This is a genomic window from Stenotrophomonas sp. Bg11-02 (assembly GCF_002836635.1).
Taxonomy (GTDB): domain Bacteria; phylum Pseudomonadota; class Gammaproteobacteria; order Xanthomonadales; family Xanthomonadaceae; genus Stenotrophomonas; species Stenotrophomonas lacuserhaii.
Map to the genome: position 1 here is coordinate 1 of NZ_PJAY01000068.1, position 54,555 is coordinate 54,555.

Sequence of the window (54,555 nt, forward strand, 5' to 3'; positions counted from 1 at the left end):
GAGTTGTGTATAAGAGCCAGGTCCACTGACAGCATGGGCGTGTTCGCGTATGCGCGCTGCAGCGGACAGCCCTGGGATTTGGCCGTGCGTGCCTTCGTCGGCAACGGCAGGCGCTTCGAGGATGCCGCCTCCGGTGCGGCCAACGCGGTGCTGGCGGCATGGCTGGACGAGCGTGGTGCACTGCCCGGCGGACGTCGTGACTATGTGGTCAGCCAGGGCCGCGAGGTCGGCCATGATGCACGCCTGCACCTGCATGTGGATGCAGAAGGCGAAGTGTGGTCCGGTGGCCAGATACAGACGGTCATCCGCGGCACGATCGATTGGTAGGCGGAAACAGGCGATCGACAGGCGGAAACGGGACGGCCAGCGGCCGTCCCTACCGCGTCTGCTACGTCAGAGCAGGGTGGCTTCCAGTGTTACCGGTACCGCGCTGAGTGCCTTGGACACCGGGCAGTTCTGCTTGGCATCGTCGGCGATGGCGCGGAACTTCTCCGCCTCGATTCCCGGCACCTTGGCCTTGACCTTCAGCGTGATCTGCGAAAGCTGCGGGCCGCCTTCCATCGACAGGTCGACCTGCGCTTCGGTGTCCAACGCCTCCGGCGGGAAGCCGGCTTCGGTCAGCTTGGCCGACAGCGCCATGGTGAAGCAGCCGGCGTGCGCGGCGGCGATCAGTTCTTCCGGGTTGGTGCCCTTCTCATCACCGAAGCGGCTGCTGAAGGCGTAGCGGGTGTTGTCCAGCAGGCCGCTCTGCGGCGTGCTCAACTGTCCCTTGCCGGTCTTCAGGTCACCTTCCCAGTGCGCGCTGGCGCGGCGTGAAATACCCATTGTGCAGCTCCTTCGGTTGAGTTCGGGACTTACCGTACGCAGGCCCGCGTTAGCGTCGCGTCGCTCTGCTGCGACGCGATGGCGCACGCCGTTCCGACGAACGGCCAGCATCCGCTCGCGCATTCCCCGGCGCGGGCGGAAAAGCGGATTTTTCCCTTCCAATTCCACGGCTTCAGTGCAACGAGCGTGGCCGAGCTGGGCGCCAAGCCCCCGACAAAGGTCGAGTGACAGCGAAAAAAGCAGGCTTTTCCGCGTATAACCTATTGGCGGCGCGGTGTAGTTGCCCTACATTGCGCTTGCCGACGGGGTCGGCACGACCAAACAACCAACCGTTCACGGAACAGGAAACCATGGCAAAGACCGCTAAGAAGGCTGCCCCGAAGAAGGCAGTAAAGAAAGTCGCTACCAAGGCAGCCGCCAAGCCGGCCGCGCCGAAGCCGATCAAGGACGTGCTGACCAAGTCCGGCCTGGTTGCACACATCGCTGAAGCGTCCGGCGTGGTCGCCAAGGACGTGCGCGCGGTACTGGCCTCGCTGGAAACCGCCGTTGCCTCTTCGGTGCACAAGAAGGGCGCGGGCAGCTTCACCCTGCCGGGCCTGCTGAAGATCACCACCGTCAGCGTCGCCGCCAAGCCGAAGCGCAAGGGCATCAACCCCTTCACCAAGGAAGAGCAGTGGTTCGCCGCCAAGCCGGCCACCACCAAGCTCAAGGTGCGCCCGCTGAAGAAGCTCAAGGACGCCGCGCTCTGATCGCGTAGGCATACCGGGTTTCACATCGCGAACGGGACGGCTGATGGCCGTCCCGTTCGTTTTTGCGGCCTCGCGTGCGGGCCGCAACACAGTGTGCCGTTGCCAGCCGATATCGCGCAGCCGCGCGTCAGGCGCTGCCCTGCAACGCGCCACAGCCGGTTGCAGCGGCCCACCTGCGGGACAATGGAACACTGCGTGCAGCCGGCCTGGTCGTAGTCCCTGCGTGGCAGCCCTATGGTGGATGCATCCCCCAATGGACGCCCGCCATGGCCAGCCCTTCCACCCGCTACCGCCTCACCGTCACGCCGATCGAAAAAGACGGCTTGCCGTGCAGCGGCCGCTGTACCATCGAAGTGGAGCATCGCGCACAGCGTGACTGGATGCGCCTGCTCGAAGGTGCTCCGCGGCTGGCTGGCTTCAGTGGCGACGAACGTGCGGCGGTGTTGATCGCCGCACAGATCCTGCGCGATGTCGTGCAGCGCCACGCCGACGAACCCAACCATCCGCTGGCCGCCCACGCGGTGAAGCTCAACACGGCGCTGGACGCCTTGGATAGCCTGCACGGCGCGGCGTGAGGTGTTTTGGCAACGGCAACAGCTGCAGGGTTGTTTGTGGGCGTGACGGGGCGGGTTGGCGGGAATCGCCGTGAATCCGCGCATGGAGGCTCGCCATCCGCTTGCTCGCCGGTGCAGTCCTGCACAGGCGGCAAGACCCGCGCTGGGCTCCTGCCCAGCCCGTCCGGCGCATGCGCCGGACCCATGCGGATGAGCGTTCCCGCCAACCCACCCCGCCCCACCTTCGACAGGGTCAATGGTGGCCATCTGGTAGCGCCGACCCATGGTCGGCGGCTTCTGGCAGGGAGCCTGATGGTCTCCGCCTCCATGCCGTGGCTACACTCAGGGCTTCTGTCCCGACGAGTGCGACCGATGCGCGTTGCCTGCTGGTTGTTCCCGATGCTGATGCTGCTGGGTGGGTGCCAGCGCGTGCCGGATGTCCCGCCCGCAGCAGACGGTTCGGTGGCCGAGCCACCTGCGGCCGCCCCGACGCGTGTGGCCGATTCCACTGCCGATGGCGCCGACGCGCTGCCGCTGCTGGCGGCAGTCGCCGCAGACGCGCCGGATCCGGGTGCAGTGGTGCGCACCTATGCCGTCCACCTGCTGCGCCGCGAGTTCGACAAGGCCGATGCCAACTGGATGATCGCCCCGCCGCCGGGCCGTGCCGACGATGCCGCATTGCGCGGACTGCGCGAGGTGCGCGATCTGAAAATCAACACCGACGCGCCCGTGCCGCGTGACCGGCAGCAGCCCACCCATCTCATCGAAGTGCCTGTGCGGATACGCGTCACTACCGCCACCACCACCCTGCGCTACGACGGCTGGTACCGGCTTGTGCCCGATCCGCAGCGCAGTGCCTGGCTGATCCAGTCAGCCAACCTGCAGCCGGTGCTGGACTGACCGGTCCACCACCATGCACGCGCGGTTCAGTGCAACCGGCTATCTTCTGCATGTCCTTACTTCAGATGGTCACGACCATGCGTCTTCGTCCGTTCTTCACCCGATTGGGCGCCGCCACGGTGCTGGTGGCCGCCGCCATTGGCGCACAGGCCGCGCCGTCCATCGAGGGTCGCCAATTGTCGGTGGGTGCCGGCGATGTGCAGCAGTACCTGGAAGGCAGCTTCCCACGCACCCAGGATGCGCTGGGCGGATTGATCGCCCTGACCATGAGCCACCCGCAGCTGACCCTGCCGGCCGGCGAACGCCTGAACCTGGGCATGGATATCGCCTTGGCGACCGCCGGAGGCGCGCCGGCCAAGCTGGGCACGGTGAAGTTGAGCAGTGGCCTGCGCTACGACCAGCAGACCCAGGGCTTCCACCTGCAGCAGCCGACGATGGAAGACTTCGTACCGGCACAGCAGGGCGCACGCCTGGATTCGCGTACCAAATCGCTGCTCAATGCATGGCTGGGCGATTACGCGCAGCGCGAGCCGATCTACCGCATCGACCCGGCCGTGGCGGGCCTGCTGGGCACGCTGCAGGTGCAGTCGGCGCAGGTGAAAAACGGCCGCCTGCAGGTCACCTTCAACCAGGATCTCGGCACGATGGTGCCGCCGGGGTTGCTGGGTAACTGATGGGGCCGGGTATCCGGCTGCGGCAGGGGTAACGCCGAGCATTCCCCGGCGCTACCCGACGGCCGGTTATCCGGCCGCGGATGGTCGCCGGTGTCAGGCTTCCAGGGCCTTGGCCAGTGCTTCGCTGAAGGCCGGGATGTCGTCGGGCTTGCGGCTGGTGATGAGGGTGCCGTCAACCACCGCTTCCTCATCGCGCCACTGCGCACCGGCATTTTCAAGATCCCGGCGCACCGATGGCCAGGACGTCACCTGCCGGCCCTTGGCCAGGCCCGTATCGATCAACAGCCACGGGCCGTGGCAGATCGCCGCGACCGGCTTGCCGGCCTTGCCGAAGGCTTCGATGAAGGCCAGCGCGGATGCATCGATGCGCAGGGTATCGGGGTTCATCTGCCCGCCGGGCAGCAACAGCGCATCGAAATCATCCGCGTTGGCGTCCGCCAGCGGCTGGTCGACGGTTACTTCCTCGCCCCAGTCTTTCTCCTTCCAGCCCTTGATGCTGCCTTCCTTCGCCGGGGAGACCACGCGGGTGGTCGCGCCCCAGCCTTCGAGCAGTTTCTTCGGATCGGTCAGTTCGGACTGCTCGAAACCGTGGGTGGCGAGGATGGCGATCTTCTTGCCTTCAAGACGCTGTGCCATGGGGATGCTCCGATTGGTAAAGGAACACCCAGCATCACCGCTTGTCCATGTTCCGGCGGTGATACCGATGTGGACAGCGCGTGCAACTCAGCGCTTGGGCTGCAGCATGGTCCCGGTGCATTTCTTCGAACCGCAGCGGCACTCCCAGACCTTCTTCAGACGGGCGGTGTGGCGCTCGGCCAGCGTGATGCCGTAGTTGTAGACCAGCTCCTCGCCGGGCGCGATATCGCGCAGCGTTTCAATGAACACCTTGTCCTCGCGCGGGTTGCCGTCCTCGCTTTCTTCGATAAGCGCCTCGCAGTTGGGCTCGCAGCTGTGGTTCATCCAGCGCGCTTCGTTGCCCTTGTAGTTGGCATCGATCACATAGTCGTCGTTCAGGGTGAACAGGAAGGTGTGGCCACTCTCCACGTCGCCGCTGTCATCGGCGTCGACGTCGGCATGGCTGCGCAGCAGGCCCTTGTACTGGATCACCCGCTCACCCTTCTTCAGGGCTGCGATGGCGAACACGCCGTTGCCGTGGATGGCGGATTTGCGGGCTTTGATCTTCTTCGGCATGGGCGCAGGGGCGTTCTGGAAAGAGGAGCGTTGATTCTCCCTTAATCTTCGTGATTGCCAAAATCATGGCCAAGCCGCACCATTGCGCGCTCGCCGCGCCCCCCACGGGTCGGCGCCCCGGACAGGTCCGGCTTGGACGCGGGCGCATAAAAGCGTACAATTTCGGTCCGCTTTGCAATCCAGCTGCAGACCCCCATGCTCCGCGTCACCAAGCTCACCGATTACGCCACCGTGGTACTGACCGTGCTCGCCGCTCGCCCGGCCGAGGTGCTCAGTGCGACCGAGCTGGCCGAGTTCACCGGCCTGGAACCGCCCACCGTCAGCAAGGTGCTCAAGCCGCTGGCGCAGGCCGGGCTGGTCGAAGGCCTGCGCGGCGTCCGCGGCGGCTACCGGCTGACCCGCGCGCCCGGCGAAATCTCGCTGTTCGAGGTGGTCGAGGCCATGGAAGGTCCGCTGGCGCTGACCGAATGCAGCCATGACAACCACCAGTGCAACATGGCGCCCAAGTGCGGTGCACGCAGCAGTTGGCGGCTGATCAACGACGTGGTGTCCGAGGCACTGCGTGCGGTCACCCTCGCCCAGATCCTCTCCCCCCTTCCCCTTGTTGACGACTCCCAGCGCCGCGCCATCGCGGCCGCTGTCGTCTCCTGATCCACAGGCAGCCCCCATGGCCACCGACATCATCGATACCGTCGTCAACGACGACACCCCCAACCGCGAGATCCACGAGCAGCTTGGCCGCAAGTATTCGGCCGGCTTCATCACGGACATCGAATCGGATTCCCTGCCGCCGGGCCTGGACGAGGACACCATCCGCGCCCTGTCGGCCAAGAAGGACGAGCCCGAGTGGATGACCGAGTGGCGCCTGCAGGCGTACCGCCATTTCCTCACCATGGCGATGCCGGACTGGGCCAAGCTGAAGATCGCACCGATCGACCTGCAGGGCCTGAGTTACTACTCCGCGCCGAAGGGTCCGAAGTACGCCTCGCTGGACGACGTGCCCAAGGAACTGCTGGATACCTACGACAAGCTGGGCGTACCGCTGCACGAGCGCGCCAAACTGGCCGGCGTGGCCGTGGATGCGGTGTTCGATTCGGTCTCCGTCGGCACCACCTTCCGCAAGGAGCTGGCCGAGAAGGGCGTGATCTTCTGCTCCATGTCCGAAGCGATCAAGGAGCACCCGGAACTGGTCAGGCAGTACCTGGGCACCGTGGTGCCGGTGGGCGACAACTACTTTGCCGCGCTCAATTCGGCGGTGTTCTCCGATGGCAGCTTCGTGTTCATCCCCAAGGGCGTGCGCTGCCCGATGGAACTGAGCACCTATTTCCGCATCAACGCCGGGCATACCGGACAGTTCGAACGCACGCTGATCATCTGCGAAGACAAGGCGTACGTTTCCTATCTGGAAGGCTGCACCGCGCCGATGCGCGATGAGAACCAGCTGCATGCCGCCGTGGTGGAACTGGTCACGCTGGAAGATGCGGAAATCAAGTATTCGACGGTGCAGAACTGGTACCCGGGCGATGAGAACGGCGTCGGTGGCATCTACAACTTCGTCACCAAGCGTGCCGAATGCCGTGGCGCGCGCAGCAAGGTCACCTGGACCCAGGTGGAGACCGGTTCGGCGATCACCTGGAAGTACCCGTCCTGCGTCCTGCTGGGCGACGATTCGGTGGGCGAGTTCCACTCGGTGGCGTTGACCCATCACCGCCAGCAGGCCGACACCGGCACCAAGATGATCCACGTCGGCAAGCGCACCAAGAGCAAGATCATCAGCAAGGGCATCAGCGCCGGCCGCGGCCAGAACACCTACCGTGGCCTGGTGAAGATCGAACGCGGCGCCGAAGGCGCGCGCAACTACACCCAGTGCGATTCGCTGCTGATCGGCAAGAAGTGCGGTGCGCACACCTTCCCGTACATCGAGGTCAAGAACCCCGGCGCGACGGTGGAACACGAAGCGACCACCTCGAAGATCTCCGACGACCAGCTGTTCTACTGCCGCGCGCGTGGCATCAGCCAGGAAGACGCGGTGTCGTTGATCGTGGACGGCTTCTGCAAGCAGGTCTTCCGCGAACTGCCGATGGAATTCGCGGTGGAAGCCAAGAAGCTGCTCGACGTCTCGCTGGAAGGCTCGGTGGGCTGAGGCCCACCCTGCCCCCGCGTACTGCATTCGAACCAACACATCATTGGCGGGCCCCGGGCCCGCACCACGGAACCCCCCACCATGCTGAAGATCGACAACCTCCACGCACGCATCGGCGACAAGGAAATCCTCAAGGGCCTGTCGCTGGACGTGAAGCCCGGCCAGGTGCACGCCATCATGGGCCCCAACGGTGCCGGCAAGTCCACGCTGGGCAACGTGCTGTCCGGCCGTGAAGGCTACGACGTGAGCGAAGGCAGCGTGCAGTTCGAAGACGCCGACCTGCTGCAGTTGTCGCCGGAAGAACGCGCGGCCGCTGGCCTGTTCCTGGCCTTCCAGTACCCGGTGGAAATCCCCGGCGTCAACAACACCTATTTCCTGCGTGCCGCGCTGAACGCACAGCGCAAGGCGCGCGGCCAGGAGGAACTGGATTCGATGCAGTTCCTGAAGCTGGTGCGGCAGAAGCTGGCCGTGCTGCACCTGAAGGACGAACTGCTGCATCGTGGCGTCAACGAAGGGTTCTCCGGCGGTGAGAAGAAGCGCAACGAGATCTTCCAGCTGGCCGTGCTGGAACCCAAGCTGGCGATCCTGGACGAGACCGATTCCGGCCTGGACATCGATGCACTGAAGAGCGTGGCCGACGGCGTCAACGCACTGCGCAGCCCGGAACGCTCGTTCCTGGTCATCACCCATTACCAGCGCCTGCTGGACTACATCAAGCCGGATTTCGTGCACGTACTGGCCGACGGCCGCATCGTGCAGTCCGGTGGACCAGAGCTGGCGCTGCAGCTGGAAGAGCACGGTTATGATTTCCTGAAAAACCGCGTGGTGCCGGAGGCAGCGGTCTGATGAGCGCATTGCTGGATTCATTGGCCACCACGTTCTGCGGCAGCGACACGCGCCGCGACGTGCTGGACGCCGCGCTGCGCGACGGCCTGCCAGGCCCACGCAGCGAAGCGTGGAAGTACACCTCGCTGCGCCAGCTGGAACGTCGCAGCTTCGCCGCCGCTCCGCTGGCCCCGCCGGCGCTGGATGTCGCCCTGCTCGATGACATTCCCGCCCCGCGCCTGGTGTTCGTCAACGGTCGCCTGCACGATGGCCTGAGCGACACCCACGGCCTGCCGGCCGGCGTGCAGCTGGAACCGCTGTCGGCCGCGTTGGCCGCCGACGAAGCAGGCGCGCGCGTGCTGGCCCGCCGCTATGAGCGCAGCGATGAGATCTTCGCCCGCCTCAACGCCGCACTGGCCGATGAAGGCGTGGTGCTGCGCGTGGACGAAGGCGTGCAGGTGGACGTGCCGCTGCAGCTGGTGTTCGCCAGCGTGGCCACCGGCAGCGACCTGGCCTGGCACCATCGCTCGCTGATCGAGCTCCGTGCCGGGGCCAGCCTGGGCATCGTCGAACACCACCTGCAGGCCGGCGATGCCGCCCACCTGGACAACAGCGTGGTGCATGTCCACCTTGCGCGCGAGGCGGTGCTCAAGCACGCCCGCCTGCAGGCCGGCAGCACCCGCCAGACCAGCTTCCTGCGCACCGATGCAGTGCTGGCGCGCGATGCGCAGTACCACCGCGTGGACCTGGAGCTGGGCGCCGCGCTCAGCCGCCACGAGCTCAACGTACGACTGGAAGGCGACAACGCACAGCTGACCGCCAATGGCGTGCTGCTGGGCACCGGCCGCCGCCACGTGGACACCCGCCTGGGCATCGAGCACATCGCGCGTGACACCCGCTGCGAGCTGCTGTGGCGCGGCATAGCCGCCAACCGCAGCCGCGTGGTCTTCCACGGTGGCATCCATATCCGCGAAGGGGCCGACGGCACCGACGCCAACCTGTCCAACAAGAACCTGCTGCTGTCGGCCGATGCCGAGATCGATACCCAGCCCACGCTGGTGATCGACGCCGAAGAGGTCAAGGCCGCGCACGGCGCCACCGTCGGCCAGCTCGATCCCAATGCGCTGTTCTACCTGCGCTCGCGCGGGTTGCCGCAGGAGCAGGCACAGGCCCTGTTGAGCGCTGCGTTCTGCCATGAGCCGCTGAAGATCCTCCCGGACGCGCTGCGCGAGCAGCTGGGCCGCCGGCTGGACCGCGCCCTGTCCGAGGCAGGCGTGGCATGAACCTGTCCACGCCGCGCCCGCAGGCCGAAACCGGCGCCGCCCCGGACTGGGACCGCGTGCGGCAGGACTTCCCGCTGCTGATGCGCGAGGTGCACGGCAAGCCGCTGGTCTACTTCGACAACGCCAACACCGGCCAGAAGCCGGTGCAGGTGATCGGCGCGGTGGACGAGTTCTACCGCCGCTACAACGCCAACGTCAGCCGTGCGGTGCATGCACTGGGCACCGAGGCCACCGATGCCTACGAAGGCGCGCGCAACAAGCTGGCGCGCTTCCTCAACGTGCGCGCCAGCGAGCTGGTGCTGTGCAGCGGCACCACCTTCGCACTGAACCTGGTGGCGTATTCCTGGGCGCTGCCGCGGCTGAAGGCCGGCGATGTCATCCTGGTGTCGCGGATGGAGCACCACGCCAACATCGTGCCGTGGCAGCTGGTGGCCGAACGCACCGGCGCCACCGTGCGCGTGGCGGAGATCAGCCCGGATGGATCGCTGGACCTGGACGCCCTGCGCCGCGCCATGACCGCCGAGGTCAAGCTGTTGGCCGTTGCGCACGTCTCCAACGTGCTGGGCACGGTCAACCCGGTGCGCGAGATCTGCCGCGAGGCCCGCAAGCGCGGCATCATCACCGTGGTCGACGGCTCGCAGGCGGTGCCGCACCGGAAGGTCGACGTGGCCGCGATCGGCTGTGATTTCTATGCCATCACCGGCCACAAGATGTGCGGGCCGACCGGCACCGGCGCGCTGTGGGCACGCCGCGAGCACCTGGATGCCATGCCGCCGTTCCTCGGCGGCGGCGAGATGATCAAGGAAGTCAGCTTCGACGGCACCGTGTTCAACGATGCCCCGCACAAGTTCGAAGCCGGCACGCCGAACATCGCCGGCTTTATCGGGCTGGGCGTGGCGGTGGATTACCTGGAATCGCTGGGCCTGGCCCACGTGGAAGCCCGCGAAGCCGAACTGCTGGCACATTTCACCGAAGAACTGCAGAAGGTCGACGGCCTGCGCATCTTTGGTACCGCTCCGGACAAGGCGGCCGTGGTGTCCTTCCTGGTGGACGGTGCACATGCCCACGACCTGGCCACCCTGCTGGACCTGGAAGGCGTGGCGATCCGTTCGGGCCAGCATTGCGCGCATCCGCTGCTGCAGTACTACGGCGTTGCCGCGACCTGCCGCGCGTCGTTGGCGTTCTACAACACGCACGAAGAAATCGAACGCTTCATCATGGCCCTGAACAAGGTCCGCAAGCTGCTCGGTTGAGGCAGACAGCGCCACGCCCGCCGTGGCCGTCGGAATCCAATGCCTGCGTGGCCCCTGCTGATCGGGCGGCAGCGGAAAGCGCGGGCCGACACGTCGTCGAACGTCATCACCGAAGCCCTCGCCCCGGCCTGGCGCGCTTGGCTGATGCGCTCACCGCTGCACGGCGGGATGCTGTGCGGGCCATCCGGCGTTCCGGGAGTTGTAACGATGATCCGTCCACTTGCCCTGCTGCTACTGCTGTGGTCGCCCTTGGCGGCACTCGCCGCATCGTGTGAGCAGTCCTTTCAGAGGAAGGTGCTCCAGACCCGCGCGGCGGGTCGGACGGTGCTTTTCACCTTTCCCTCCGCACCGGGGCCGGCAGCAGCGGATCGGCGCGAGAGCGAGCACCTGGACTGGGTCCGCGCCAATACCCCGTGGAATGCCAGGCAGATCCTTGTGAACCACGACGATATCCTGCGCGACGCCTTGACCCGGACTCCACCGGGCAGCGCATCGCGGCCGTCACTTGAGAAATCCATCCGCAATGACGAACGCATCCTGTCCGGCGCGATCGGCCGCTTCCGTGCGCCCAGCTGCATGGACCAGGTCGCGTTCCGGGAGTTTCTGCAGCTCGTCGACCTGAGGAAGAGCCCGCAGGAGTTCCTTGCTTATGTCCACAGCCAGGGCATGGCCAAGGTGATGATCGCCGATTTCGATGACAAGCCAGACGGCGTGATCGGGGTAAGTCCTTCGCCGCGCCTGCTTGCCGAACAGGCACGTCTGCAGGCGGAGGGCTGGACCTATCATGCCCACCTGCACAACCACCCTTTCATGTTCAACAGCTCGACCGGAGACATGGGCCCCATAGCGCCCAGCGCGCCGGACATCGGAAGCTACAAGGCCGGCAATCCCGACGTCGCGTGGATCACCAATGGCGTGGAAGTCTTCGAGGTCAAACGCGCCGAGTACCAGCAACTGGAATGAACCCAGTCTGTTACCGGCTCGCTGGCGGATTTACACTGGGACGCATGACCACGCTGACCTTCCGTGCCGCCACGCCGGCCGACATCCCCGCCCTCATCGAACTTGTCACCTCGGCCTACCGCGGTGATGCCAGCCGCGCCGGGTGGACCACCGAAGCCGACATGCTGGATGGGGCACGCATCGACGCCGAAGGGCTGCAGGCGGACATCGCGCGCCCGCGCTCCACCATCCTGCTCGCCGAACGCGCGGGTCGGCTGGTGGCCTGCGCCCACGTCGCCGACGGCGGTGAGCATGGCTACTTCGGCATGTTCGCCGTGGCGCCCAGCGAGCAGGGCAGTGGCCTGGGCAAGCAGGTCATTGCCGAAGCAGAGGCGCATGGCGTGCGCGAATGGGGCCTGGCCAGCATGCTGATGACCGTGATCGACATCCGCGAGGAGCTGATCGCCTTCTACGAGCGCCGTGGCTATCGCCGCACCGGCATCAAGAAGCCCTTCCCGTATGGTGACGAGCGGTTTGGCATTCCCAAGCGCGATGACCTGCAGTTCGAGATCCTGGAAAAACACCTGCAGGAGCCGGCGCGATGAGTACTGCCTGGACCTTCGTCTGCGCCAGCACCGACCTGCTGCCGGGCGAGATGAAAAGCGTGTTCGACGAGGTCACCGGTACGCCGATCGTAGTGTTCAACCTGGACGGCGAGCTGTATGCGCTGGAAGACCAGTGCACCCATGAAGAGTTCGAACTGTCCTCCGGTGAGTTCAATACCGCAGAGGGCAGCATCGAATGCGTCCTGCATGGCGCCCGCTTCGATGTGCGCGACGGGCGCGCCCTGTGCGCACCCGCCTACAGCCCTGCGCCGAAGTTCCCGGTGAAACGCGAACACGACGCGGTGTGGACGCGGGACGACCGCGATTAGGCACGGCCGGGGGGCGGCGGCGGCGCCGTGGTATGTGCCGTACCCGCGGCGGCGGCACCCTGCTCGTACAGCCACTGGGCAAGGTAGAGATCCAGCACGGGCAGCCCTACGCACGTCATCAACGCGGGCCGCGCCAACACGGCGCCGTTGCCGAGCGTGCGGTCGTGCAGGCTGCGTATCCTGAACAAGCCGCCGAGATCGGACAGGCGCAGGTTCTGCCGCGAGAAGTAGAGCGGCAGGCTCTGCGAATTGCGATGGCACACGCTGGCCACGTCATCGCAGATCACGGAGCCTCGCGCCAGCACCGCTTCGATGAAGGACACCGGCAGCTCGTCACCGCCAAGGTGCAGCACGGCTACGTCCGGGTGCAACCGGTCGACGGGCACGATGGGACTTCCGGCGTTGGTGGCGGTGATGACCAGATCGACGTGCCCTGGATCATCGTCGCCGCTACGCACATCCAGCCCGGTGCGGGCTGCTGCTGCGGCAGCGAAAGCCTGTGCGCTCGGCGGACGGCGGCTGCACACGTGGATCTGGTTGATCCGATGGGCGTGGTGCGCGTGGAGGTCATCGACTACGCAATCGGCGATCGGCCCCGCGCCGTACAGGCAGATGGACAACCGCTCCCTGTGGGCGAGCAGCAGGTCGACAGCGATCGAGGCGTAAGCTCCCGTCCTGCCGGCGGACACGGCCGTGCCGTCGAACTGGGCCAGCGGGGTCATGGTCAGTTTGTCGTACAGGATCAGTTGCGACTGCGAACGCGGCAGGCCCAGGGCGTGGTTGCAGGCATTGGAGCCGACGATCTTGACCGCGCAGTACCTGGCATTCGCACTCACCAGGGCATTCAATTTCCAGTTCAGCCGCTGGTTGCCCGGGCAGGATTCAGCGGCGGACCGACCCAGCAGCACCGCCAGTTCGTCATCGTGAGGCTGCAACACCACCTTGTCGCCGTAAGCGATGCCTTCGCCCATGTCGGCCATGGCACGACGGGCCAGCCTGCCGATGGTGCGGGGATCCAGGCCGGCAGCGGACCCGCTGGCGGATTCAGGGACTGTCGAGATGTCCCCTCTGTGAAGTGGAAACTGCATGCGGATGGACCGTTCACGCCGGAATTGGCTTGGGAGAGGCTAGATGCCCTCGCCCTGCAGATTCCTTGACGTAATGCCCTGTGCTGCGGGGATGCGCCGTATCAGTACGGTGTTTCAAGGTTTTCCTGACCGGAGCCGTGCCCCGACGCTCAACTGACTGCAATGGCACATGCGAATGGTTCGCGTTACTGCTACGATTTGTAACGCTATGTAACTGGACCCATGCTGCGTGAATGCTGGCCTGCCCTCTCCTGCCACATCCTCCTCCCTTCCTGGTCAAGGGAAATGGCTGGCGTGGGCGGTGGTCATGGTGCTGCTGCTTTGGCAAGCCGCCAGCTCCGGCCCAACCCCGGTGCACGCCGGTGGACACAGCGCCACGCCACGTTCCGGCAGCCCGGCGCCCGATCAGGGATTGCCTTTCGAACAGGCCTTGGCAACCGCCGAAGTGGAATCCGAGCCCGGGCGCAGCAAGCCGTCCGGCGGCAATCCGAACGCGGGTACTGCCCTGCTGCAAAGCCGGCCACGCAACGCGCAGGTGCCCGGTGAGGCGCTGGCCTTCCATGCGCAACCGCCCCGTCGCCCGCTGGGCCAGGCGCCTCCGGCCCTGACCTGACGGCCGTCGCCCTGCGGCGCCGGCAATGCTCTCTTTCGCACGCCGGCCGATGGCCACGCGTTGCCCAGTCATCGCCTGGCGGGTAGCTACCCGCCATCACTGAATTCCTGCCCATGACCCCGATCAAAAGCCGCAAGCACGCTTCGGCGTTCCGTCCCCTGCCGCTGGCCACAGCCAGCCTCGCTGCGGGCCTCGGCCTGGCCGCCCTGCCCTCGCTGGCCTACGCCGAAGGCAACGACGGCGCCCGCACGCTGGACAAGGTGGACGTGCATGCAACCCGCGGCTACAAGGCCGACAAAGTCGCCTCGCCGAAGTTCACCCAGTCGCTGCAGGACACCCCGCAGACCATCCAGGTGATCACCGCGGACCTGTTCAACCAGCAGGGCGCCACCACCCTGACCGAAGCGCTGCGCAACAGCCCGGGCGTCGGCACCTTCTTCGTCGGCGAGAACGGCAACACCGCCATCGGTGATGCGCTGTACATGCGGGGCTTCGACACCTCCAGCAGCCTGTTCGTCGATGGCGTGCGTGACCTGGGCTCCATCTCGCGCGATGTGTTCAACACCGAACAGGTGGAGATCACCAAGGGCCCTGCCGGCACCGACAACGGACGCTCGGCGCCCACCGGTGCGATCAACATGGTCAGCAAGCAGGCCACGTTGCACGATGAAGTGTCCGGCACTGCCAGCCTGGGCAGCGACCAGCAGCGCCGCGCCACGGCCGACTGGAACCAGGCGCTGGGGGCCACCAGTGCGCTGCGCCTGAACGCCATGTGGCAGGACAGCGACCAGCCCGGCCGCGACCACGTCAACCAGTCCCGCTGGGGCATCGCGCCGTCACTGGCGTTCGGCCTGGGCACCGACACCTGCTACGTCCTCAACCTGCTTTACGTGGACCAGGACAACGTGCCCGATGGCGGCGTGCCCACCCTCGGCCTGCCCGGCTGGATCCCGCAGCCCACCCTGGAAGCGCTGGCCGGCAACCCGGTGGATCCGAAGAACTTCTACGGCACGCGCGCCGACCATGACGATGTCACCGCGAAGATGGCCACCTTCCGCATCGAGCATGACTTCAACGATGCCGTGCGCCTGACCAATACCGCGCGCTGGGGCCGCACGGACCAGGACTATCTGCTCACTGCGTTCATGGGCACCGGTACCCGCGGCAGCAACGGCGCACCCACCGGCAACATCCGTTACACCGACCGCAACGACCTGTCCACCTATTCCATCGCGCGCAGCCTGCCCACGCTGAAGGACCAGCGCAATACCCTGCTGACCGACCAGCTCAACCTGCGCGCCGACTTCGCCACCGGCGCCATCGCGCACAACCTGAGCACCGGGCTGGAGTTCACCCGCGAAGAGATGGACAGCTTCGGCCAGGCCGTCACCGGCGGCAGCAGCTGGCCGGCCGCGAACCTGTACACCCCGGACTGGAACGTCGGCGGCCTGACCTGGGCGCACAACGGCGCCGATGCGCATGGCCGGACCACCACCTGGTCGGCCTACGTGTTCGACACCCTGCACCTGGCCGAAAGCCTGCTGCTGACCGCCGGCGTGCGCGCCGACCACTACGACACCCGCTACGCCAGTTCGGTGGTCTGCGGCGGCCGTGCGGGTCCAGCGTGCGGCACCCATCCGGTCGGCACCGTACTGCAGACGCCGACCCTGGAAGCATCGGACACGCTGCTGAACTGGAAGCTCGGCGTGCTGTACAAGGCCGGCGATACGGCCAGCGTCTACGCCAACTACGCGCTGTCGCAGCAGCCGCCGGGCGGCAGCAATTTCGCCCTCAGCAGTTCGGCCAGCAGCCTGGACAATCCGCGCCTGGATCCGCAGGAAGCAAAGACCTTGGAAGTCGGCAGCAAGTGGGCCTTCCTCGATGACGCGCTGGCACTGAACCTGGCGATCTTCCAGACCGACGTGGAGAACGAGATCAATACCCAGGTGCTGGACGATGCCGGCAACCCGACCCAGACCGGCAGCAAGCGGGTCAAGGGCGTGGAGCTGTCCGCGGTGGGCCGTATCACCGACAACTGGTCATTGTCAGCCGGTTACAGCCACCTGGATACCGAGGTCAAGGAAGGCGCCAACGTGGCCGCAGACGGTACCAGCAACCTGACCTACACCCCCGACGACGCCTTCACTGCGTGGAGCACCTATCAGCTGCCGTTCGGGCTGACGCTGGGCGGCGGCGTGCGCTACAGCAGCGCCATGCACCGTGGCACCGATGGCGCGGTCGGAACGCCCTCCTTCACCAAGTCGTACACCGTGTATGACGCCGTGCTTTCGTACGCGGTGAACGAAGCGCTGGTGCTGCGCTTGAACGCGTACAACGTGTTCGACAAGCAGTACGTGGCTGCGATCAACAAGAGCGGCTACCGTTACACCCCGGGCACCCCGCGTACGTTCCTGCTCAGCGCGGATTTCCGTTTCTGAGCCGGCGGCGCGGGAAGCCGGATGCTTCCCGCGCCCTCTCCCCTATCGGACGAACATCATGCTGCTGCATATTCCCAACGTGCTCACCGCCGAGGAACTCGGCCAGCTGCAGGGGCCGCTGGACCAGGCCGAGTGGACCGACGGCCGCGAGACCGTCGGCCGGCAGGGTGCACAGGTCAAGCGCAACCAGCAGCTGCCCGATGGCTCGCCGCTGAAAGCGCAGTTGGGCGAGAAGGTGCTGGCGGCCCTGCAGCGCAACCCGCTGTTCTTCGCCGCCGCACTGCCGTTGAAGATCCTGCCGCCACGCTTCAACCGTTACCAGGGTGGCGGTAGCTATGGCTTCCATGTCGATGGCGCGGTGATGGCCCATGGCGCGCAGGGGCACCTGCGTTCGGACGTGTCCTGCACCCTGTTCCTGTCAGCACCGGAAGCCTACGACGGGGGCGAGCTGGTCATCAGCGATACCTACGGCGAGCACGAGGTGAAGCTGCCGGCCGGCGACCTGATCCTGTATCCCTCCAGCAGCCTGCACCAGGTCAACCCGGTGACCCGCGGTGCACGCATCACCTCGTTCTTCTGGGTACAGAGCATGGTCCGCGACGACAGCCAGCGCCGCCTGCTGTGGGAGATGGACACCTCCATCGAGCGGCTGCGGCACAGCCAGGCCGATGCCGCCGCCGTGCTGCAGCTGAGTGGGGTGTACCACAACCTGTTGCGCCGCTGGAGCGAGGTCTGACCCGCCGCTACGCCGCTTGTTGAAGCTTTCGCAAACCGTTCTCATTTGCAACGGCGAACGACTCTCACTACAATCACGCCCTGTGCACGCCGCGCTCCGCCGGCGGCCACTTTTCCGGGGCCCACCTTGCGTCATCCGCACCGCCACCATCAGCTCGGCGCCGCCATGCGCGGCCAGCGTCCTGCGCTGGCCAGCCTGCTGGCATGGGTAGCGATGCTGGCGATGCTGCTGGGCTCGCTGCCGCTGCTCGCACCGAGCGCCGACCCGAATGCGCCGTCGGCGCTGCTGCAGGCGCCGCTGCCGGTGGAAGACCGCGGCGGTGGCGAGCTGCCGCTGTACGAACAGGCACCGGCCAAGCTGCGCCGTGCATCACTGGCCGACGAAGCCCCTGCGGCGCAGACCACACCAGACCGGACCGGTGCCATCGCCGTGCTGGGCTGGAGCGTGCTGGCGCGCACGCCCAGCGACGCAGCTGTGCGTTCCCACGACTGGCGCCATGCCAGCGCGCAACCGCCACGCGCAGATGCGCCTGGACGCCGCCAGCAACGCGGCCAAGCGCCCCCGCTGGCCTGATCCGCCTTCCGCGTGGGCCCTGACCGGGGCGTGCGCGTCGATCGCTTCTGTCGCATTCGTCACCTGTCGGCCCGGACCGGGCCCTTCGCACCGCACCGCGCCTCCGGCGTCGGCCGCGGCGCTTTCCAGCACCCTTTGGAGTTACTGCCATGGCCCAGCGCCATCGTCTGCGTTCGCCCGCTTCCCGCACCGTCCTGTCCAGCGCCCTGTTGTGCGCCCTGGCTGCCCCGGCCTTCGCCGAAGTCGCCGCGCCGCGCACCCTGGACCAGGTGGTGGTCACCGCGTCCGGCTTCGAACAGAAGATCACCGATGCGCCGGCCAGCATCTCGGTCATCACCCGCGAAGAACTGGCCACGCGCCCGTACATGACCCTGCTCGATGCGGTGCGTGACCTGGAAGGCGTGGACGTCGGCGAGACCCGCGACAAGACCGGCCAAGGCTCGGTTTCCATGCGTGGCATGGGCTCGGATTACACCCTGTTGCTGATCAACGGCCGCCGCCAGAACAACCACGGCGACATCTACCCGAACAACTTCGGCGGCAACCAGTTCAACCACATCCCGCCGCTGGATGCGATCGAGCGCATCGAAGTGATCCGCGGCCCCGCCTCCACCCTGTACGGCGCCGACGCGATGGGCGGTGTGATCAACGTGATCACCAAGCGCGCGCTGGACAGCTGGCACGGTTCGGCCACCATCGGCCGCACCTTCGAAACCGACGACCAGTTCGGCGATGACAGCACCGTCGATGCCTTCATCACCGGCCCGCTGCTGCCGGGTGTGCTGAACCTCAGCGCGCGTGCCAGCTGGTATGACCGCAAGGCGTCCAACCCGGTGTATTCGCCGTCCACCGATCCGGCCGGCGTGGAGCACACCCGCCCGCTGGGCTTCGGTGCCGGCGGCAAGACCGTGGACAACACCAACAAGTCCGGCGGCGTCAGCCTGGAGTGGAATGCCACCGATGCCCAGCGCATCACCCTGGACTTCGATACCTCGCGCCAGGAATACGACAACTCGATCAAGATCAACGACGCCGGCGTGGAGGAGTACCCGGTCGGCACCGTCGATGGCATCGCCTCGATCTGGCGCGGCAACTCCACCACCTGCATCACCCGCCGCAACTGCACGCGCGCCGATCCGCGCGTCGGCTACAGCGCCAGCCAGGAGTTCACCCGCGATGCGTGGGCACTGACCCACGAGGGTGACTGGAGCTTCGGCCGCAGCCTGGTGTCGCTGGCCCACGTGGCCACCAACAACGATGGCCGCACCATGCCGTTCACCGTGGACGAGCGCCGCCAGCTGCTGCAGATGCTCAACGGCACCGGGGCTTATGTCGGCCAGACCGAGGCGCAGCGCCGCGCCGCCGCCGAAGCCGCCTTCCTGCCGCGTCCCAAGCGCACGCTGGAAAGCGCGCAGTACACCCTGGATGCCAAGCTGGACATCCCGTTCCAGGCTGCCGGCGAACACATCGCCGTGGTCGGCGCGCAGGTGATCCGCGGTGAGCTGACCGACGGGGTGTTCGGCATGGAAAGCGGCAATCCCGGCCAGGTCCAGGACCACAACATGTACTCGCTGTTCGCCGAGGACACCTGGAACATCACTGCACCGTTCGCGCTCACCTACGGCCTGCGTTTCGATGACCATGAAGTGTTCGGCAACCACCTCAGCCCGCGCCTGTACGGTGTGTACACGCTCAACGAAGCGTGGACGGTCAAGGGCGGCGTCAGCACTGGATTCAAGACCCCAAAGACCACCCAGCTGTACGACGGGGTGACCGGCTTCGGTGGCCAGGGCACGTCGCCCATGTACGGCAACCCGGACCTGCAGCCGGAAACCAGCACCAGCACCGAACTGGCGGTGTACTGGCAGCACCCGCAGGGCCACAGCGCCAACGCCACCGTGTTCCACAACAAGTTCGACGACAAGATCGCCTCGCAGCCGTGCGGCCCCGGTTTCGCGCTGGCCTGCAGCAGCAGCGGCGAGTACGCCGAACTGGGCTATGCCAGCAGCTCGCGCACGGTGAACATCGACGAGGTGGTGATCCAGGGCGCGGAAGTGGCCGGCCGTTGGGAGATCAGCGAACGCTTCGCGCTGCGCGCCAACTACACCTATACCGACAGCGAACAGAAGAGCGGCGCGGAGAAGGGCCTGCCGCTGGGCAACAGTGCCAAGCACATGGCCAACGCCACCTTCGACTGGCAGGCCAGCGAGCGCTTGAACGTGTTCCTGACCGGTGAAATGCGCTCCAAGCGCTACCGCGGGGTCAGCGCCATCACCAGCCAGCCGCTGTACTACAAGGATTACACCGTGCTGCACCTGGGCGCGTCCTACCAGGCGACCGAATGGCTGACCGTCAACGCGCGCATCAACAATCTGCTGGACCGCGATTTCACTACCTACCAGGCCACCTTCACCGACCTGGATGGCAACGGCGGCTATGCCGATGGCACCAACGAAGTGCTGGTCGAGGATGACTACAACAACAAGGACAAGGCCCGCAGCGTGTGGGTGAGCCTGAACGTCTCGTTCTGACGGGCTGGGTAGTGCCGGCCGCTGGCCGTCATTACCCATCCAATTGCGAACAATTCTCATCAATGCTGTAATGCCCCCTCTCCCTGAGCCCTGCCCATCTGCGTGAGCCGTTCCGTCTCTTCTACCGTGCAGCAACAACAAAGCCGCGGTTTCTGGCTGCGCACGCTGCATCAATGGCACTGGATCAGCTCGGCCGTCTGCCTGATCGGCATGCTGCTGTTCGCCGCTACCGGCATCACGCTGAACCACGCGGCGAAAATCGAAGCGACCCCGCAGGTGGACAACCGCCAGCTGGAACTGCCGGCCGCGGTGCTGGCACAGCTGGGCACGCGCGCCGACGGCAACGCGCCGTTGCCGCGTCCCGCGCGCCAGTGGCTGGATGCAGAACTGGACATTTCCATCGGCGGCCGCGCCGCAGAGTGGTCGCCGGAAGAGATCTACCTGTCGCTGCCGCGTCCCGGCGGCGATGCGTGGCTGAGCATCGACCGCGAAAGCGGCGCGGTGGAGTTCGAATCCACCTCGCGCGGGGCGGTGTCCTACCTCAACGACCTGCACAAGGGGCGCAATGCCGGCCCGGCGTGGGGCTGGTTCCTGGATGTGTTCGCCGTGGCCTGCCTGGTCTTCTGCATCACCGGCCTGTTCCTGTTGCACCTGCATGCGCGGCAGCGGCGCATGACCTGGCCGCTGGTCGGCCTGGGCCTGATGATCCCGCTGCTGATCGCCCTGTTGTTGATCCACTGACCTTCCCTGTCCTTTCCTGCTGGAGCCGCCCATGCGCGTCACCCTCACCATCGCCCTCAGCGGTTTGCTGGCTACTTCGCCGGCTTATGCGACCACGCTGGACATCAACGTCGAAGTCCCCAAGCTCAACGTCGCCGAGTACCACCGCCCGTACGTGGCGATCTGGCTGGAAGGGGCCGACCAGAAGGTCGCCGCCAACCTGTCGGTCTGGTACCAGCAGACCGGAAACAGCGAAGGCCATGGCACCAAGTGGCTGCCGGACCTGCGCCAGTGGTGGCGCAAGAGCGGCCGCACGCTGGAGGTGCCGGTGGACGGGGTGACCGGCCCGACCCGCCCGGTCGGCACCCACGCGCTGTCATTCAACGACCGCCAGCCCGCGCTGAAGGACCTCGCGCCGGGCAACTACACCCTGGTGGTGGAAGCGGCGCGCGAAGTCGGCGGCCGTGAACTGGTCAAGGTGCCTTTCAGCTGGCCGGCAAAGTCCGCGCAGAACGGTTCGGCACAAGGCAGCACCGAACTGGGCAAGGTCACCCTCGCCATCAAACCCTGAGCTGTTCCAGCATGGGTCCGTACCTTCTTTCTCCTGGAGTCATACCCCGATGAAGCGCACGCTCGTCCTTGCCGCCGCCCTAGCTGCTGCCCTTCCGTTCTCCGCCCTGGCCCACAAGGCCTGGCTGCTGCCGTCGCAGACGGTGATCGCCGGTACCAACCCGTGGATCACCGTGGACGGTGCGGTATCCAACGACCTGTTCTACTTCAACCACGTGCCGCTGCGCCTGGAATCGGTGGTCGTCACCGCACCGGACGGCAGCAGCGTGCAGCCGCAGAACAGTGCCACCGGCAAGTTCCGCAGCGTGTTCGACATCGAGCTGAAGCAGGCCGGCACCTACCGCATCGCCTCGGTCAACGACGGCCTGTTCGCCACCTATGAGTTGAATGGCGAGCGCAAGCGCTGGCGCGGCAACGCGGCCAGCTTCGGCGAACTGCCGAAGGAGGCGAAGAACGTGCAGGTATCCGAATCGGTCGGCCGCGTGGAAACCTTCGTCACCAATGGCGCGCCGAATGCCACCGCGCTCAAGCCGACCAACAAGGGCATCGAGCTGATCGCGGTGGGCCACCCGAACGATCTGTTCGCCGGCGAAGAAGCGACCTTCCGCGTGCTGGTGGATGGCAAGCCGACCGCCGGCCTGGAGTTCGAGATCGTGCGTGGCGCCACGCGTTACCGCAACGCGCAGGAAGAGATCAAGGTCACCAGCGATGCCAAGGGCGAGATCAAGGTGAGCTGGCCGGAAGCCGGCATGTACTGGCTTGAAACCGGCACCGAAGACAACAAGACCTCGGTGAAGCAGGCTGAAAAGCGTAGGCTGAGCTACGTGGCGACGCTGGAAGTGCTGCCGCAGTAATGACCCCGGAGCCGGGCCTGGCCCGGCTCCACTGGCACCCCAAGCACTTGCTGATGACCAACCCGCAACTCGATATCGCACGCCTCGGCGGCACCACCATGGGCACTTCATGGTCGGTCTCACTGACGGTGCCGCGCAGCCGCGACCTGCATCCGCTGCACGCCGGCATCCAGGCCCAGCTGGACCGTGTCGTGGCGCAGATGAGCACCTGGGAACCGACGTCGGACCTGAGCCGCTACAACCGCGCCGCCGCAGGCAGCTGGCATCCACTGCCGCTGCAGACCCGCCAGGTGCTGGCCGCTGCGCAGGACGTTGCGGCAGCCAGCGACGGCGCTTTCGATCCCACGCTCGGCCCCTTGGTGGCACTGTGGGGTTTCGGTGCGCATGCCGCCGCGCGGAGCCGCCCGGACCCGCAGATACTCTCAGCAACCCGCGCCCGCTGCGGCTGGCAGAGACTGCAGTGGCAGGGCGATGCGCTGCTGCAGCCCGGCGGGTTGGAACTGGATCTGTCGGCGATTGCCAAAGGCTTCGGGGTGGATGAAGTCGTGCGCTGGCTGCACGACCAGCAGATCGGCGCCGCATTGGTGGAAGTAGGCGGCGAACTGCACGGGTACGGCCGCAAGGCGGACGGCCAGCCATGGCGCGTGCTGGTGGAATCCGCCCCGGAAGAAGACGTGCGTACACCCACCCCGCCGCGCGTGTTGGCACTGGACGGCAAGGCGATCGCCACCTCCGGCGACCGCTGGCACCACTACCAGCAGGACGGCGAACCGATCAGCCACAGCGTGGATCCGCGCAGCGGCCTGCCGGTACAGCGCGCGGCCGCAGCGGTGACCGTGGTCGCCGACAATGCCATGCACGCCGATGCGTGGGCGACCGCACTGACCGTGCTCGGCCGCGATGCCGGGCTGGAACTGGCGACCCGCCTGCAGTTGGCGGCGCGCTTCCTGGAACGCAGCAGCGAAGGTCCGGTGGAAACGCTCAGCCCTGCCTTCCAGGCGCTGCTGCCATGAGCCCGCGCCCGTGGCGCGTACGGGTCGGAAACCTGCTGGTGATGCTGGCCTTGGCCATCGTGGCCTGGCTGCTGCTGCGCCTGCACCTGGACGAAAGCGGGTGGGAGCTTGCCCCGCGCCGCGCCGCGCTGTGGACCGCGATCGCCGCCGTCGGCGGTTACGCCGCGCTGTGTGCCCTGCTGTGGTGGCAGACCCGGCCACGCCGCGAGCGGACCGATCCGGCGCAGCGGCCGATCCTGCTGGTGTGGGCCAGCCAGACCGGCTTTGCCGCGCAGTTGGCCGAACGCAGTGCCGATGCCCTGCGCGGTGCCGGCCTGGCAGTGCGCGTGCGCAGCATCGAGCAGCTGGATGCCGCCCTGCTGGCGGACAGCGAACGCGCGTTGTTCATCGCCAGCACGACCGGCGAAGGCGATCCGCCCGACCACGCCGCGCCATTCCTGCGCCGGCTGATGACGGCAACGCCGTCGCTGGGCCACCTGCATTACGGCGTGCTGGCGCTGGGCGACCACAGCTACGCGCACTACTGTGCGTTCGGCCATCAGCTGGACGACTGGCTGCGCCGGCATGGCGCGCATGCGCTGTTCGACACGGTGGAGGTAGACAACGCCGACCCGGCCAGCCTGCGCCACTGGCAGCAACTGCTGGGCCAGCTGGGCGGCGATGCCAGCGACCAGCCGGACTGGAGTCCGGTGGAGTACCAGACGTGGACGCTGCTGCGGCGCGAACATCTCAATCCCGGCAGCGCAGGTGGCCCGGTGCACTGGCTGCGGCTGCAGCCGCAGCCGGGGCCGGCAGGCAGCGAGGTGCAGTGGCAGGCCGGCGACATCGCCGAGATCGGCCCGCAGCACGCCCCGGGCGTGGTGCAGGCATGGCTGCAACGGCACCAGCTGCAGGGCGACACCCTGCTGGCCGATGGGCAGACCCTGCAGGCGCGGCTGTCACGTTCGCAGCTGCCCGGGGTCACCGCCGGCGGCGACCTGCAGACCCTGCTGGCGATGCTGCAACCCCTCCCACACCGCGAATACTCCATTGCCTCGGCCATGCACGACGGCGCAGTGGAACTGCTGCTGCGGCGGCAACTGCGCGCCGACGGCACGCCGGGCATCGGCAGTGGTTGGCTGTGTGACATCGCACCGGTCGGCGGCCCGATCGATCTTCGCCTGCGCCGCAACCCCAATTTCCACGGCGTGGACAGCACGCGGCCGTTGATCCTGATCGGCAACGGTACCGGCATCGCCGGGCTGCGCGCGCACCTGCACGAACGCGAAGCGGCCGGAGCCAGCCGCAACTGGCTGCTGTTCGGCGAGCGTAATGCCGCGCACGATTTCCACTTCGGCGACGAACTGGTGCAGATGCAGCAGCGCGGCATGCTGGAGCGCCTGGATGCGGTGTTCAGCCGCGACGGCGGCGCCCATCGTTACGTGCAGGATCGTCTGTTGGCAGAAGCCGGGCGGCTGCGCCAGTGGGTCGACGAAGGCGCCGCGATCCTGGTCTGCGGCAGCCTGCAGGGCATGGCGCCGGCGGTGGATGCGGTGATCGAACAGATGCTGGGCGCCGAAGGAAAAGAGGCGCTGGTGCTGGCCGGACGCTACCGCCGCGACGTGTACTGAAGCGCGCGCTACCGCTCCGCCGGACCCAGCCGGATCGCCAGCAACTCACCGCCGCCGTGCAGTGCATGCCGGCGACGCTCGCCGGCAGCCAGCCAGGCCGTGTCACCCTGCTGCATCGGCGGCAGATCAACGTCGGCGTCGGCGTCGAAGCGGGCCTGTCCGGCCAGCAGGTGGATGGCCCAGGCCACGTCCGGTTCGGTGAAAAAATACATCGGCCCTACGACGGGCCGATGCAGCACCTGCGCAGCCAGCGTGTCGCGCCGCCACATCAGGTTGAAATCGTGGGTGGTGCCGTCCACCAGTTCACCGTGCAGTGCCTGTTCGCCGGCGAACCGTACGCGACCATGGGGCGGCAGCACCTCTTCAACCCGGCCATCATCGAAGCGCAGGCGCACCCCGTTTCCGTGCAGCAGCACCAGCTCGCGATCCACGCCCGGGAAACTGGAAAATGTTGCGTCTGATTCAATTTCGGCGATTGAAAGACGCAGGGCCCAGTCTTCGCCGTCGCTCGGCAGGCGCAGGATTTCGCGGGTCCAGCCCAGCCCATTGCGCCAGCGTTCGCGACGGTAATCGACGCTGGGGATGACCTGGCTGGGGTGCTGCAGGATGTCGGTCGCGTTCATGCGCCCATTGTGCCGTGCCGTCCCCGCGTTGACGACGCGTCGTGCCGTCAGCGCTTGGCCAGGCTGCCGCCGCAGTCGGCGTCCAGCAGCTGGGAGCGCTTCAGCCAGTCCTGGTCGGGGTAGTACGCAAACACCATCGTGCCGCCGCTGAGTGCATCGATCAGCGGCTTGGCAACGGTCAGCCGCACGGCAGGACAGCCGAGGCTGCGGCCCAGCCGGCCCTGCAACCGTGCGGCGGAGGGATTCACGTAGGGCGCGCCGTGGATCACGATCGCCCGCTCCCGCGCATGGTCGTTGAACCCCGGCTCCAGCCCGTCCAGGCGCAACGAATAGCCGTTGCCGCCGACGTAGGTTTCCTGCGCGGTGAACGCCCCGATGCTGGACATGAAGCTGCCCTCGCGATTGGAGAAATGCTCGGTGCGGTCGGCGCCGCTGTTGCGCCCATGCGCCACCCACTCTTCAAACAGCAGCCGCTGGCGGCGCAGGTCGAATACCCACAGGCGCTGCTGGGTGGAGGGACGCGAATAGTCGATCACGCCCAGCCGCTCCGGCACCACGCCCAATTCGGGCCGGCGCAGCGCGCAGCGCATCGCACTGGCTGCCAGTTGCAGCACCTTGCGGTCCGCGTTGGGCGCAACCCGGGCCAGGATCGCGCCAAGGTCAGGGCCGGACACCGCAGCCGGCGGCGGCTGCGCACTGGCGGGCAGGCTGCAGGCGGTCAACAGGCCGAGGGCAGCCAGCCAACGGGGGCGTGGCGGTTTCATCTGGGCAGGTTCAACAGGTCCATTCAGACCCTACAGAGTGGACCCGGCCGGCTCGGATTCCAACACCGGCTGCATGCCCGGTTCAGCTGCACTTGGGCGTACCGCCGGCAGCGAGGTCACCAGCAGGGTGGTGCCCGGCACCAGCGCGGCGTACAGCTGGCGGGCGAAATCCGGCGGCAGCGCCATCGGCAGCGACGGCGTGGCCAGCAGGTCCGGGGTGGCCTGGGCGTCGGACTGTCCCAGCAACGGATAGGCGGTCCAGCGGTGCAGGCGCTGATGCGCATCCAGCGGGCTGGGCTGGTCGGTATGACCTTCGCCCATCACGAACAGCGTGGTGCCGTCGAAGGCGGGCAAGGCCGAAGCCACCAGCGGGGATTCACCAATCAATACGCCATCGCGCAGCACGTAGACCCGCTGGTCATGCAGGCTCACCAGCACGCCGACCTGCCCTGCCGGGGCGCCCTGTTCGTTCCAGTAGGCCGCCGTTTCCGCACTGGCCGGGACTTCCGGCAAGGACTGGCCGCGGCTGCTGACCGGGGCCAGCACGGCCGGGTAGGCCAGGGTCATCGGCGAGCTCTTGGCGTCGGCCACCACCACCGTATCGCCGCGCTGGGTGGCGCTGAACAGCTTCTGCGCGAAGGCCTGCGGCAGCCGCACGCAGCCGTGCGAGGCCGGGTGCCCGGGCAGCGCGCCACCATGCAGGGCGATGCCATCCCAGGTCAGCCGCTGCATGTAGGGCATCGGCGCGCTGTTGTAGAGGTTGGAGCGGTGGTCCTTGTCCTTCTGCAGGATGGTGAACACCCCGGTCGGCGTCTCGTGGCCGGCCTTTCCCGAACTGATGGTGCTCAGGCCGATGGCGATACCGTTGCGGTACACGTAGGCGCGCTGTTCTTCCAGGCTGACCACCAGCACGATGGGGCCCGAGGGGGATATCTCCGGATGCCAGAGGTATTCACCAGGCTTGAGGTCGGTGGGCCCGCGCACGGCCGGTTCGGTCGATGCTTTGGCGGCAGCTGCCGGGGTGGCCACCTGCGCCCGCAGCGGCAGAGGAGCGATAAGCGCAAGCGCCGTGGCGATCATCAGGGAACACTGCAGCAGTCGCATCAGCGCGCTCATCCAGTCCGTAGCAAGGCCCCACGCTAACGTGTCGGGGGCGCAAAAAAAAGAAGGCCCGGCGACACAGCCATGTGTCGTACCGGGCCCTGACAACGTCCTTGTCGGCCTCCCGCCGCCCCGCGCATCCTGCGATGGGGGCAGCGTGCTCCGTGCACGGAGGCCGCGATCATCCCTGGTTGTTTATCCCAGCCCCTTCCACAGGTCTGTGATGCCACCATCCTGGTGTGGTTGACGCCTCCCTGCGCCGGTCGCTGCCACCACGTCCCGTGGCCGGCCCGGGTCCGCCTCCTGCGTACCGCGACAATTCCCCTGTATCAGCGCCTTGGCACGGAACGCACCGGTACCGGTCCGGGTACCGGATCCACCCGGGACATCGTGTCCCCGGTCGTTATCCGCTGTCGATTCCGTTCGACGATGGCTTTCCCTATGCCCTTCACCTGCGTCAAGTCCTCGACGCGTTTGAAGGGCCCGTGCTGCTGCCTGTGCTCGACGATAGCGGCCGCCCGGCTGGGCCCCACCATCGTCAATCCCTGCTGCAGTGCAGAAGCATCTGCCCGGTTGATGTCGACCGGCGCGGCCGCAAAGGCCTGCGTGATCCCCATCGCCAGAAGCAGTGCCCGCAACACGATCCACCAAGGCACGACGTCGTTCTCCTTGTGATCCGAACCTGTCCCGACCGGCATTCCCGTCGGTAAAGACACTGTCCGTCACCACATGTACACAGACTATCGGTCCGTGACATTTCTAACAGCCAGCTAAATACCCGACGCCGTGTAGGAAATTTCCTACCCCCGCTGCTGTGAAAAGACGGGCCGACTCCGTCAGCCGCCCCTATGGCGCACAGTCGGGCATTTCCCGCACGCGTAGAATGGGCAGATCAGTCATTCCAATTCGGAGCTCCAGATGGACAGCGCCAAGCTCGGCCACTATGTCAACCAGAAATGGGACGAGGAAATCGTCCCGCAGCTGGTCGATTACATCCGCATCCCCAACAAGTCGCCGATGTTCGACGCCAACTGGGTGCAGAACGGCTACATGGAGCAGGCCGTTGTCCTGATGGAAACCTGGGCCAAAGCCCAGGACATCCCCGGCCTGAAGGTCGACGTGGTCCGCCTCGAGGGCCGCACCCCGCTGATTTTCCTGGAAATCCCGGCGAGTGGCAGCGAGACCGGTGACGACACCGTGCTGCTGTATGGCCATCTGGACAAGCAGCCGGAAATGACCGGCTGGGACGATGACCTGGGCCCGTGGATCCCGGTGCTGCGCGATGACAAGCTGTACGGCCGCGGCGGCGCCGATGACGGTTACGCCATCTTCGGCTCGCTGGCCGCAGTGCTGGCGCTGCAGGCCCAGGGCCTGCCGCATGCGCGCTGCGTGATCCTGATCGAAGCCTGCGAAGAATCCGGCAGCTACGACCTGCCCGCCTATGTCGACCACCTGGCCGACCGCATCGGCAAGCCGTCGCTGGTCGTTTGCCTGGATTCGGGCTGCGCCAACTATGACCAGCTTTGGTGCACCACCTCGCTGCGCGGCCTGACCGGCGGCAACTTCTCGGTCAAGGTGCTCAACGAAGGCGTGCACTCCGGTGACGCGTCCGGCGTGGTGCCGTCCAGCTTCCGCCTGCTGCGCCAGCTGCTGTCGCGCATCGAGGACCAGGACACCGGCCGCATCCTGATCGACGGCATGCAGGTGGAGATTCCCGCCGAACGCCTTGAGCAGGCCAAGCGCGCCGCCGAGGTCGTCGATACCGCCATCTTCGACAAGTTCCCGCTGGTGGACGGCCTGGTGCCGATGAGCGAAGACCTGACCGAACTGGTGCTCAACCGCACCTGGCGCCCCGCGCTGTCGGTGACCGGCATCGGCGGCATGCCGTCGCTGGAATCGGCCGGCAACGTGCTGCGTCCGCATACCGCGGTGAAGCTGTCGCTGCGCCTGCCGCCCACCGCCGACGGCAAGGCCTGCGGCGAACTGCTGAAGGAAGCCCTGCTGCGCGACCCGCCGAACGGTGCCGAAGTGACGCTCGACCTGGAGAAGGCCTCCAGCGGTTGGAATGCACCGGCGATGTCGCCGTGGCTGACCCAGGCGATCGACGATGCCAGCCGTATGTTCTTCGACAAGCCGGCCATGTACATGGGCGAAGGTGGCTCCATTCCGTTCATGGGCATGCTCGGCGAGAAGTTCCCCGGCGCACAGTTCATGATCACCGGCGTGCTCGGCCCGCACTCCAATGCACACGGTCCGAATGAGTTCCTGCACATCCCGATGGGCAAGAAGGTGACCGCCTGCGTGTCCAAGGTGATCAGCGAACACCACGCCGCCAGCCTGCGCGGGGAGACCAGCGGTTCGCCGGTCGCCGCCGACAGCGGAACCCGCCACGGCGGCCACGGCTGCTGCTGAACTGGGTAAAGTGAGCGACGCCGCCGGCCCTGTCCGGCGGCGTCCCTCATCGCAAAGGATTCCCTGTCCATGAATGGTCTGTTCGGCAGCACCAGCTGGCTCTACATCATCCTGGTCGGCTTCGTGGTCGGCCTGCTCGGCCGCTTCGTCATGCCCGGCAACAACCGCATGGGCTGCCTGCTGACCATCGTGCTGGGCATCGTCGGCGCACTGCTGGCCGGCTGGTTCGGGCAGTACATGGGCTGGTATGCCGCCGGCGAACCGGCTGGTTTCCTCGGCGCGGTACTGGGCGCGGTCGCGGTCCTGGCCCTGCTCCGCCTGGTCAGCGGCGGCCGTCGCTGATTCTTTTCTTTCCCTGATGTCGGCGCCTGCGGGCGCCCGGACGCTGCCTGCATGAACGATCCCGCTTCCCATCCCGAACGCGCCGCGCAGCGCCTGCAGTGGGCACGCGCACAGTTGGGCGATGACCAGGCGATGCTGGACCGCGCGTCGGTGGATGCGGGCATGCGCAGTTACTGGCGCGCCACCAGCCGGGGTGGCAGCCACATCGTGATGGATTCCCCGCCCGGCCTGGAAGACGTGCGGCCGTGGTTGCGCATGCGCGCCCTGCTGCAGGCGCACGGTCTGCGGGTACCGACCGTGCTGGCCGAAGACATCCAGACCGGGCTCCTTCTGCTGGAAGACCTGGGCGGGCCGACCCTGGCCAAGGTCATCGACGCCGACAGCGCCGATGCCTGGTTCGAGCGCGCGATGGACCAGTTGCTCAGCCTGCAGCAGATGCCGGTGCCGGACGACTTCGGCCGCTTCGGCGAGGCGCTGCTGCAACGCGATGCGGGGCTGTTCGACGACTGGTTCCTGCAGCGCCATCTGGGCATCACCCTGGATGGCGACGACCGCCTGCGCCTGCAGGCCGCGCAGCAGTTGCTGATGGACAACGCACTGGGCCAGGCCCAGGTGATGACCCACCGCGATTTCATGCCGCGCAACCTGATGCCGGTGGCCGATGGGCCGGCGGTACTGGATTTCCAGGACCTCGTGCGTGGCCCCATTGCGTACGACCCGGTCAGCCTGTTCAAGGACGCGTTCCTGAGCTGGCCGTTGGCGCGCGTGGATGGCTGGCTGGCGCGCTACCACCAGCGCGCGCTGGCGGTCGGCCTGCCGGTGCCGGCGCTTGCGGTATTCCTGCGCGATGCCGACTGGCTGGGCATCCAGCGCCACCTGAAGTGCCTGGGCATCTTCAGCCGCCTGCGCTACCGCGATGGCAAGGGCCATTACCTGGACGATGCGCCGCGCTTCATTGCCTACCTGGATGAAGTACTGCCGCGCTATCCGGAACTGGCCGGGCTGCGACACCTGCTTGATGCGCGGATCAAGCCGGCGATGGCTGCCCAGGGCGAACCGGTGCTGGCCCGATGAAGGCGCTGATTTTCGCCGCCGGCCTCGGCGAGCGGATGCGCCCGCTCACCCTGCACACCCCCAAACCGCTGCTGCCGGTAGCCGGCAAACCGTTGATCGTGCGGCACCTGGAACGGCTGGCCGCACTTGGCGTCCGCGATGTGGTGGTGAATGTTTCCTGGCTCGCCGAAGCCTTCGCGCCGACCTTGGGCGATGGCCGCCAGTGGGGCGTGCAGCTGCATTTCGTCAACGAAGGCGACACCCCGCTGGAAACCGGCGGCGGCATCCTCAATGCCCTGCCCGTGCTCGGTGATGCGCCGTTCCTGGTGGTCAACGGCGATATCTGGACCGACTTCGATTTCGCTGCCCTGCCACGCGAACCGGCGGGCGAGGCGCACCTGGTGATGGTGGACAACCCGGCCCAGCACCCGCAAGGCGATTACCGCCTGGATGCCGCAGGCCTGCTGCACCACGATCGCGCCGGGGCCTGCCTGACCTATGCCGGCATCGGCGTGTACCGGCCGTCGATCGTCGCCGACTGGCGGCAGGTGATCGGCACCGCAGCGGGAAGCGAACGCACGCCGCCGCGGTTCAGCGTGGTGCCGCTGCAGAAGCACTTCATGGCGCAGGGATCGGTCACGGGGCAGCATCATCGCGGACGCTGGACCGATGTGGGGACGGTGGATCGGCTGCGTTTGCTGGATCTGGAGCTGGGTCGGTCGAACGGGTGAGACCCCCTCGCGGGTGGCTGGTTTAGAGCTGCAATTCGGGTTGGCGCCGGGCGGTGGGGCTGGTCGGGGGACGGCAAAAACCGCATCCATGCGGGCCTCGTTTCGCGCCATCCATGGCGCTCAACGCCCCCGCCCAGCCCCACCGCCCGTCGCCCTGACAGGTTCCTGATGCCGCCACCGGCGTAATGAAAAATGAAAAGCGGTAGCGCCGACCCATGGTCGGCGAGCGCAGCGGGCCCTTGGCGGAAACACTCCGCCGACCACGGGTCGGCGCTACAAGGATCCGATGCGAAAAGCGAGCCCCCATGGACGGGTTCACGGCGTGTCCTGCACAGCCACCCCGCCCCGCCAACGCATAGCCCTGCAGGCTGTTGACGTTGACGTTGCTCCGGCTTGAAAAAAGCGGGCCGCCGGGCTGCAAGCCCGGCTGAAACCAACACCACTCAGTAGCGCGGCCGGCCGTCTTCCAGTACCTGGCGCAGGAACGGCACGGTGATCCGCCGCTTGGCCGCCAGCGACTCGCGGTCCAGCCAGTCCATCAGCGTGATCAGCCCACCCAGCTCGCGCCCGGAGTGGGACAGCAGCCATTCGATGGAGGCTTCGTCGATGGACAGACCACGGCGCAACGCGCGGTCACGCAGCACCGCCGCACGCCCCTCTTCGTCCAGCGCCTGCAGCACCACGCGCACGCACTGCCCCAACCGTGAACGCAGGTCCGGCAACACCAGCCCCAGCTCGGCCGGCGCCGCCTGCGCGGTGTACATCACCGCCGTACCGGCAGCGCGCGCACGATTGTGGAAATCGAACAGCGCCACCTCGTCATCGCGCCCCCCGGCCACCGCGTCCAGCCCATCCAGCACCACCAGATCGCGCTGCTCCAGCCCTTCCAGCACCGCACGCACCCGCCCCACCACCGCGCTCAGCGGCACGTAGGTCGGGGTGCGCCCGGCCTGTTCGGCGTTGGAGCACATCGCCAGGGCCTGGTGGGTCTTGCCGGTGCCGGCCGCGCCTTCCAGGTACACCCAGTCCGGGCTGGCGCCCACGGCGATCGCACGCAGCTGCGCCAGCGCACCATCCGGTGCGCCGATGAAGGTCTCCAGTCGCTCGTCCTGCGGGTAATGCAGGGCCAACGGCAGCTGCGGTACTGCGCTCACTTCGGTTCCGGCCCCTTCGGCGCGCCGTCGACGATGATGACCTGCTTGTCGATGTAGGAATCGAGCACGATCGACGGTTTCTCACCGGCATACAGCTCGCTTTCGCGGTAGCGCTGGTGGGCATAGCGCAGCAGCACGTTGCTCACCGCCGCCACCGGCAACGCCAGCAGCATGCCGAGGAAACCGAACAGCTGGCCACCGGCCATCACCGCGAAGATCACCGCCACCGGATGCAGGCCGATCTTGTCGCCGACGATGCGCGGGGTCAGCACGTAGCTTTCCAGCAGCTGGCCCACGGTGAACACCACGCCGACCAGCAGCAGCAGCTTCAGGTCGAAGCCCTGCGACTGCACCAGTGCAGCGATCACCGCCATCAGGATGCCGGTGGTGGCGCCCAGGTAGGGAATGAAACTGATCAGCCCGGCGATGATGCCGATCAACAGGCCCAGGTTCAGGCCGACCATCGTCAGGCCACCGGCGTAGATCACGCCCAGCGCGATCATCACCAGGAACTGGCCACGGATGAACGCGCCGAGCACATCGTTGGACTCGCGCGCCAGCTGGGTGATCGTGCCCACGTGGTTGCGCGGGATGACCGAACGCACGCGCTCGACCAGCAGGTCCCAGTCACGCAGGAAGTAGAACGCCAGGATCGGCAGCAGCAGCAGGTTGACCACCCAGGTCACCATCGCAAAGCCGGAACGCTGCACATAGCCGAAGAACTGCTTGGCCACCCCGCCGGCCTGCTGCCAGTGGCTGCGGATGTACTCCATCACCCGGTCCGAATCCAGCCACTGCATCACTTCCAGGCCGGTCTTCTGTTCGAACCAGGGAATGCCCTTCTCCATCAGCCAGGCCTGGGCCTGCGGCGCGGAAGCGATCAAGGTGCTGATCTGGCGCTCGATCATCGGCACCAGGATCAACAGCAGCGCGGTGATCACCAGCACCATCGCCACGAACACCAGGATCACGCCGGTATTGCGCGAACGCCCGGTCGCCTCGATCCGGTCCACCAGCGGATCGCCCAGCCAGGCCAGCGCCAGCGCCAGCACGAAGGGGGTCAGGATGGGCGCCAGCAGCCAGACCACCCAGCCGATCAGCAACGCGACCGCGACGAACTTGACGCGGCGCAGGAACAGGGCGATTTCCGCCTCCGGAGTGTGGATCATCGCAGGCGGTACTCGTTGCTGGCCGGGGCCGGATTCTGTTCATCACCGTCCAGGGTGATCGCCACCGGGGCGACCGGCACCAGCACGCCGTCCTCGCCCAGCATGCGGTTCAACCCGGCAAGGCCGGTGGTCATTTCAAGGCTCAGTTCCAGCCGGTTGCCCACTGCGCGCAGCGGGATGATGTTGCGCACCACCGGCACCTCGCGCAGGCCGGCGGCCAAGCGCATGTAGTCGTCGGCGCTGTCGATCCCGGTCACCACGATGCGGTAGGTGCCGGCCTGGCCGGTTGCCGCGCCGGGCTTGGCATAACGGCGCACCAGCGCGTCGGCCGCGCCGTCGGCACCGCCGGCCATCGCACGCATGGCGTTGGCATCCTTGGTGGTCCATTTGTTCAGTTCCCGGCCGTTGTCGACGAACACCCAGTCCGCCGTCCAGCCGCCATCCGCGCGCGACAGCTTGCCGATCAGCTGCATCGGCGGGGCGTAACGGGCCGACGCCCGCGCCACCGCGGCGGTGTCCTGGCGCCAGATCGCACCCACCAGCGCCTGCTCGGCCGTACTGCCGGTCGGCAGGCCCAGCTTGAAGCCGCGTTCCACCGCGCGCGCCAGTATCGGGCGCACCGCGTTGGCCTGCTGCACGGTCACCAGCCGCGGGCCGCTGCCGTCGTCGATGGCCAGCCACAGCACCGGCTTCGGGCGCGGCTGCGGCCACACCGGCAGGCCCAGCGCGGCGACCATCGCATCCACGTCGTCTTCGCGGAAACGGGCGACCAACAGGGTGCGGAAGTTCGGCGCACCACTGGCGCTGGTGCTCTGGTCCTGCTTGTAGTCGTAGCTCTGCACGTAATCCTTGGCATTGCGCAGGGCCTGCACCACGCCCGGACGGGCGGTGATGTTGCGGTCGCCGGACAATTTGCCCAGCACCTCGGCCAGCGCGCGCGACAAGCCGCCGTTGCGATCGGCGTCGCTCTGGCCCCGGACCGGGACCTCGGCCTCGTAGGCGCCGCTGGCGGTGGCCACGTCCCCTTCGGTGCGCAGGCCGCTCTGGGCCAGGGCGGCAAAGGGCAGGCACGCCGCGAGGAGCATGATGAGGAACGTGGTCCTGAGGGGGCTGCGGGGCATCTGGACTTCCATTGGCTCGACGTATCCGGGGAGATTGTTGCCCGAATAGGGTCTTTGCGCCAACGTGGCCTGTTAAAATCGCCGTCTCACCCTTGCCAGCGCCGACGCCCGTGACCAACAGCCCGTCCTCCGCCCCTACGCCCCTCACCTACCGTGACGCGGGTGTCGACATCGATGCCGGCAACGAACTGGTCGAGCGCATCAAGCCGCTGGTCAAGCGCAGCTTCCGCCCTGAGGTAATGGGCGGACTGGGCGGCTTCGGTGCCCTGTTCGACCTCTCCAACAAGTACCGCGAGCCGGTGCTGGTGTCCGGTACCGATGGCGTCGGCACCAAGCTGAAACTGGGCCAGCAGCTGGGCCGCCACGACACAATCGGCATCGATCTGGTCGCCATGTGCGTGAACGACGTGCTGGTACAGGGCGCCGAGCCACTGTTCTTCCTGGATTATTTCGCCACCGGCAAGCTGGACATCGACACCGCCGCGGCGGTCGTGGGCGGCATCGCCAACGGCTGCACCGAGGCCGGCTGCGCGCTGATCGGCGGTGAGACCGCTGAAATGCCCGACATGTATGCCCCGGGCGAGTACGACCTGGCCGGCTTCACCGTGGCCGGCGTGGAAAAGAGCGAACTGAAGGATGGCGCCAGCGTTGCCGAAGGCGACGTGCTGATCGGCATCGCCTCCTCCGGCCCGCATTCGAACGGCTATTCGCTGGTGCGCCGCATCTACGACCGCGCTGGGCAGCCGGCCGATCTGCTGCTGGACGACGGCGTGAAGCTGGTCGATGCGCTGATGGCGCCGACCCGCCTGTACGTGAAGCCGATCCTGGCCCTGCTCAAGACCCACGGCGAGGCGATCCACGGCATGGCCCACGTCACCGGCGGTGGCCTGACGGAAAACATCATCCGCGTGGTGCCCGACGGCCTGGGCCTGGACATCGACGCCCGCAGCTGGACCCTGCCGCCGGTGTTCCAGTGGCTGCAGCGCGAAGGCGCGGTGGCCGATGCCGAAATGTGGCGCACCTTCAACTGCGGCATCGGCTTCGTGCTGATCGTCGCCGCCGACCAGGTCGCCGCCGTGGCCGAGGCCGCCGGCGCACAGGGCCTGCAGCACTGGACCATCGGCAAGGTCGTGCCGGCCGTGGAAGGCGCCGAGCGCGTCCACATCGGCTGACAAGCGGCTCCCTGCCGGTAGCGCCGAGCCATGCCCGGCGAGCGCAGCGGGAGCGTCCAGACATTCCGCCGAGCATGGCTCGGCGCGACCGAAGCCGGGTGTTACCCGGCGCCTGCAAGGCCATCAAAGAGACCTCCATGTCCGCCACGCCTCCCCCCCTGCACGCCCCGCGTGGTTGGACGTCGATGCAGGTCGATTCGCACCTGCACACGCTGAAGATCCTGTTCTATGTGCTGGGGGGTTTCGAACTCCTCCTCGCCGCTTTCCTGCTGCTGGTCACCCTCGCCGGCTATGTCAGCGAGCCGCCCGGCAGTGGTCCGGAGGCCGCCCCTTGGCTGCTGTTCATCGTGATGGGCATCGCCTCGGCGGTGTACGTCGTGCTGGGCGGATTGAGCCTGCAGGCCGCCCGCTGCCTGGGCGCGCGTCGCCGGCACCGGCTGTGCCTGGTCGTGGCGGGGCTCGCCTGCCTGACCGGTGCCCTGGGCATCGCGCTGACCGTCTACGCGCTGTGGGCGCTGCTGCGCCCGGAGGTCGTCGCCAGCTTCCCGGACGGCGCGCCCAAGGTCGCGGCATGACCGCAAGCACGCGCATCGCGGTGCTTGCCTCCGGGCGCGGCAGCAACCTGCAGGCAATCCTGGATGCCATCGCGCAGGGAGAATTGCAGGCCGAGGTGGTGGGGGTGTTTTCCGACCGCCGCGATGCACAGGCCCTGCAGCGCGTACCGGTTGCGCAGCGCTGGGCAGCAGCGCCGCGCGACTTTGCCGACCGTGCCGCCTACGAGGCCGCGCTGGGCGACGCGATCGCCGCCAGCGCGCCCGACTGGATCGTCTGCGCCGGCTACATGCGCATCCTGGGCGAGGCGTTCGTGGCCCGCTTCGATGGCAAGCTGGTCAACATCCACCCTTCCCTGCTGCCCCTGTACAAGGGCCTGCACACGCATGCGCGGGCGCTGGAAGCCGGAGATGCGCAGCACGGGGCCAGCGTCCACTTCGTGGTGCCCGAGCTGGATGCCGGCAGCGTGCTGGCGCAGGCGCGCGTTGACGTACTCCCCGGTGATTCGCCGGAAACGCTGGCCGCGCGGGTACTGGCCGTGGAGCACCCGCTGCTGATCGCAAGCCTGCAGCTGCTGGCCAGCGGCCGCGTAACTGAACAGAACGCTCAGCTCCAGCTCGACGGTCACCCCCTTTTCAGCCCGCTGGTCCTAGATTCGGCGCGCATGCTGCAACCTGCCTGAGTTGCTGAACACGCGCTGCTGACCCAGGCGCTGGCATGCTTCCCTTCTCTCATGTTGCTGGCTGGTATGAAGAACACGTCGCTGCTCCGTCCCGCGCTGTTGCTGTCCGCCCTGTTCTGCCTGGCGGCGTTGCCTTCGGCTGCGCAACAGGTACCGGAGCCCGCACCCGCCGCGCCGGCCGTGCCCGCGCTGCCCGCGCTGGCCTGGGAACCGCCCGCACTGGAACCGTTCACCGCCACCTACCAGGCCTTCTACAAGGGCAAGGAAGCAGGCGACGCCACCATGCGCGTCACCCATGCCGGTGGCACGCAGTGGCGGGTGGACATGCAGGTGGTCGGCCGCCGCGGCTTCGCCAGCGTGCTGGGCCTGAACCTGGAACAGAGCACCGTGTTCGAGAACCAGGACGGCCAGTACGTGCCGTTGAGCCAGAGCACCGTGCGCAAAGGCCTGTTCCTCGGCAAAAAAGTCACCGGCACCTATGACTGGCAGGCTGGCACGGCGCGCTGGACGGGCGATCTGAAAAAAGAACGCACCCAGCCGATTCCGCTGCAGGCTGGTGACCAGAGCGCGCTGCTGTTGAACCTGGCGATCATGCGCGACGCCCGCCCCGGCAGCGCGATGCATTACCGCTACGTCGACGTGGGCCGCGTGCGCCAGCACGATTACCAGTCTGCCAGCGCCACCGAAAGCGTGCAGGTGGGCGAGCTGTCCTACGACGCGCTGCGCGTGGCGCGCACCAATGGCGGCAACGACGAAACCATCCTGTGGATCGCCAACGGCGTACCGACGCCGGTGCGTATCCTGCAACGCAAAGATGGCCAGGACTACATCGACCTGCGCCTCATCGAATACCAAGGAGTCTGAGCATGACCACGTTCCAACGCCCGCTGACCTGGATCGCCGCTGCCGCCCTGTCGGTAGCCAGCCTGCCAGCGATGGCACTGCAGCCGTTCAAGGCCGATTACCTCGCCAGCTACATGGGCATGCAGGCCAACGGCACGATGACCCTGGCCAGCGAAGGCGCCGGCAAGTGGCGTTACAGCCTGAAGGTGAAAAACCAGCTGGCCGACCTGAGCCAGAGCACCGTGTTCGAGGAAGCCAACGGTCGCCTGCGTCCGCTGAGCAGCCAGGACAGTTCCGTGCTGCTGGTCAAGAAGCGCAACGTGCAGGCCAACTACAACTGGACCAGCAACCAGGCCACCTGGACCGGCGACATCAAGCCGGACCGTGCAGGACCGGTGGCGCTGAAGGCCGGCGACATGGATGCGCTGCTGATCAACCTGGCGATCGCGCGCGACCTGGCCGCCGGCAGGCCGCTGAACTACCGCATGGTGGACGAGGGCCGGATCAAGCCGATGAGCTACCGCGTGGTCGGCAAGGAAGCGGTCACCGTGGCCGGCAAGAGCTACGAAGCGACCAAGGTGTCGCGCGTGGATGGCAACAAGGAACTGATCGCCTGGATCGTGCCGGAGTTCCCGGTGCCGGCACGCCTGTTGCAGCGCGAAAGCGGCAAGGACGCGCTGGACCTGACCATCAAGGGTCTGAACTGAACGACATCAGGCGCTGTGGTGGGTGATCATGCGCGGTGGTGGGTGTGAGGGCTGTGGTGGGTGTGAGGCGCTGTGGTGGGTGACGACCGTTGGTCGTCACCGCTTCTCAGTGCGAAGAGCGTGACGACCAACGGTCGTCACCCACACGGGGCCAGCGGCCGTCACGACCTTTATTCGGCCTGGAACACGGTGCGGCAGTCCACGCGGATCTGCTCGCCGGTGCTGCGCCACACGAAGGTGCGGCACTCGCGGTTGCCATCCTTGGTATCGGTCGCACCCACCGCGTGGAAGGCCTGGATGATCTCGTCACGGGTGACCGTGCCGTCGCCGTTCCAGTCCATGTCCTTCTGCTCCACGCCCTTGGTGATGGCGATGTCGGCAAACCAGGCATAGCCCAGGTAGGCCAGCATGATCAGCACCAGCGCCAGCAGCGCCTTGCGGCGGCGGGTGAACTTGCCGCGCAGGATCATTGCACGCGCCTGATCGTGGCACCGAGCGCGGACAGCTTCTCTTCGATGTTCTCGTAGCCGCGGTCGAGGTGGTAGATGCGGTCGATGGTGGTATCGCCATCGGCCATCAGGCCAGCCAGGATCAGCGAGGCCGACGCACGCAGGTCGGTCGCCATCACCGGCGCGCCGCTCAGGCGTTCGGCACCGCGCACGATGGCCGTGTGGCCTTCCACCTGGATGTCCGCGCCCACGCGCAGCAGTTCGTTGACGTGCATGAAACGGTTCTCGAAGATCGTTTCGTTGATCACGCCCACGCCATCGGCCACGCAGTTGAGCGCCATGAACTGCGCCTGCATGTCGGTCGGGAACGCCGGGTACGGCGCGGTGGTCAGGTTGACCGCCTTCGGCCGCTTGCCGTGCATGTCCAGGGTGATGGTATCTGCGGTGGTGCTGATGGTCGCACCGGCTTCGATCAGCTTGGACAGCACCGCTTCCATGGTGTCCGGGCGCGCACGATTCACCGTGACGCTGCCACCGGTCATCGCCGCGGCTACCAGGAAGGTGCCGGTTTCGATGCGGTCCGGCAGCACTTCATGACGGCCGCCGCCGAGCCGCGGCACGCCTTCGATCACCAGCCGGGCGGTGCCCAGGCCTTCGATCTTCGCGCCCAGCGCGATCAGGCAATGCGCCAGGTCGGTGACTTCCGGCTCCATCGCGCAGTTGTCCAGCACGGTGGTGCCCTCGGCCAGCACGGCGGCCATCAGCACGTTCTCGGTGCCGGTCACGCTGACCATGTCGAAGGTGAAGTGACCGCCCTTCAGGCGCTTGGCGCTGGCCTTGATGAAGCCGTTCTCCACGACGATCTCGGCACCGAGCGCCTGCAGGCCTTTGATGTGCTGGTCCACCGGGCGCGAACCGATCGCGCAGCCGCCGGGCAGCGACACTTCGGCTTCGCCGAAGCGGGCCAGCAGCGGGCCCAGCACCAGGATGGAGGCACGCATGGTGCGCACCAGTTCGTAGGGCGCCACGTGCTGGTTGACCGGGCGTGGATCGACCACGATCGCGCTGCCGCGCGACAGCGTGCCCTGGTCGATGGTGACCTTGGCACCCAGTTCGCCCAGCAGCTTCACCGTGGTGACCACGTCGTGCAGGTGCGGCACGTTGGTGATTTCCACCGGCGCATCGGCCAGCAGGGTCGCGCACAGGATGGGCAGGACGGCGTTCTTGGCGCCGGAGATGCTTACTTCACCGTGCAGCGCATTGCCGCCGGTCACAACGATCTTGGCCATGTATCAGGGTCTTTTCCAGGTTCAGCCGGCTTCGGCCGGGGTCACGGTCTTCAGCGCCAGCGCATGGATAGCGCCGCCCATCAGATCGCCGAGGGTGGCATACACCATGCGGTGGCGGGCCAGCGGCATCTTGCCGGCGAAGGCCTCGCAGACCACGGTCGCTTCGAAGTGCACGCCATCGTCGCCCTGCACGTCGGCGCGGGCGCCCGGCAGGCCGGTTTCGATCAGATTGCGGATGGTGTCGGCGTCCAACGGGCTTTCCTAATAAAATGTCCGCACATTCTACTCTGCTGCGTGGCGCTCGCATGGCTGATCCCACCCTGCCCTTCCCTGCTGCCGGCCTGCCGGCCCGCCTCTCCGCCGACCCGGCCGCGCTGGTGGCCAGCGGCAAGCGCGTGTTCCAGATTGAACGCGAAGCCCTGGACGCGGTCGCTGCCGGGCTAGGCGAAGCGTTCCAGCAGGCCTGCCAGCACATCCTGTCCAGCCGCGGGCGGGTGGTGGCCACCGGGATGGGCAAGTCCGGGCACATCGCGCGCAAGATCGCCGCCACCCTGGCCTCCACCGGCACCCCGGCGTTCTACGTGCACCCGGGCGAGGCCGGCCACGGTGACCTGGGCATGATCACCGAAGCCGACGTGGTGCTGGCGCTGTCCTACTCCGGTGAGTCCGACGAGCTGCTGATGCTGCTGCCGGTGCTCAAGCGCCAGGGCAACCTGCTGATTTCCATGACCGGCAAGCCGCAGTCCAGCCTGGCCCGCGCTGCCGATGTCCACCTGGACGTCAGCGTGCCCGCCGAAGCCTGCCCGCTGGCGCTGGCGCCGACCTCCAGCACCACCGCCTCGCTGGCGATGGGCGATGCGCTGGCGGTGGCGCTGCTGGATGCGCGCGGCTTCACCGCCGACGACTTCGCCCGGTCGCACCCGGCCGGCAGCCTCGGCCGCCGCCTGCTGCTGCACATCACCGACGTCATGCACAGCGGCGATGACCTGCCGCGCGTGGATGCCGGCGCGAGCCTCAGCGAGGCCCTGGTGGAGATGAGCCGCAAGCGCCTGGGCATGACCGCCGTGGTCGACGCCGACGGGGTGCTGATCGGCCTGTTCACCGATGGCGACCTGCGCCGGGCGCTGGACAGTGAACTGGACGTACGCAGCGCGACGATCGCCGAGGTGATGACCCGCAGCCCGCGTACCATCGGCGCCGACCAGCTCGCCGTGGAAGCGGCGCGGCTGATGGAAACCCATAAAATCAATGGCCTGGTGGTGGTCGACGACGCCGGGCGCGCGGTCGGCGCGCTGAACATTCATGACCTGTTGCGGGCACGGGTGGTTTAACCGAACCCACCCCGCCCCCATTCATCCCTTACCGCACGACAACCCGGATACCTGCAACCCAATGCCCTGGTCCCCCCTGCCTGCCTTCCCTGCCCACCTGCATGCCGCTGCCGCGCGCATCCGCCTGGCGTGTTTCGACGTGGACGGCACGCTCACCGATGGTCAGCTTTACTACGACAGTGAAGGCAACGAGAGCAAGGCATATTTCGTGCAGGACGGCCTGGGATTGAAACTGCTGCAGAAGCACGGCATCCACCCCGTGCTCATCACCGCGCGCAACAGCCAGTCGGCGTTGAAGCGCGGCGCGGACCTGGGCATCGACACCCAGATCGCGGTGGGCGACAAGCTGGCCAGCGTGCAGGCCTTGTGCGTTCAGCACGGCATCACCCTGGACCAGGTGGCGTTCATGGGCGATGACCTGCCCGACCTGGGCCCGCTGTGCCATGTGGGACTGGCCGTAGCCCCGGCCAACGCGCATCCGTGGATCGCCGAACGCGTGCACTGGCAGACCCGCGCCGAAGGTGGCCGCGGCGCCGCACGCGAGCTGTGCGACGTGCTGCTGGCCGCGCAGGGCCGCGTGGACGCCGTGCTTGCAGGGTTCGGCGCATGAACTGGCGCACCGCCATCGGCGTGACCCTGCTGGTCGTGGCCATCCTCAGCGGCTGGTCGCTGCTGCGCAACCGCGACAAGGGGCCGCAGGCCATCGTCGACGATGGCAGCGTGGACTACGTGCTGCACGACTTCCAGATCGTCATGCTGGACGATGAAGGCAAGGAATCGACCACGCTGCGCGCGCCGCGGCTGGAGCGCCTGCGTGCCGACCAGACCCTCACCATCGCCACCCCCGTGTTTGAAATGCCCGGCCAGGACGGCAACCACTGGACGATGCGTTCGGAAACCGGCTGGGTCAGTGCCAAGGGCGATGAAATGCGCCTGCGCGGCAACGTCGCCGGTGACAGCCCGACCGTGGGCAACACCCCGCCGACCACGTTCCGCACCACCCATCTGAATGTTTTTCCCAAGGAAAACCGCGCCCGTACCGATGCGCTGGTGACCATGACCCGCCCGGGCATGGAACAGAGCGGCGTCGGGTTCGAGCTGGATTCCAAGAACAACACGTATCATTTCCTCAGCCAGTCCAAGGGCCGCTACCTGCCCCGGCGATGACCCTGCGGCATGCTGCTTCCCTTTTCCGCCTGGCGTGACCAGGCCACCCTCCGGCAGAAACGGACACGATGAAAATCCACCTTGCAGCCCTTTGTGCGCTCAGCCTGATGTTGCCGCTGCTGGCCAGCGCGAAATCCACCGACCGCAACGAACCGATGAACATCGATGCCGGCGCGCAGACCGGCACCCTCACCGGCGACGGCAAGACGCTGATGTCCGGCGGTGTGGTGATCACCCAGGGCTCGCTTGACCTGCGTGCGGCCAATGCCGAGATCCAGATCAAGGGCGGCGAAGCGGTACGGGCGATCTTCACCGGCAAGCAGGCCACCATGCGCCAGCAGATGGACGATGGCACCTGGATGGATGCCACCGCCGACCGCATCGACTACGACATCACCAGCGAGATCATCACCCTGACCGGCAACTACAAGGTCACCAGCGCGCGCGGTACCAACGCAGGCCAGCGCATGGTCTACAACACCCGCAGCGGTGAAATGAACAGCGGTGGCGATGGCAGCCGCGTGCGCACCGTCATCCAGCCCAAGAACAAGGCGCCGGCCGCCGGGAGCAGCAAGTAATGCTCATCGCCAAGGGCCTGCGCAAGAGTTACAAGCAGCGCGAAGTGGTCAAGGACTTCGGCCTGACCCTGGAGGCCGGTGAAGTGGTCGGCCTGCTGGGCCCGAACGGTGCCGGCAAGACCACCTGTTTCTACATGATCGTCGGCCTGGTGGCCGCCGATGCCGGCAGCATCGTGCTGGACGGCAAGGACATCACCAGCGATCCGATGTACACCCGCGCCAAGCAGGGCGTGGGCTATCTTCCGCAGGAACCCTCGGTGTTCCGCAAGCTCACCGTGGCCGATAACATCCGGCTGGTGCTGGAGCTGCGTGATGACCTGGACCGCGCCGGCCGCGAGCGCGAACTGGCCGGCCTGCTGGACGAACTGCAACTGGGCCATGTCGCCGAACAGCAGGGCGCCAGCCTGTCCGGTGGCGAGCGTCGCCGCTGCGAGATCGCCCGTGCCCTGGCCGCCCGGCCGCGCCTGATCCTGCTCGACGAGCCGTTCGCCGGCGTCGACCCGATCTCGGTCGGCGAGATCCAGCGCATCGTCACCCACCTCAAGCAGCGCGGCATCGGCGTGTTGATCACCGACCACAACGTGCGCGAAACCTTGGGAATCTGCGACCGGGCGTATATCCTCGCTGAAGGTACGGTGCTGGCCCAGGGCGCGCCTGCGGACCTGCTGGAAAATGCAGACGTCCGTCGTGTCTACCTGGGAGATTCCTTCAAGCTGTGAAGGCGGCCGCCGGACCCTTCCTTTTACGTTGGGCGGTGGCATGAAGACGCGGTTGCAGACATCGGTGGGGCAGCACCTGGTCATGACGCCACAGCTGCGCCAGGCGATCCGGCTGCTGCAGATGTCCACCACCGAACTGGACGTGGAAATAGCCGAGGCGGTGGAAACCAATCCACTGCTGGACTGGGCGGAGAACGCCGAACCGGTACCCGGCAGCGACCAGCCCACCGAACAGCCCTCGCCCGACCAGCAGGTGCGCGACAGCGATGAGCGCACCGGTCCCGGCGACGATGACTGGGCACCGGCCGAACTGGACTGGAGTGGCGGTGCCGGCAGCGGCGGCTCCTTCGATGACGATGACCTGGGCAGCGCTGCCGAGCGTGTCGCCGAGACCGCGACCCTCGCCGACCACCTGCTGTGGCAGCTGCATCTGTCGCACCTGTCATCGCGTGACCGCAGCATCGGCGCCGCGTTGATCGATGCGATCGAAGACGACGGCTACCTGCGCGAGACCTTCTCCGGCATTGCCGAAACACTGCTGCCGGCCATCCACGTCGGCGACGATGAAATCCTGACCGTGCTGCACCAGATCCAGCGCTTCGACCCGGTAGGCGTGGGCGCACGCGATCTGGGTGAATGCCTGCGCCTGCAGCTGGACGTGCTGCCGGCCGACACCCCGGCGCTGGCGCTGGCCCGGCAGATCACCGACGGCCCGCTGGAGCGGCTGCCACGCAGTGGCGTGGCCGGCATCGCCCAGGAACTCAAGCAGCCGGTCGCCGACGTGGAGGCGGCAGTGGCCCTGCTGCGCTCGCTGGACCCGCGCCCCGGCACCCAGATCGCCCCGGTCAGCCAGGACACCTACGTGGTACCGGACGTGGTGATCTGGCGCCAGGCCGGCGTCTGGCGGGCCGCGCTGGCCGGCCACGCCGGGCCGAAGGTGATCATCCACCGCGGCTACGAAAGCATGATCCGCCGCTGCGGCGAAGCCGACGCCGGCTACCTGAAGACCCAGCTGCAGGAAGCGCGCTGGCTGCTCAAGGGCCTGGAGGCACGCGGCGAAACGCTGCTGCGGGTGGTGAACAGCCTGTTGCAGCAACAGGCTGGATTCCTGGAGTTCGGCGCGCAGGCGCTGCGTCCGTTGACCCTGCGTGAGATCGCCGGCGAGCTGGGCCTGCACGAGTCCACGGTGTCGCGCGCCATCGCCCGCAAGCACGTGCGCACCCCGCGCGGCACCATCCCGCTGCGCGCCTTCTTCGCCTCGGGCATCGACACCGAAGGCGGCGGCGAAGCCTCCAGCACCGCCATCCAGTCGATGATCCGCCGGCTGATCGACGACGAAAATCCGCGCAAGCCGCTTTCTGACGCCAAGCTGGCTGACCTGCTCAAGACATCCGGCATACCGGTAGCGCGCCGGACCGTGGCGAAGTATCGTGAAGCCATGAACATTTCCGCCTCGCACGAAAGAGTCCGGATCGCCTGACGCATACCGCGCCCGGCGGAGAGGTTCATTGGCAAATCCAAAAGGAGACACCCGATGCGCATTGAAACGTTTGGCAAAGACGTCGAAGTCACCCCGGCCCTGGAAAAGTACGTGGCGGACAAGCTCGCCCGGCCCGGTAAGCACTTCGTCGGCGAACACTGCGAAACTCGGGTCACGTTGAAGCTGCAGAAGAACGAACACCACGTCGATGCCACCGTGAACATCCCCGGCCAGACCCTGCATGCCGAGGCCAGTGGCCAGACCATGTACGCGGCGATCGACATCCTGGCCGACAAGGTGGACCGCCTGCTGACCTCGGAAAAGGAAAAGAAGCAGCAGAAGAAACAGCAGCACGTCCCCCTGCCGTTGAGCGACAATGAAGTCTGATGACTTCACTTTCCCCCTGATATGCCCCTGACCGATCTGATGGCCGCCGTGCAGACCCAGGTCTGCGCGGCTGCCGACCGCGAGAGTGTGCTGCTGGCAGCGGCCCAGCTGCTGGCCTGCCGCCAGGCCAACACCGAACAGATCCACCGCAACCTGTGCGAGCGCGAAGCGCTCGGCAGTACCGCCATCGGTCATGGGATCGCCATCCCGCACGGCCGCGCACCGGCGCTCGAGCGTCCGCGTGGCGCCCTGCTGAAACTGCTGCAACCGGTGGACTTCGGTGGGGATGAGCCGGTCGATCTGGTGTTCGCGATTGCCGTGCCGTCCCATTACACCCACCAGCACCTGATGCTGCTGTCCGAGCTTGCCGAGCTGTTCTCCGAGCCGGGCATCCGCCAGGCGCTGCGCGATGCGCCCGATGCCGCCGCGCTGCGCGCCATCATCGATCTTCCGCCACCGGCGAGTGCCGCATGAATACCAGCATCACCGCACGCGAGCTGTTCGACCAGCAACGCGACCGCCTCGCCCTGCGCTGGGTGGCCGGGCAGAAAGGCGAAAGACGCGAGCTTGAAGCCGGCAATACCGTATCCCGGCGTCCCTCGCTGGCCGGCTACCTCAACGCCATCTACCCCAACAAAGTACAGATCCTCGGCACCGAGGAACTGACCTGGCTGGATTCGCTGGATTCCCGCCACCGATGGGAAACCATCGAAAAGATCATGCAGTCGCACCCGCTGGCGCTGGTCATCACCCGCAACCAGCCCTGCCCGGAAGACCTGCGCGCGGCGGCCGATGAATCCAACACGCCGCTGTGGCTTTCGCCCAAGCGCGGCCACGAACTGCTCAACCACCTGTCCTACCACCTGGCGCGTACGCTGGCGCCGCGGGTGATCCTGCATGGCGTGTTCATGGAGATCTACTCCATCGGCGTGCTGATCACCGGCGAAGCCGGTTCGGGCAAGAGCGAGCTGGCGCTGGAACTGCTCAGCCGCGGCCATCGCCTGGTCGCCGACGATGCGCCGGAGTTCACCCAGATCGCCCCGGACGTGCTCGATGGCACCTGCCCGGAGCTGCTGCAGGACCTGCTGGAAGTGCGCGGCCTGGGCGTGCTGAACGTGCGCGAGATGTTCGGTGACACAGCGGTAAAGAAGAACAAGTACCTTCGGCTGATCGTCCACCTGACCAAGCCGATGACCGAACCCAGCGCTTACGGATACGAACGCCTGACCGGCGACTCCGGCACCCGCCACGTACTGGACCTGGACGTGCCGCTGATCACCCTGCCGGTGATGCCCGGCCGCAACCTCTCGGTGCTGACCGAAGCGGCGACCCGGCTGCATATCCTGCGCACCAAGGGAATCGATCCGGCCGCCATGTTCATCGCCCGCCACAGCAACCTGCTCGAACGCCGCACCCCGTAAGCCCGGTAGTGACGGCCGCTGGCGGTGGGTGACGACCGTTGGTCGTCACTGCTCCCCCAATCATCCGCACCCCAACCAAGAGTCCGCCATGAACCGCCCTGCCCCGTCCGCCCCGACCCTGATCATCATCAGCGGCCTGTCCGGCTCTGGAAAGTCCGTGGCCTTGAAGACCTTCGAGGACCAGGACTACTACTGCTCGGACAACCTGCCGATCGACCTGCTGCCGGCTTTCGTGCGCGGCGTGCTGGGCGCACCCGGCAGTGCCCCGCGGCGGCTGGCGGTGGGCATCGACGTGCGCGGCCAGAGCGACCTGGGCCAGCTTGAACAATGGCGGCAACTGGCCGACGAAGCCGGCGTGCGCGCGCAGCTGCTGTTCTTCGAAGCCAGCGACGAAACGGTGCTCAAGCGCTATGCCGATACCCGCCGACGCCACCCGCTGAGCCAGCTCGGCCTGTCCCTCCCCGAAGCGATCGCCCGGGAGCGCGAACTCACCGCACCGCTGCGCCGCGCGGCCGATGCGATCATCGATACCAGTACGTTGAACGTGCACCAGCTGCGCCGCCGCATCGTCACCGAGTACACGCTGGGCCACACCACGCCGCTGTCGCTGCTGTTCGAATCGTTCGCCTACAAGCGCGGCGTACCGGCCGAGGCCGACTTCGTGTTCGACGCCCGGGTGCTGCCCAACCCGCACTGGGACCCGGAACTGCGCCCGCTGAGCGGCCGCGAAGGCGGCGTGCGCGATTACCTGGAAGCGCAGCCGGAGGTGCAGCGCTACGTCGGCCAGCTGACCGATTTCCTGGACACCTGGCTGCCGAAGCTGGGCAACGACACCCGCAGCTACGTCACCGTGGCCTTCGGTTGCACCGGCGGCAAGCACCGGTCGGTCTTCCTGGCCGAGCGGCTGGCCCGGCATGCCCGCGAACAGGGCTGGAAGGACGTCGCGACCTACCATCGCGAACTCGACTGAAAAAAAGGGGACGGAGGGGATTAAGTCGCATCCGACACCTGGCGTGCCGGATGCGACTTAATCCCCTCCGTCCCCTTTTTGGTTCTGCAGATGAATACGGAACACTGAAGGGCTCTGCGCCCGCTATCGCAGCGTCATGCCGACCTGTTAACGTTCGAGCATGACCTGTGGCATTCTCCTCGTAACACATCCTGGCGTCGGATCGGCCCTTCTTGAGGTGGCGACCCGGCTGCTGCGGCATCTGCCGCTGAAGACTGAAGCGTTCGACGTACCGTTCGATGCGGATCTGGATACCTTGCTCCCGCTCGCTTCGGCCGCCCTGCGGCGGGTGGACGGGGGTGACGGGGTGCTGATCCTGACCGACCTGTACGGTGCCAGCCCCAGCAACCTGGCCGCCCAACTGGCCAGACTGGGAACGCCGGCGCGTCGGGTTGCCGCACTGAGCCTGCCGATGTTGTTGCGTGTGATGAATTATCCGGAACAGGGACTGGATCAACTGCCCGCCACTGCGGCGGCGGGCGCGCGCAATGGAGCGATAGTCGACGATGCTTGAGAAAGAACTCACCGTTACCAACCGCCTGGGCCTGCATGCCCGCGCTACGGCGAAGCTGGTGCAGGAACTTGCACCCTTCCGCTGCAACGTGACCATGGCCGCCAAGGGTCGTGAGATCAACGCCAAGAGCATCATGGGCGTGATGCTGCTGGCCGCCGGCCAGGGCACCCCGGTCACCATCCGCATCAACGGCGAAGACGAACAGGCGGCGATGGATGCCGTGGTCTCGCTGTTCGAGCGCCGCTTCGACGAGGACAGCTGAGCATGCCGCGCGCCCGTGCTGGACTGGCACCCACCGGCCTGCGGCCGGTGCAGCTGCTGTCCGGCCACGGCGCGTCACGCGGTACAGCGCTGGGGCGCGCACGGGTGCGCCTGGCGCACGCGCTGGAAGTAGCCGAACAGCGCGTGGCGCCGCAGCACGTGGACAAGGAGCTCAAGCGCCTGCACGTCGCGCTGGATGCCGCGCGCAAGGAAATGCACGACCTGCGCCAGCGCCTGCAAGGTGCGCTGAACCAGGAAGCCGGCGAGTTCCTCGACCTGCATGCACTGCTGCTGGACGATCCGGAACTGTTGTTCGGGCTGGACGAGCTGATCCGCAGTGGTCCCTACAGCGCCGGCTATGCGCTGCGCCTGCAGCGCGACCGCCTGGCCAAGGTCTTCGACGGCATGGACGATGCCTACCTGAAGAGCCGCATGGACGACCTGGACCATGTGATCGGCCGCATCCACGCCTTCCTGCAGCCGGTGCTGCCGCCGGCGGTGAAAGGCCTGGCCGGCGAAATCCTGGTCTGCGACAACATCGCCCCTTCGGAGATGGCCCAGCTGCAGTCGCAGGGCGTGGTGGCCATCGTCACCACGGCCGGCAGCGCGCTGTCGCACAGCGCGATCCTCGCCCGCAGCCTGCACCTGCCGCTGATCGTCAACGTGCCCGGGCTGCTGCAGAAAGTCAGCGATGGCGACGTGCTGATCGTGGATGCCAGCGATGGCAGCATCACCGTCAATCCGCAGGCAGAGAACCTGCGCGACTACCGGGTGCGGCTGAAGGAACATGCGCGCGAACAGCGTGAGCTGGGCCGCCTGCGCAGCAAACCCAGCCGCACCCGCGACCAGGTCGACATCGCCCTGCTGGCCAACGCCGAATCGCTGGAAGACGTGACCCAGGCGCATGCGTTCGGTGCGCAGGGCCTGGGCCTTTACCGCACCGAATTCCTGTTCCTGCAGCGCAACGAGCTGCCGGACGAAGAAGAACAGTTCCAGGCCTACCGCGATGCCGCGCTGGGCATGGCCGGCAGGCTGGTGACCATCCGCACGCTGGACCTGGGCGCGGACAAGGCCGACCGCACCGGCCTGACCCTGAGCAACGAAGACAACCCGGCGCTGGGCCTGCGTGGCGTGCGGCTGTCGCTGGCGCGCCCGCTGGTGGCCGATACGCAGCTGCGTGCGATCCTGCGGGCCAGTGCCTACGGCAAGGTGCGCATCCTGATCCCCATGGTCAGCACGCGCGAAGAACTGTTGGCCGTGCGCCGGCGCATGACCCGGTTGACCACGCAGCTGCGCGCCGAAGGCCACGCCGTCAGCGAACGTGTGCCGCTGGGCGCGATGATCGAAGTGCCGGCCGCCGCGTTCGCACTGGAAAGCTTCATCGACCTGGTCGACTTCCTGTCCATCGGCACCAACGACCTGGTGCAGTACCTGCTGGCGGCCGACCGCAACAACGAAGCGCTCGGTGAACTGTATTCGCCCCTGCATCCGGCCGTGCTGCGGCTGCTGAAGCTGGTGATCGAAACCGGCCAGCGCCATCAGATTCCGGTGGCGGTGTGCGGTGAAATCGCCGGTGACGCGCGCCTGGCGCCGATGCTGCTTGCACTCGGCCTGACCGAGTTCAGCCTGCATCCCGGCACCCTGCTGGAAGTGCGCCGCGCGATCCGCGAAAGCGACCTCGGCGAACTGCGCGCCCGCGCCCCGAAGCTGCTCGCCGCCCGCGACCGCCGCAGTATCGAACGCTGGATCAACGGCAACTGACCCCGCCCTGCTGTGGTGGGTGACGACCGTTGGTCGTCACGCCCTCGCCCTGTGGCTGTCCTGCTTCGGTGGGTGACGACCGTTGGTCGTCACGCTCTTGCCCTGGATCCCCAACAGCACCACTGGAGTTCCCTGACTCCATTCCATGGCTATCGGCATTACGCTCTTCCCATGAGCAGCCATCGACTCCGCAACGGCAGGCGCAGCATCATCGGACAGAGCTACATCCTCACCTTCGTGTGCCACGACCGCCACCGCTGCTTCGATTCCCCAGACGCCGCGCGCATCGTCATCGAGCAGATCGCAGTGATGGAGGCTGGAGTGCTCCTTTCATCCTGCGCCTGGGTCGTCATGCCCGATCATGTGCACTGGATGTTCGAACTTATGGATCAATCATTGGGTTACCTGGCCCAGCGATTCAAATCGAGCACCGCCCTGCGTATCCGCCGCGAATGCGGGCACTGTGGTCCGGTCTGGCAAGCGGCTTACCACGACCATGCGATACGTTCGGATGAATCACTGCAGCGCCATGCGATGTATGTCGTGGCCAATCCTGTCCGCGCCGGATTGGTGGAGTCGCTCGGAGAGTATCCGTTTACGTGGGGTCGACGGCTTTAGTTCGAAAGCGTGACGACCAACGGCCGTCACCCACCAAAACAAAGTACGGTCGTCACCCACCAAGGCAAAGCAGGGTCAGCGCTTCTGCGCCAGCAGCCAGGTCCACATCGCGGTATCGGCATAGGTGGCGTCCCAGGCGTTGTGGTTGCCGTCGGGATACTCGGTGTAGCGTGCATCGGTCGCACCGACGGCCTTGAATGCCGCATGCAGCTTGCGGTCATCGTCGGGCAGCACGACATCATCTTTCGCACCATGGAACATCCAGATCGGCACGTTCTTCAGGCGCTGGGCCAGCGCGGCGTAGGGGTCTGCTTCGTTGGCGACGGCGGCGACGAACAGGGTCTGGCGTTCTTCGCGCGGGGCGATCACCGCGCCACATACCGGCACGATGGCTGCGAACCGGTCCGGCGCGGAAAGCGCGATGTTCCAGCTGCCATAGCCGCCCATCGACATGCCGGTGAGGTACTGCCGCGACGGATCCGCCGAGAACTCGGCCAGCGTGGCGTCCAGTGCCGCCAAGGCGACGCGGTTGTTCAGGCCGTCCCATTCCTCGCGGTTGGGCACCTGTGGCAGCACCACCAGCGCCGGGAAGCTGCTGGCGTGTTCGCGCAGGTACGGGCCGATGCCCGCCTTGGTCTGCTTCATGCCGTCGCGGCCACGCTCACCGGACCCATGCAGGAACAGCACCACCGGCAACGGCCCGGCCGCGCGCACGGCATCGGCGGGCACGAACACCTGGTAACGGGACACGTGACCGTCCACGGTAACGCTGCGCGATTCAAATCGCCCAGCCGTGGGGTCCGGTGTGGTGGCACAACCGACCAGCAACATCAGCAGGGTGGCGGCAACGGTGAAGCGCAGCAGCAGGCAATGCATGGCGGATCCTGACAGGATGAAAACGCTTCCATCCTAGCGGCCTGCGCAATCGCCGGCATCGTGCAGTGCATCAGTCCGGGCGCGGGAAACTGGCGATGATCTCCAGCTGCTGCTGGGCTTCTTCATTGCCCGCTGCCGCAGCGGCCTGCACCTGGCCAATATCCGGATGGACCACGATCAGCAGCGGGTTCTCGCAGACCGGGCAGTCGTACTCGGTCACGTCTTCGGCCAGTTCCATCACCATCGCGCGCGAGCTGCCTTTCCACTCGCAGGCTGCGCAGGTGTGCTGCTGGTCGCGCCAGCCGGCCTGGAAATAGTTGTCTACGGTGGTGGCCATGGTCGGTACCGGTCAGTGCAGCAGGATGAGGGTGGCCAGGCCGAGGAAGCTGAAGAAGCCCATGACATCGGTCACCGCCGTCACCACCACGGTACCGGCGACGGCCGGGTCAACGTTCATGCGCTTGAGCATCAGCGGCAGCAGCACGCCGGCCAGTGCAGCGGCACAGAAGTTGATCATCAAGGCCAGGGTGATCACGATCGACAGCAGCCAGCTGTGGAACCAGACAAAGGCGATCAGGCCGACCAGCAGGCCGATCAGGGTGCCGTTGATCATGGCCACCCGCAGTTCTTTCCACAGCAGGATCCTCGCATTGCTGGGGCCCACCTGGCCGAGCGCGATACCGCGCACCATCAGGGTCAGCACCTGCACCGCGGCATTGCCGCCAACGCCGGCGACGATCGGCATCAGCACCGCCAGCGCCACCACTTTCTGCAGGGTCAGTTCGAACTGGCCGATCACGCTGGCGGCGAGGAACGCCGTGCACAGGTTGATGCCCAGCCAGACCACGCGGCCGCGCACGGCGCGCTTGATCGGAGAGAACAGATCTTCTTCTTCGTCCAGGCCGGCCGCGCCAAGTGCCTGGTGCTCGGCCTGCGAACGGATGATATCCACCACGTCATCGATGGTGATGCGGCCGAGCAGGATGTTGTTGTCATCCACCACGGGCGCGGAGACCCAGTCATGATCGGAGAACTGCCGCGCCACTTCATCGGCACTCTCGCCGACGTCGATGGCCGGCTGCTCGTCGTCGATCAATCGGTTGATCGGCGTGGTGTCTTCGTGGGTCACCAGTGCCGCAAGCGAAAGCCGCCCCAGGTACTGATGCCGGCGGCTGACCACGAACAGATGATCGGTGTGGTCGGGCAGTTCGCCGCGCAGGCGCAGGTAGCGCAGCACCACGTCGACATTG

Annotated in this window: 63 protein-coding genes (1 of these 63 only partly in view); 46 read left to right on the forward strand and 17 right to left on the reverse strand. The window is 67.0% G+C overall.

The annotated features are described in order from the left end of the window. Positions 1–327: PhzF family phenazine biosynthesis protein (locus CXG43_RS15815; RefSeq protein WP_198552986.1), on the forward strand; the 327-nt coding region annotated here is incomplete at its 5' end. Positions 328–393: 66 nt separating this feature from the next. Here the strand turns inward: CXG43_RS15815 and CXG43_RS15820 are convergent. Beyond that, positions 394–825, reverse strand: a complete 432-nt coding sequence (locus tag CXG43_RS15820; RefSeq protein WP_101100785.1) for an OsmC family protein — start codon at positions 823–825, stop codon at positions 394–396. A gap of 350 nt (positions 826–1,175) precedes the next feature. On the opposite strand from CXG43_RS15820, the gene CXG43_RS15825 reads away from it, so the two are divergent. The 4 genes from CXG43_RS15825 (at position 1,176) to CXG43_RS15840 (ending at position 3,702) form a co-directional block, all read left to right on the forward strand. Next, positions 1,176–1,574 (forward strand): HU family DNA-binding protein, encoded by a 399-nt coding sequence (locus CXG43_RS15825; protein ID WP_042612716.1) that lies wholly within the window; start codon positions 1,176–1,178, stop codon positions 1,572–1,574. Between the two features lie 266 nt (positions 1,575–1,840). Further along, positions 1,841–2,149 carry a DUF3861 family protein gene (locus tag CXG43_RS15830; protein WP_101100786.1) on the forward strand — a complete coding sequence of 103 codons (309 nt, stop codon included), beginning with the start codon at positions 1,841–1,843 and terminating at the stop codon, positions 2,147–2,149. A 351-nt stretch (positions 2,150–2,500) separates the two neighbouring features. Further along, on the forward strand, positions 2,501–3,028 hold the full coding sequence (locus CXG43_RS15835; RefSeq protein WP_101100787.1) for a hypothetical protein: 528 nt from the start codon (positions 2,501–2,503) through the stop codon (positions 3,026–3,028). 77 nt (positions 3,029–3,105) lie between these two features. Continuing rightward, positions 3,106–3,702 (forward strand): DUF1439 domain-containing protein, encoded by a 597-nt coding sequence (locus CXG43_RS15840; protein ID WP_101100942.1) that lies wholly within the window; start codon positions 3,106–3,108, stop codon positions 3,700–3,702. A 93-nt stretch (positions 3,703–3,795) separates the two neighbouring features. Here CXG43_RS15840 and CXG43_RS15845 read toward each other — a convergent pair whose 3' ends face one another. Both CXG43_RS15845 and CXG43_RS15850 read right to left on the reverse strand, forming a co-directional pair. Further along, a complete protein-coding gene (locus CXG43_RS15845) occupies positions 3,796–4,338 on the reverse strand; it encodes a type 1 glutamine amidotransferase domain-containing protein (protein ID WP_101100788.1) in 543 nt (180 codons plus the stop codon). Positions 4,339–4,425: 87 nt separating this feature from the next. Continuing rightward, positions 4,426–4,893: an SET domain-containing protein-lysine N-methyltransferase gene (locus CXG43_RS15850; RefSeq protein ID WP_101100789.1), complete on the reverse strand. Its 468-nt coding sequence runs from the start codon at positions 4,891–4,893 to the stop codon at positions 4,426–4,428. Positions 4,894–5,088: 195 nt separating this feature from the next. Between CXG43_RS15850 and CXG43_RS15855 the strand changes: the two genes are divergently transcribed. From CXG43_RS15855 to CXG43_RS15890, 8 genes are all read left to right on the forward strand, one after another. Next, positions 5,089–5,544, forward strand: coding sequence for an SUF system Fe-S cluster assembly regulator (locus CXG43_RS15855; protein ID WP_042615235.1), 456 nt, complete (start codon positions 5,089–5,091; stop codon positions 5,542–5,544). A gap of 16 nt (positions 5,545–5,560) precedes the next feature. After that, complete coding sequence (sufB, locus tag CXG43_RS15860; RefSeq protein ID WP_101100790.1) at positions 5,561–7,036, forward strand: Fe-S cluster assembly protein SufB; 1,476 nt, start codon at positions 5,561–5,563, stop codon at positions 7,034–7,036. A gap of 81 nt (positions 7,037–7,117) precedes the next feature. Then, positions 7,118–7,882: a Fe-S cluster assembly ATPase SufC gene (gene sufC, locus CXG43_RS15865; protein WP_101100791.1), complete on the forward strand. Its 765-nt coding sequence runs from the start codon at positions 7,118–7,120 to the stop codon at positions 7,880–7,882. Next, the gene (sufD, locus tag CXG43_RS15870; protein ID WP_101100792.1) at positions 7,882–9,144 is read left to right on the forward strand and encodes a Fe-S cluster assembly protein SufD; all 1,263 of its coding nucleotides are present in this window, start codon (positions 7,882–7,884) and stop codon (positions 9,142–9,144) included. Before sufC ends, sufD begins: the two co-directional genes overlap by 1 nt. Then, complete coding sequence (locus tag CXG43_RS15875) at positions 9,141–10,397, forward strand: cysteine desulfurase (RefSeq protein ID WP_101100793.1); 1,257 nt, start codon at positions 9,141–9,143, stop codon at positions 10,395–10,397. Before sufD ends, CXG43_RS15875 begins: the two co-directional genes overlap by 4 nt. Before the next feature lie 39 nt (positions 10,398–10,436). Then, positions 10,437–11,360, forward strand: a complete 924-nt coding sequence (locus CXG43_RS15880) for a hypothetical protein (protein WP_157825127.1) — start codon at positions 10,437–10,439, stop codon at positions 11,358–11,360. A gap of 44 nt (positions 11,361–11,404) precedes the next feature. Next, a complete protein-coding gene (locus CXG43_RS15885; protein WP_101100795.1) occupies positions 11,405–11,944 on the forward strand; it encodes a GNAT family N-acetyltransferase in 540 nt (179 codons plus the stop codon). Further along, on the forward strand, positions 11,941–12,273 hold the full coding sequence (locus CXG43_RS15890) for a non-heme iron oxygenase ferredoxin subunit (RefSeq protein WP_101100796.1): 333 nt from the start codon (positions 11,941–11,943) through the stop codon (positions 12,271–12,273). The genes CXG43_RS15885 and CXG43_RS15890 overlap by 4 nt, the downstream gene beginning before the upstream one ends. On the opposite strand, the gene CXG43_RS15895 is transcribed toward CXG43_RS15890, so the two are convergent. Further along, positions 12,270–13,361 (reverse strand): ornithine cyclodeaminase, encoded by a 1,092-nt coding sequence (locus tag CXG43_RS15895; protein ID WP_101100797.1) that lies wholly within the window; start codon positions 13,359–13,361, stop codon positions 12,270–12,272. The genes CXG43_RS15890 and CXG43_RS15895 overlap by 4 nt on opposite strands. A gap of 412 nt (positions 13,362–13,773) precedes the next feature. On the opposite strand from CXG43_RS15895, the gene CXG43_RS15900 reads away from it, so the two are divergent. The 10 genes from CXG43_RS15900 to CXG43_RS15945 all read left to right on the forward strand — a co-directional run bounded on the left by CXG43_RS15900 (position 13,774) and on the right by CXG43_RS15945 (position 25,019). Continuing rightward, positions 13,774–13,974, forward strand: a complete 201-nt coding sequence (locus CXG43_RS15900) for a hypothetical protein (RefSeq protein ID WP_157825296.1) — start codon at positions 13,774–13,776, stop codon at positions 13,972–13,974. Positions 13,975–14,087: 113 nt separating this feature from the next. Then, the gene (locus tag CXG43_RS15905; protein WP_101100799.1) at positions 14,088–16,412 is read left to right on the forward strand and encodes a catecholate siderophore receptor Fiu; all 2,325 of its coding nucleotides are present in this window, start codon (positions 14,088–14,090) and stop codon (positions 16,410–16,412) included. Between the two features lie 58 nt (positions 16,413–16,470). Then, on the forward strand, positions 16,471–17,148 hold the full coding sequence (locus CXG43_RS15910) for a Fe2+-dependent dioxygenase (protein ID WP_101100800.1): 678 nt from the start codon (positions 16,471–16,473) through the stop codon (positions 17,146–17,148). Between the two features lie 126 nt (positions 17,149–17,274). Continuing rightward, the gene (locus CXG43_RS15915) at positions 17,275–17,721 is read left to right on the forward strand and encodes a hypothetical protein (RefSeq protein WP_332870920.1); all 447 of its coding nucleotides are present in this window, start codon (positions 17,275–17,277) and stop codon (positions 17,719–17,721) included. 149 nt (positions 17,722–17,870) lie between these two features. Next, the gene (locus CXG43_RS15920) at positions 17,871–20,252 is read left to right on the forward strand and encodes a TonB-dependent receptor (protein WP_101100802.1); all 2,382 of its coding nucleotides are present in this window, start codon (positions 17,871–17,873) and stop codon (positions 20,250–20,252) included. Between the two features lie 102 nt (positions 20,253–20,354). Further along, entirely contained in the window at positions 20,355–20,993 is a 639-nt protein-coding gene (locus CXG43_RS15925) for a PepSY-associated TM helix domain-containing protein (protein WP_101100803.1), read from the forward strand. 31 nt (positions 20,994–21,024) lie between these two features. Further along, a complete protein-coding gene (locus CXG43_RS15930) occupies positions 21,025–21,543 on the forward strand; it encodes a DUF2271 domain-containing protein (RefSeq protein ID WP_101100804.1) in 519 nt (172 codons plus the stop codon). A 49-nt stretch (positions 21,544–21,592) separates the two neighbouring features. After that, a complete protein-coding gene (locus CXG43_RS15935; RefSeq protein WP_101100805.1) occupies positions 21,593–22,396 on the forward strand; it encodes a DUF4198 domain-containing protein in 804 nt (267 codons plus the stop codon). 53 nt (positions 22,397–22,449) lie between these two features. Further along, on the forward strand, positions 22,450–23,409 hold the full coding sequence (locus CXG43_RS15940) for an FAD:protein FMN transferase (protein WP_101100944.1): 960 nt from the start codon (positions 22,450–22,452) through the stop codon (positions 23,407–23,409). After that, a complete protein-coding gene (locus CXG43_RS15945) occupies positions 23,406–25,019 on the forward strand; it encodes a flavodoxin domain-containing protein (RefSeq protein WP_101100806.1) in 1,614 nt (537 codons plus the stop codon). The genes CXG43_RS15940 and CXG43_RS15945 overlap by 4 nt, the downstream gene beginning before the upstream one ends. A gap of 8 nt (positions 25,020–25,027) precedes the next feature. Here CXG43_RS15945 and CXG43_RS15950 read toward each other — a convergent pair whose 3' ends face one another. The 4 genes from CXG43_RS15950 to CXG43_RS15965 form a co-directional block, all read right to left on the reverse strand. After that, positions 25,028–25,642, reverse strand: coding sequence for a HutD family protein (locus CXG43_RS15950; protein ID WP_101100807.1), 615 nt, complete (start codon positions 25,640–25,642; stop codon positions 25,028–25,030). A 47-nt stretch (positions 25,643–25,689) separates the two neighbouring features. Beyond that, a complete protein-coding gene (locus tag CXG43_RS15955; protein WP_101100808.1) occupies positions 25,690–26,406 on the reverse strand; it encodes a murein L,D-transpeptidase catalytic domain family protein in 717 nt (238 codons plus the stop codon). Between the two features lie 30 nt (positions 26,407–26,436). Next, positions 26,437–27,510 carry a L,D-transpeptidase gene (locus CXG43_RS15960; RefSeq protein ID WP_101100946.1) on the reverse strand — a complete coding sequence of 358 codons (1,074 nt, stop codon included), beginning with the start codon at positions 27,508–27,510 and terminating at the stop codon, positions 26,437–26,439. 326 nt (positions 27,511–27,836) lie between these two features. Beyond that, a complete protein-coding gene (locus CXG43_RS15965) occupies positions 27,837–28,124 on the reverse strand; it encodes a ComEA family DNA-binding protein (RefSeq protein WP_223181681.1) in 288 nt (95 codons plus the stop codon). A gap of 301 nt (positions 28,125–28,425) precedes the next feature. Between CXG43_RS15965 and CXG43_RS15970 the strand changes: the two genes are divergently transcribed. The 4 genes from CXG43_RS15970 (at position 28,426) to murU (ending at position 32,045) form a co-directional block, all read left to right on the forward strand. After that, the gene (locus CXG43_RS15970) at positions 28,426–29,919 is read left to right on the forward strand and encodes a M20 family metallopeptidase (protein WP_101100809.1); all 1,494 of its coding nucleotides are present in this window, start codon (positions 28,426–28,428) and stop codon (positions 29,917–29,919) included. 69 nt (positions 29,920–29,988) lie between these two features. Then, a complete protein-coding gene (locus CXG43_RS15975) occupies positions 29,989–30,261 on the forward strand; it encodes a GlsB/YeaQ/YmgE family stress response membrane protein (RefSeq protein ID WP_101100810.1) in 273 nt (90 codons plus the stop codon). 51 nt (positions 30,262–30,312) lie between these two features. Beyond that, a complete protein-coding gene (locus CXG43_RS15980) occupies positions 30,313–31,335 on the forward strand; it encodes a phosphotransferase (RefSeq protein ID WP_101100811.1) in 1,023 nt (340 codons plus the stop codon). Then, positions 31,332–32,045: an N-acetylmuramate alpha-1-phosphate uridylyltransferase MurU gene (murU, locus tag CXG43_RS15985; RefSeq protein ID WP_101100812.1), complete on the forward strand. Its 714-nt coding sequence runs from the start codon at positions 31,332–31,334 to the stop codon at positions 32,043–32,045. The genes CXG43_RS15980 and murU overlap by 4 nt, the downstream gene beginning before the upstream one ends. A gap of 443 nt (positions 32,046–32,488) precedes the next feature. Here the strand turns inward: murU and hda are convergent, their stop codons facing one another. Genes hda through CXG43_RS16000 form a run of 3 tightly spaced genes read right to left on the reverse strand, consistent with a single transcriptional unit; the run spans position 32,489 to position 35,501 of the window. After that, positions 32,489–33,199, reverse strand: coding sequence for a DnaA regulatory inactivator Hda (hda, locus tag CXG43_RS15990; protein WP_042614654.1), 711 nt, complete (start codon positions 33,197–33,199; stop codon positions 32,489–32,491). Next, positions 33,196–34,368: an AI-2E family transporter gene (locus tag CXG43_RS15995; RefSeq protein ID WP_042614653.1), complete on the reverse strand. Its 1,173-nt coding sequence runs from the start codon at positions 34,366–34,368 to the stop codon at positions 33,196–33,198. The genes hda and CXG43_RS15995 overlap by 4 nt, the downstream gene beginning before the upstream one ends. Next, entirely contained in the window at positions 34,365–35,501 is a 1,137-nt protein-coding gene (locus CXG43_RS16000) for a DUF2066 domain-containing protein (protein ID WP_101100813.1), read from the reverse strand. The genes CXG43_RS15995 and CXG43_RS16000 overlap by 4 nt, the downstream gene beginning before the upstream one ends. Positions 35,502–35,599: 98 nt before the next feature. On the opposite strand from CXG43_RS16000, the gene purM reads away from it, so the two are divergent. The 5 genes from purM to CXG43_RS16030 all read left to right on the forward strand — a co-directional run bounded on the left by purM (position 35,600) and on the right by CXG43_RS16030 (position 39,445). Beyond that, a complete protein-coding gene (purM, locus tag CXG43_RS16005) occupies positions 35,600–36,661 on the forward strand; it encodes a phosphoribosylformylglycinamidine cyclo-ligase (RefSeq protein ID WP_101100814.1) in 1,062 nt (353 codons plus the stop codon). Between the two features lie 137 nt (positions 36,662–36,798). Further along, the gene (locus tag CXG43_RS16015) at positions 36,799–37,236 is read left to right on the forward strand and encodes a hypothetical protein (protein ID WP_157825128.1); all 438 of its coding nucleotides are present in this window, start codon (positions 36,799–36,801) and stop codon (positions 37,234–37,236) included. Further along, positions 37,233–37,895 carry a phosphoribosylglycinamide formyltransferase gene (gene purN, locus CXG43_RS16020; RefSeq protein WP_101100816.1) on the forward strand — a complete coding sequence of 221 codons (663 nt, stop codon included), beginning with the start codon at positions 37,233–37,235 and terminating at the stop codon, positions 37,893–37,895. The genes CXG43_RS16015 and purN overlap by 4 nt, the downstream gene beginning before the upstream one ends. 66 nt (positions 37,896–37,961) lie before the next feature. Further along, positions 37,962–38,759: a DUF3108 domain-containing protein gene (locus CXG43_RS16025; RefSeq protein WP_101100817.1), complete on the forward strand. Its 798-nt coding sequence runs from the start codon at positions 37,962–37,964 to the stop codon at positions 38,757–38,759. Between the two features lie 2 nt (positions 38,760–38,761). Beyond that, positions 38,762–39,445 (forward strand): DUF3108 domain-containing protein, encoded by a 684-nt coding sequence (locus CXG43_RS16030; RefSeq protein WP_101100818.1) that lies wholly within the window; start codon positions 38,762–38,764, stop codon positions 39,443–39,445. 170 nt (positions 39,446–39,615) lie between these two features. Here CXG43_RS16030 and CXG43_RS16035 read toward each other — a convergent pair whose 3' ends face one another. Genes CXG43_RS16035 through CXG43_RS16045 form a run of 3 tightly spaced genes read right to left on the reverse strand, consistent with a single transcriptional unit; the run spans position 39,616 to position 41,435 of the window. Beyond that, positions 39,616–39,915 carry a hypothetical protein gene (locus CXG43_RS16035; RefSeq protein ID WP_101100819.1) on the reverse strand — a complete coding sequence of 100 codons (300 nt, stop codon included), beginning with the start codon at positions 39,913–39,915 and terminating at the stop codon, positions 39,616–39,618. Beyond that, on the reverse strand, positions 39,912–41,183 hold the full coding sequence (gene murA / locus CXG43_RS16040) for a UDP-N-acetylglucosamine 1-carboxyvinyltransferase (protein ID WP_101100820.1): 1,272 nt from the start codon (positions 41,181–41,183) through the stop codon (positions 39,912–39,914). Before murA ends, CXG43_RS16035 begins: the two co-directional genes overlap by 4 nt. Positions 41,184–41,204: 21 nt before the next feature. Beyond that, positions 41,205–41,435 carry a BolA family protein gene (locus tag CXG43_RS16045; protein WP_005408396.1) on the reverse strand — a complete coding sequence of 77 codons (231 nt, stop codon included), beginning with the start codon at positions 41,433–41,435 and terminating at the stop codon, positions 41,205–41,207. Positions 41,436–41,488: 53 nt separating this feature from the next. Here CXG43_RS16045 and CXG43_RS16050 point away from each other — a divergent pair, with 53 nt between their 5' ends. From CXG43_RS16050 to CXG43_RS16115, 14 genes are all read left to right on the forward strand, one after another. Beyond that, entirely contained in the window at positions 41,489–42,514 is a 1,026-nt protein-coding gene (locus CXG43_RS16050) for a KpsF/GutQ family sugar-phosphate isomerase (protein WP_101100821.1), read from the forward strand. A 61-nt stretch (positions 42,515–42,575) separates the two neighbouring features. Next, complete coding sequence (locus CXG43_RS16055) at positions 42,576–43,124, forward strand: HAD hydrolase family protein (RefSeq protein ID WP_101100822.1); 549 nt, start codon at positions 42,576–42,578, stop codon at positions 43,122–43,124. Further along, the gene (gene lptC, locus CXG43_RS16060; RefSeq protein WP_101100823.1) at positions 43,121–43,681 is read left to right on the forward strand and encodes an LPS export ABC transporter periplasmic protein LptC; all 561 of its coding nucleotides are present in this window, start codon (positions 43,121–43,123) and stop codon (positions 43,679–43,681) included. The genes CXG43_RS16055 and lptC overlap by 4 nt, the downstream gene beginning before the upstream one ends. Positions 43,682–43,749: 68 nt before the next feature. Next, entirely contained in the window at positions 43,750–44,259 is a 510-nt protein-coding gene (gene lptA / locus CXG43_RS16065; protein ID WP_042614643.1) for a lipopolysaccharide transport periplasmic protein LptA, read from the forward strand. After that, entirely contained in the window at positions 44,259–44,978 is a 720-nt protein-coding gene (gene lptB, locus CXG43_RS16070; RefSeq protein WP_042614642.1) for an LPS export ABC transporter ATP-binding protein, read from the forward strand. Before lptA ends, lptB begins: the two co-directional genes overlap by 1 nt. A 40-nt stretch (positions 44,979–45,018) precedes the next feature. Then, entirely contained in the window at positions 45,019–46,458 is a 1,440-nt protein-coding gene (locus CXG43_RS16075; protein ID WP_101100824.1) for an RNA polymerase factor sigma-54, read from the forward strand. A 54-nt stretch (positions 46,459–46,512) separates the two neighbouring features. Further along, positions 46,513–46,845: a ribosome-associated translation inhibitor RaiA gene (gene raiA, locus CXG43_RS16080; protein WP_042614640.1), complete on the forward strand. Its 333-nt coding sequence runs from the start codon at positions 46,513–46,515 to the stop codon at positions 46,843–46,845. Between the two features lie 21 nt (positions 46,846–46,866). Next, positions 46,867–47,319 carry a PTS sugar transporter subunit IIA gene (locus CXG43_RS16085; RefSeq protein WP_042614639.1) on the forward strand — a complete coding sequence of 151 codons (453 nt, stop codon included), beginning with the start codon at positions 46,867–46,869 and terminating at the stop codon, positions 47,317–47,319. Beyond that, the gene (gene hprK, locus CXG43_RS16090; protein ID WP_101100825.1) at positions 47,316–48,266 is read left to right on the forward strand and encodes an HPr(Ser) kinase/phosphatase; all 951 of its coding nucleotides are present in this window, start codon (positions 47,316–47,318) and stop codon (positions 48,264–48,266) included. The genes CXG43_RS16085 and hprK overlap by 4 nt, the downstream gene beginning before the upstream one ends. Before the next feature lie 88 nt (positions 48,267–48,354). Next, positions 48,355–49,236 carry an RNase adapter RapZ gene (gene rapZ, locus CXG43_RS16095; RefSeq protein WP_042614637.1) on the forward strand — a complete coding sequence of 294 codons (882 nt, stop codon included), beginning with the start codon at positions 48,355–48,357 and terminating at the stop codon, positions 49,234–49,236. 160 nt (positions 49,237–49,396) lie between these two features. Continuing rightward, positions 49,397–49,789, forward strand: a complete 393-nt coding sequence (locus tag CXG43_RS16100) for a PTS fructose IIA subunit family protein (RefSeq protein WP_101100826.1) — start codon at positions 49,397–49,399, stop codon at positions 49,787–49,789. Next, positions 49,782–50,051, forward strand: a complete 270-nt coding sequence (locus CXG43_RS16105) for an HPr family phosphocarrier protein (RefSeq protein ID WP_042614635.1) — start codon at positions 49,782–49,784, stop codon at positions 50,049–50,051. The genes CXG43_RS16100 and CXG43_RS16105 overlap by 8 nt, the downstream gene beginning before the upstream one ends. 2 nt (positions 50,052–50,053) lie before the next feature. Further along, a complete protein-coding gene (gene ptsP, locus CXG43_RS16110) occupies positions 50,054–51,811 on the forward strand; it encodes a phosphoenolpyruvate--protein phosphotransferase (RefSeq protein WP_101100827.1) in 1,758 nt (585 codons plus the stop codon). Between the two features lie 171 nt (positions 51,812–51,982). Next, positions 51,983–52,429 (forward strand): transposase, encoded by a 447-nt coding sequence (locus CXG43_RS16115; RefSeq protein ID WP_101100828.1) that lies wholly within the window; start codon positions 51,983–51,985, stop codon positions 52,427–52,429. Positions 52,430–52,504: 75 nt separating this feature from the next. On the opposite strand, the gene CXG43_RS16120 is transcribed toward CXG43_RS16115, so the two are convergent. The 3 genes from CXG43_RS16120 to mgtE all read right to left on the reverse strand — a co-directional run. Next, positions 52,505–53,305: a prolyl oligopeptidase family serine peptidase gene (locus CXG43_RS16120; RefSeq protein WP_101100829.1), complete on the reverse strand. Its 801-nt coding sequence runs from the start codon at positions 53,303–53,305 to the stop codon at positions 52,505–52,507. A gap of 70 nt (positions 53,306–53,375) precedes the next feature. Then, positions 53,376–53,642 carry a hypothetical protein gene (locus tag CXG43_RS16125; RefSeq protein WP_101100830.1) on the reverse strand — a complete coding sequence of 89 codons (267 nt, stop codon included), beginning with the start codon at positions 53,640–53,642 and terminating at the stop codon, positions 53,376–53,378. Between the two features lie 12 nt (positions 53,643–53,654). Further along, on the reverse strand, positions 53,655–54,555 hold the 3' portion of the coding sequence (mgtE, locus tag CXG43_RS16130; protein ID WP_042614633.1) for a magnesium transporter. Its footprint extends 461 nt past the window's final position; only the last 901 of its 1,362 coding nucleotides appear in the window; its start codon lies off the right edge, out of view; the stop codon is at positions 53,655–53,657.

Coding starts and splice junctions, on each gene's coding strand:
- CXG43_RS15820 (WP_101100785.1), bottom strand. CDS start 825: ATGGGTATTTCACGCCGCGCCAGCGCGCACTGGGAAGGTGACCTGAAG.
- CXG43_RS15825 (WP_042612716.1), top strand. CDS start 1,176: ATGGCAAAGACCGCTAAGAAGGCTGCCCCGAAGAAGGCAGTAAAGAAA.
- CXG43_RS15830 (WP_101100786.1), top strand. CDS start 1,841: ATGGCCAGCCCTTCCACCCGCTACCGCCTCACCGTCACGCCGATCGAA.
- CXG43_RS15835 (WP_101100787.1), top strand. CDS start 2,501: ATGCGCGTTGCCTGCTGGTTGTTCCCGATGCTGATGCTGCTGGGTGGG.
- CXG43_RS15840 (WP_101100942.1), top strand. CDS start 3,106: ATGCGTCTTCGTCCGTTCTTCACCCGATTGGGCGCCGCCACGGTGCTG.
- CXG43_RS15845 (WP_101100788.1), bottom strand. CDS start 4,338: ATGGCACAGCGTCTTGAAGGCAAGAAGATCGCCATCCTCGCCACCCAC.
- CXG43_RS15850 (WP_101100789.1), bottom strand. CDS start 4,893: ATGCCGAAGAAGATCAAAGCCCGCAAATCCGCCATCCACGGCAACGGC.
- CXG43_RS15855 (WP_042615235.1), top strand. CDS start 5,089: ATGCTCCGCGTCACCAAGCTCACCGATTACGCCACCGTGGTACTGACC.
- sufB (WP_101100790.1), top strand. CDS start 5,561: ATGGCCACCGACATCATCGATACCGTCGTCAACGACGACACCCCCAAC.
- sufC (WP_101100791.1), top strand. CDS start 7,118: ATGCTGAAGATCGACAACCTCCACGCACGCATCGGCGACAAGGAAATC.
- sufD (WP_101100792.1), top strand. CDS start 7,882: ATGAGCGCATTGCTGGATTCATTGGCCACCACGTTCTGCGGCAGCGAC.
- CXG43_RS15875 (WP_101100793.1), top strand. CDS start 9,141: ATGAACCTGTCCACGCCGCGCCCGCAGGCCGAAACCGGCGCCGCCCCG.
- CXG43_RS15880 (WP_157825127.1), top strand. CDS start 10,437: ATGCCTGCGTGGCCCCTGCTGATCGGGCGGCAGCGGAAAGCGCGGGCC.
- CXG43_RS15885 (WP_101100795.1), top strand. CDS start 11,405: ATGACCACGCTGACCTTCCGTGCCGCCACGCCGGCCGACATCCCCGCC.
- CXG43_RS15890 (WP_101100796.1), top strand. CDS start 11,941: ATGAGTACTGCCTGGACCTTCGTCTGCGCCAGCACCGACCTGCTGCCG.
- CXG43_RS15895 (WP_101100797.1), bottom strand. CDS start 13,361: ATGCAGTTTCCACTTCACAGAGGGGACATCTCGACAGTCCCTGAATCC.
- CXG43_RS15905 (WP_101100799.1), top strand. CDS start 14,088: ATGACCCCGATCAAAAGCCGCAAGCACGCTTCGGCGTTCCGTCCCCTG.
- CXG43_RS15910 (WP_101100800.1), top strand. CDS start 16,471: ATGCTGCTGCATATTCCCAACGTGCTCACCGCCGAGGAACTCGGCCAG.
- CXG43_RS15920 (WP_101100802.1), top strand. CDS start 17,871: ATGGCCCAGCGCCATCGTCTGCGTTCGCCCGCTTCCCGCACCGTCCTG.
- CXG43_RS15930 (WP_101100804.1), top strand. CDS start 21,025: ATGCGCGTCACCCTCACCATCGCCCTCAGCGGTTTGCTGGCTACTTCG.
- CXG43_RS15935 (WP_101100805.1), top strand. CDS start 21,593: ATGAAGCGCACGCTCGTCCTTGCCGCCGCCCTAGCTGCTGCCCTTCCG.
- CXG43_RS15940 (WP_101100944.1), top strand. CDS start 22,450: ATGACCAACCCGCAACTCGATATCGCACGCCTCGGCGGCACCACCATG.
- CXG43_RS15945 (WP_101100806.1), top strand. CDS start 23,406: ATGAGCCCGCGCCCGTGGCGCGTACGGGTCGGAAACCTGCTGGTGATG.
- CXG43_RS15950 (WP_101100807.1), bottom strand. CDS start 25,642: ATGAACGCGACCGACATCCTGCAGCACCCCAGCCAGGTCATCCCCAGC.
- CXG43_RS15955 (WP_101100808.1), bottom strand. CDS start 26,406: ATGAAACCGCCACGCCCCCGTTGGCTGGCTGCCCTCGGCCTGTTGACC.
- CXG43_RS15960 (WP_101100946.1), bottom strand. CDS start 27,510: ATGCGACTGCTGCAGTGTTCCCTGATGATCGCCACGGCGCTTGCGCTT.
- CXG43_RS15965 (WP_223181681.1), bottom strand. CDS start 28,124: ATGGGGATCACGCAGGCCTTTGCGGCCGCGCCGGTCGACATCAACCGG.
- CXG43_RS15970 (WP_101100809.1), top strand. CDS start 28,426: ATGGACAGCGCCAAGCTCGGCCACTATGTCAACCAGAAATGGGACGAG.
- CXG43_RS15975 (WP_101100810.1), top strand. CDS start 29,989: ATGAATGGTCTGTTCGGCAGCACCAGCTGGCTCTACATCATCCTGGTC.
- CXG43_RS15980 (WP_101100811.1), top strand. CDS start 30,313: ATGAACGATCCCGCTTCCCATCCCGAACGCGCCGCGCAGCGCCTGCAG.
- murU (WP_101100812.1), top strand. CDS start 31,332: ATGAAGGCGCTGATTTTCGCCGCCGGCCTCGGCGAGCGGATGCGCCCG.
- CXG43_RS15995 (WP_042614653.1), bottom strand. CDS start 34,368: ATGATCCACACTCCGGAGGCGGAAATCGCCCTGTTCCTGCGCCGCGTC.
- CXG43_RS16000 (WP_101100813.1), bottom strand. CDS start 35,501: ATGGAAGTCCAGATGCCCCGCAGCCCCCTCAGGACCACGTTCCTCATC.
- CXG43_RS16015 (WP_157825128.1), top strand. CDS start 36,799: ATGTCCGCCACGCCTCCCCCCCTGCACGCCCCGCGTGGTTGGACGTCG.
- purN (WP_101100816.1), top strand. CDS start 37,233: ATGACCGCAAGCACGCGCATCGCGGTGCTTGCCTCCGGGCGCGGCAGC.
- CXG43_RS16025 (WP_101100817.1), top strand. CDS start 37,962: ATGAAGAACACGTCGCTGCTCCGTCCCGCGCTGTTGCTGTCCGCCCTG.
- CXG43_RS16030 (WP_101100818.1), top strand. CDS start 38,762: ATGACCACGTTCCAACGCCCGCTGACCTGGATCGCCGCTGCCGCCCTG.
- CXG43_RS16035 (WP_101100819.1), bottom strand. CDS start 39,915: ATGATCCTGCGCGGCAAGTTCACCCGCCGCCGCAAGGCGCTGCTGGCG.
- murA (WP_101100820.1), bottom strand. CDS start 41,183: ATGGCCAAGATCGTTGTGACCGGCGGCAATGCGCTGCACGGTGAAGTA.
- CXG43_RS16050 (WP_101100821.1), top strand. CDS start 41,489: ATGGCTGATCCCACCCTGCCCTTCCCTGCTGCCGGCCTGCCGGCCCGC.
- CXG43_RS16055 (WP_101100822.1), top strand. CDS start 42,576: ATGCCCTGGTCCCCCCTGCCTGCCTTCCCTGCCCACCTGCATGCCGCT.
- lptC (WP_101100823.1), top strand. CDS start 43,121: ATGAACTGGCGCACCGCCATCGGCGTGACCCTGCTGGTCGTGGCCATC.
- lptA (WP_042614643.1), top strand. CDS start 43,750: ATGAAAATCCACCTTGCAGCCCTTTGTGCGCTCAGCCTGATGTTGCCG.
- lptB (WP_042614642.1), top strand. CDS start 44,259: ATGCTCATCGCCAAGGGCCTGCGCAAGAGTTACAAGCAGCGCGAAGTG.
- CXG43_RS16075 (WP_101100824.1), top strand. CDS start 45,019: ATGAAGACGCGGTTGCAGACATCGGTGGGGCAGCACCTGGTCATGACG.
- raiA (WP_042614640.1), top strand. CDS start 46,513: ATGCGCATTGAAACGTTTGGCAAAGACGTCGAAGTCACCCCGGCCCTG.
- CXG43_RS16085 (WP_042614639.1), top strand. CDS start 46,867: ATGCCCCTGACCGATCTGATGGCCGCCGTGCAGACCCAGGTCTGCGCG.
- hprK (WP_101100825.1), top strand. CDS start 47,316: ATGAATACCAGCATCACCGCACGCGAGCTGTTCGACCAGCAACGCGAC.
- rapZ (WP_042614637.1), top strand. CDS start 48,355: ATGAACCGCCCTGCCCCGTCCGCCCCGACCCTGATCATCATCAGCGGC.
- CXG43_RS16100 (WP_101100826.1), top strand. CDS start 49,397: ATGACCTGTGGCATTCTCCTCGTAACACATCCTGGCGTCGGATCGGCC.
- CXG43_RS16105 (WP_042614635.1), top strand. CDS start 49,782: ATGCTTGAGAAAGAACTCACCGTTACCAACCGCCTGGGCCTGCATGCC.
- ptsP (WP_101100827.1), top strand. CDS start 50,054: ATGCCGCGCGCCCGTGCTGGACTGGCACCCACCGGCCTGCGGCCGGTG.
- CXG43_RS16115 (WP_101100828.1), top strand. CDS start 51,983: ATGAGCAGCCATCGACTCCGCAACGGCAGGCGCAGCATCATCGGACAG.
- CXG43_RS16120 (WP_101100829.1), bottom strand. CDS start 53,305: ATGCATTGCCTGCTGCTGCGCTTCACCGTTGCCGCCACCCTGCTGATG.
- CXG43_RS16125 (WP_101100830.1), bottom strand. CDS start 53,642: ATGGCCACCACCGTAGACAACTATTTCCAGGCCGGCTGGCGCGACCAG.